The 57671-nt window shown below is 52.1% G+C and carries 49 protein-coding genes, 7 tRNA genes and 2 pseudogenes (2 of these 58 running past the window's edge); 19 read left to right on the forward strand and 39 right to left on the reverse strand.

Going from position 1 to position 57671, the window contains the following annotated elements; genetic code table 11:
- From secA to rpoD, 3 genes are all read left to right on the forward strand, one after another.
- Positions 1 to 2019 carry the 3' portion of a preprotein translocase subunit SecA gene (gene secA, locus Q9J32_RS03810; RefSeq protein WP_301885175.1) on the forward strand. It extends 732 nt beyond the left edge of the window, so only the last 2019 of its 2751 coding nucleotides appear in the window; its start codon lies off the left edge, out of view; it ends in the stop codon at positions 2017 to 2019.
- A 143-nt stretch (positions 2020 to 2162) separates the two neighbouring features.
- Entirely contained in the window at positions 2163 to 3935 is a 1773-nt protein-coding gene (gene dnaG / locus Q9J32_RS03815) for a DNA primase (protein WP_301885173.1), read from the forward strand.
- Positions 3936 to 4120: 185 nt separating this feature from the next.
- Complete coding sequence (rpoD, locus tag Q9J32_RS03820) at positions 4121 to 6049, forward strand: RNA polymerase sigma factor RpoD (RefSeq protein ID WP_301885171.1); 1929 nt, start codon at positions 4121 to 4123, stop codon at positions 6047 to 6049.
- A 40-nt stretch (positions 6050 to 6089) separates the two neighbouring features.
- Here the strand turns inward: rpoD and cas4 are convergent.
- The 22 genes and pseudogenes from cas4 to Q9J32_RS03930 all read right to left on the reverse strand — a co-directional run bounded on the left by cas4 (position 6090) and on the right by Q9J32_RS03930 (position 30554).
- Positions 6090 to 6703, reverse strand: a pseudogene (gene cas4 / locus Q9J32_RS03825) (CRISPR-associated protein Cas4).
- A gap of 2 nt (positions 6704 to 6705) precedes the next feature.
- The gene (gene cas7c, locus Q9J32_RS03830; protein ID WP_301885169.1) at positions 6706 to 7557 is read right to left on the reverse strand and encodes a type I-C CRISPR-associated protein Cas7/Csd2; all 852 of its coding nucleotides are present in this window, start codon (positions 7555 to 7557) and stop codon (positions 6706 to 6708) included.
- A 12-nt stretch (positions 7558 to 7569) separates the two neighbouring features.
- A complete protein-coding gene (gene cas8c / locus Q9J32_RS03835; RefSeq protein ID WP_301885168.1) occupies positions 7570 to 9324 on the reverse strand; it encodes a type I-C CRISPR-associated protein Cas8c/Csd1 in 1755 nt (584 codons plus the stop codon).
- Positions 9321 to 9965, reverse strand: coding sequence for a type I-C CRISPR-associated protein Cas5c (cas5c, locus tag Q9J32_RS03840; protein ID WP_301885166.1), 645 nt, complete (start codon positions 9963 to 9965; stop codon positions 9321 to 9323). The genes cas8c and cas5c overlap by 4 nt, the downstream gene beginning before the upstream one ends.
- Positions 9966 to 10197: 232 nt before the next feature.
- A complete protein-coding gene (cas3, locus tag Q9J32_RS03845) occupies positions 10198 to 12702 on the reverse strand; it encodes a CRISPR-associated helicase Cas3' (protein ID WP_301885164.1) in 2505 nt (834 codons plus the stop codon).
- Between the two features lie 153 nt (positions 12703 to 12855).
- A complete protein-coding gene (pyrG, locus tag Q9J32_RS03850) occupies positions 12856 to 14490 on the reverse strand; it encodes a CTP synthase (protein WP_301885161.1) in 1635 nt (544 codons plus the stop codon).
- Positions 14491 to 14601: 111 nt separating this feature from the next.
- Positions 14602 to 16272, reverse strand: a complete 1671-nt coding sequence (locus Q9J32_RS03855) for an AMP-binding protein (RefSeq protein ID WP_301885159.1) — start codon at positions 16270 to 16272, stop codon at positions 14602 to 14604.
- Positions 16273 to 16323: 51 nt separating this feature from the next.
- On the reverse strand, positions 16324 to 16812 hold the full coding sequence (locus tag Q9J32_RS03860) for an Imm26 family immunity protein (RefSeq protein WP_118997815.1): 489 nt from the start codon (positions 16810 to 16812) through the stop codon (positions 16324 to 16326).
- Positions 16813 to 17219: 407 nt separating this feature from the next.
- A complete protein-coding gene (gene mnmA, locus Q9J32_RS03865; RefSeq protein ID WP_304675362.1) occupies positions 17220 to 18323 on the reverse strand; it encodes a tRNA 2-thiouridine(34) synthase MnmA in 1104 nt (367 codons plus the stop codon).
- A 125-nt stretch (positions 18324 to 18448) separates the two neighbouring features.
- On the reverse strand, positions 18449 to 18922 hold the full coding sequence (locus Q9J32_RS03870; protein ID WP_003714216.1) for a copper chaperone PCu(A)C: 474 nt from the start codon (positions 18920 to 18922) through the stop codon (positions 18449 to 18451).
- Between the two features lie 136 nt (positions 18923 to 19058).
- On the reverse strand, positions 19059 to 19442 hold the full coding sequence (locus tag Q9J32_RS03875) for a diacylglycerol kinase (protein WP_002235063.1): 384 nt from the start codon (positions 19440 to 19442) through the stop codon (positions 19059 to 19061).
- Between the two features lie 311 nt (positions 19443 to 19753).
- Positions 19754 to 20710: a glutathione synthase gene (gene gshB, locus Q9J32_RS03880; RefSeq protein ID WP_304675363.1), complete on the reverse strand. Its 957-nt coding sequence runs from the start codon at positions 20708 to 20710 to the stop codon at positions 19754 to 19756.
- Positions 20711 to 20802: 92 nt separating this feature from the next.
- On the reverse strand, positions 20803 to 22491 hold the full coding sequence (locus tag Q9J32_RS03885; protein ID WP_301885285.1) for a glutamine--tRNA ligase/YqeY domain fusion protein: 1689 nt from the start codon (positions 22489 to 22491) through the stop codon (positions 20803 to 20805).
- Between the two features lie 111 nt (positions 22492 to 22602).
- A complete protein-coding gene (locus Q9J32_RS03890) occupies positions 22603 to 23376 on the reverse strand; it encodes a DeoR/GlpR family DNA-binding transcription regulator (RefSeq protein ID WP_003709480.1) in 774 nt (257 codons plus the stop codon).
- 42 nt (positions 23377 to 23418) lie between these two features.
- Complete coding sequence (locus tag Q9J32_RS03895; RefSeq protein WP_003714222.1) at positions 23419 to 24321, reverse strand: LysO family transporter; 903 nt, start codon at positions 24319 to 24321, stop codon at positions 23419 to 23421.
- 154 nt (positions 24322 to 24475) lie between these two features.
- Positions 24476 to 25192, reverse strand: a complete 717-nt coding sequence (locus Q9J32_RS03900) for a GntR family transcriptional regulator (RefSeq protein ID WP_002256785.1) — start codon at positions 25190 to 25192, stop codon at positions 24476 to 24478.
- Between the two features lie 564 nt (positions 25193 to 25756).
- Positions 25757 to 26179, reverse strand: coding sequence for an OsmC family protein (locus Q9J32_RS03905; protein WP_003709468.1), 423 nt, complete (start codon positions 26177 to 26179; stop codon positions 25757 to 25759).
- Positions 26180 to 26298: 119 nt separating this feature from the next.
- On the reverse strand, positions 26299 to 26970 hold the full coding sequence (locus Q9J32_RS03910) for a DUF3108 domain-containing protein (RefSeq protein WP_301885149.1): 672 nt from the start codon (positions 26968 to 26970) through the stop codon (positions 26299 to 26301).
- Positions 26971 to 26985: 15 nt separating this feature from the next.
- The gene (gene purN / locus Q9J32_RS03915; RefSeq protein ID WP_301885284.1) at positions 26986 to 27612 is read right to left on the reverse strand and encodes a phosphoribosylglycinamide formyltransferase; all 627 of its coding nucleotides are present in this window, start codon (positions 27610 to 27612) and stop codon (positions 26986 to 26988) included.
- Positions 27613 to 27718: 106 nt separating this feature from the next.
- Complete coding sequence (locus tag Q9J32_RS03920) at positions 27719 to 28537, reverse strand: FKBP-type peptidyl-prolyl cis-trans isomerase (RefSeq protein ID WP_301885147.1); 819 nt, start codon at positions 28535 to 28537, stop codon at positions 27719 to 27721.
- 107 nt (positions 28538 to 28644) lie between these two features.
- Positions 28645 to 29085, reverse strand: coding sequence for a DNA polymerase III subunit chi (locus Q9J32_RS03925; protein WP_025457754.1), 441 nt, complete (start codon positions 29083 to 29085; stop codon positions 28645 to 28647).
- A gap of 62 nt (positions 29086 to 29147) precedes the next feature.
- Positions 29148 to 30554, reverse strand: coding sequence for a leucyl aminopeptidase (locus tag Q9J32_RS03930; RefSeq protein ID WP_301885145.1), 1407 nt, complete (start codon positions 30552 to 30554; stop codon positions 29148 to 29150).
- A 168-nt stretch (positions 30555 to 30722) separates the two neighbouring features.
- Here Q9J32_RS03930 and lptF point away from each other — a divergent pair, with 168 nt between their 5' ends.
- From lptF to Q9J32_RS03950, 4 genes are all read left to right on the forward strand, one after another.
- Positions 30723 to 31838 (forward strand): LPS export ABC transporter permease LptF, encoded by a 1116-nt coding sequence (gene lptF, locus Q9J32_RS03935; protein ID WP_301885142.1) that lies wholly within the window; start codon positions 30723 to 30725, stop codon positions 31836 to 31838.
- The gene (lptG, locus tag Q9J32_RS03940) at positions 31835 to 32905 is read left to right on the forward strand and encodes an LPS export ABC transporter permease LptG (protein ID WP_301885141.1); all 1071 of its coding nucleotides are present in this window, start codon (positions 31835 to 31837) and stop codon (positions 32903 to 32905) included. Before lptF ends, lptG begins: the two co-directional genes overlap by 4 nt.
- A gap of 209 nt (positions 32906 to 33114) precedes the next feature.
- Positions 33115 to 35700 (forward strand): bifunctional aconitate hydratase 2/2-methylisocitrate dehydratase, encoded by a 2586-nt coding sequence (gene acnB, locus Q9J32_RS03945; RefSeq protein ID WP_301885140.1) that lies wholly within the window; start codon positions 33115 to 33117, stop codon positions 35698 to 35700.
- Positions 35701 to 35841: 141 nt separating this feature from the next.
- Positions 35842 to 36837, forward strand: coding sequence for an ornithine carbamoyltransferase (locus tag Q9J32_RS03950; protein WP_301885139.1), 996 nt, complete (start codon positions 35842 to 35844; stop codon positions 36835 to 36837).
- 117 nt (positions 36838 to 36954) lie between these two features.
- Here the strand turns inward: Q9J32_RS03950 and ilvC are convergent, their stop codons facing one another.
- The 5 genes from ilvC to Q9J32_RS03975 form a co-directional block, all read right to left on the reverse strand.
- Positions 36955 to 37968 carry a ketol-acid reductoisomerase gene (gene ilvC / locus Q9J32_RS03955; RefSeq protein ID WP_301885138.1) on the reverse strand — a complete coding sequence of 338 codons (1014 nt, stop codon included), beginning with the start codon at positions 37966 to 37968 and terminating at the stop codon, positions 36955 to 36957.
- 80 nt (positions 37969 to 38048) lie between these two features.
- Complete coding sequence (locus Q9J32_RS03960; RefSeq protein ID WP_301885137.1) at positions 38049 to 38342, reverse strand: putative quinol monooxygenase; 294 nt, start codon at positions 38340 to 38342, stop codon at positions 38049 to 38051.
- Positions 38343 to 38408: 66 nt separating this feature from the next.
- Positions 38409 to 38900 (reverse strand): acetolactate synthase small subunit, encoded by a 492-nt coding sequence (gene ilvN, locus Q9J32_RS03965; RefSeq protein WP_118792334.1) that lies wholly within the window; start codon positions 38898 to 38900, stop codon positions 38409 to 38411.
- Between the two features lie 10 nt (positions 38901 to 38910).
- Entirely contained in the window at positions 38911 to 40638 is a 1728-nt protein-coding gene (gene ilvB / locus Q9J32_RS03970; protein ID WP_301885136.1) for a biosynthetic-type acetolactate synthase large subunit, read from the reverse strand.
- A gap of 604 nt (positions 40639 to 41242) precedes the next feature.
- Positions 41243 to 41327 (reverse strand) — tRNA-Leu (locus tag Q9J32_RS03975).
- A gap of 276 nt (positions 41328 to 41603) precedes the next feature.
- Here Q9J32_RS03975 and Q9J32_RS03980 point away from each other — a divergent pair.
- From Q9J32_RS03980 to Q9J32_RS10110, 9 genes and pseudogenes are all read left to right on the forward strand, one after another.
- Positions 41604 to 42257, forward strand: a complete 654-nt coding sequence (locus Q9J32_RS03980) for an SCO family protein (RefSeq protein ID WP_301885135.1) — start codon at positions 41604 to 41606, stop codon at positions 42255 to 42257.
- Between the two features lie 78 nt (positions 42258 to 42335).
- Positions 42336 to 42992, forward strand: coding sequence for an ATP phosphoribosyltransferase (gene hisG, locus Q9J32_RS03985; protein WP_301885283.1), 657 nt, complete (start codon positions 42336 to 42338; stop codon positions 42990 to 42992).
- Between the two features lie 49 nt (positions 42993 to 43041).
- Positions 43042 to 43794 (forward strand): endonuclease, encoded by a 753-nt coding sequence (locus tag Q9J32_RS03990; RefSeq protein WP_301885134.1) that lies wholly within the window; start codon positions 43042 to 43044, stop codon positions 43792 to 43794.
- A 68-nt stretch (positions 43795 to 43862) separates the two neighbouring features.
- Positions 43863 to 45152, forward strand: coding sequence for a histidinol dehydrogenase (gene hisD, locus Q9J32_RS03995; RefSeq protein ID WP_301885133.1), 1290 nt, complete (start codon positions 43863 to 43865; stop codon positions 45150 to 45152).
- Positions 45153 to 45197: 45 nt separating this feature from the next.
- Positions 45198 to 46295 carry a histidinol-phosphate transaminase gene (gene hisC, locus Q9J32_RS04000; protein ID WP_301885132.1) on the forward strand — a complete coding sequence of 366 codons (1098 nt, stop codon included), beginning with the start codon at positions 45198 to 45200 and terminating at the stop codon, positions 46293 to 46295.
- Positions 46292 to 47209, forward strand: coding sequence for an imidazoleglycerol-phosphate dehydratase HisB (hisB, locus tag Q9J32_RS04005; RefSeq protein ID WP_301885131.1), 918 nt, complete (start codon positions 46292 to 46294; stop codon positions 47207 to 47209). The genes hisC and hisB overlap by 4 nt, the downstream gene beginning before the upstream one ends.
- A gap of 71 nt (positions 47210 to 47280) precedes the next feature.
- Positions 47281 to 48150 carry an NAD(P)-dependent oxidoreductase gene (locus tag Q9J32_RS04010; RefSeq protein WP_301885130.1) on the forward strand — a complete coding sequence of 290 codons (870 nt, stop codon included), beginning with the start codon at positions 47281 to 47283 and terminating at the stop codon, positions 48148 to 48150.
- 124 nt (positions 48151 to 48274) lie between these two features.
- Positions 48275 to 48706, forward strand: a complete 432-nt coding sequence (locus tag Q9J32_RS04015) for a MarR family winged helix-turn-helix transcriptional regulator (protein ID WP_301885129.1) — start codon at positions 48275 to 48277, stop codon at positions 48704 to 48706.
- Positions 48707 to 48715: 9 nt separating this feature from the next.
- Positions 48716 to 49677 (forward strand): annotated as a pseudogene (locus Q9J32_RS10110) (ABC transporter six-transmembrane domain-containing protein).
- A gap of 50 nt (positions 49678 to 49727) precedes the next feature.
- Here Q9J32_RS10110 and sohB read toward each other — a convergent pair.
- From sohB to Q9J32_RS04075, 10 genes are all read right to left on the reverse strand, one after another.
- Positions 49728 to 50780: a protease SohB gene (sohB, locus tag Q9J32_RS04030; RefSeq protein WP_301885127.1), complete on the reverse strand. Its 1053-nt coding sequence runs from the start codon at positions 50778 to 50780 to the stop codon at positions 49728 to 49730.
- Positions 50781 to 50883: 103 nt separating this feature from the next.
- Positions 50884 to 50973: transfer RNA gene (locus tag Q9J32_RS04035), tRNA-Leu, on the reverse strand.
- A gap of 102 nt (positions 50974 to 51075) precedes the next feature.
- A tRNA-Cys gene (locus Q9J32_RS04040) sits at positions 51076 to 51149 on the reverse strand.
- 23 nt (positions 51150 to 51172) lie between these two features.
- Positions 51173 to 51248: transfer RNA gene (locus Q9J32_RS04045), tRNA-Gly, on the reverse strand.
- 21 nt (positions 51249 to 51269) lie between these two features.
- Positions 51270 to 51345: transfer RNA gene (locus tag Q9J32_RS04050), tRNA-Gly, on the reverse strand.
- 23 nt (positions 51346 to 51368) lie between these two features.
- A tRNA-Gly gene (locus tag Q9J32_RS04055) sits at positions 51369 to 51444 on the reverse strand.
- Positions 51445 to 51469: 25 nt separating this feature from the next.
- Positions 51470 to 51545, reverse strand: a tRNA-Gly gene (locus Q9J32_RS04060).
- 80 nt (positions 51546 to 51625) lie between these two features.
- On the reverse strand, positions 51626 to 52189 hold the full coding sequence (pgsA, locus tag Q9J32_RS04065) for a CDP-diacylglycerol--glycerol-3-phosphate 3-phosphatidyltransferase (RefSeq protein ID WP_301885126.1): 564 nt from the start codon (positions 52187 to 52189) through the stop codon (positions 51626 to 51628).
- A gap of 106 nt (positions 52190 to 52295) precedes the next feature.
- The gene (locus Q9J32_RS04070; protein ID WP_301885125.1) at positions 52296 to 52766 is read right to left on the reverse strand and encodes a hypothetical protein; all 471 of its coding nucleotides are present in this window, start codon (positions 52764 to 52766) and stop codon (positions 52296 to 52298) included.
- A 128-nt stretch (positions 52767 to 52894) separates the two neighbouring features.
- Complete coding sequence (locus Q9J32_RS04075) at positions 52895 to 53230, reverse strand: carboxymuconolactone decarboxylase family protein (protein WP_118811801.1); 336 nt, start codon at positions 53228 to 53230, stop codon at positions 52895 to 52897.
- Positions 53231 to 53358: 128 nt separating this feature from the next.
- Between Q9J32_RS04075 and mtrA the strand changes: the two genes are divergently transcribed.
- Positions 53359 to 54264 (forward strand): efflux transporter MtrCDE transcriptional activator MtrA, encoded by a 906-nt coding sequence (gene mtrA, locus Q9J32_RS04080; protein WP_301885124.1) that lies wholly within the window; start codon positions 53359 to 53361, stop codon positions 54262 to 54264.
- Between the two features lie 61 nt (positions 54265 to 54325).
- Here the strand turns inward: mtrA and Q9J32_RS04085 are convergent, their stop codons facing one another.
- Positions 54326 to 54814, reverse strand: coding sequence for a prokaryotic membrane lipolipid attachment site family protein (locus Q9J32_RS04085; protein WP_107819453.1), 489 nt, complete (start codon positions 54812 to 54814; stop codon positions 54326 to 54328).
- Between the two features lie 147 nt (positions 54815 to 54961).
- Here Q9J32_RS04085 and Q9J32_RS04090 point away from each other — a divergent pair, with 147 nt between their 5' ends.
- Positions 54962 to 55864 (forward strand): DMT family transporter, encoded by a 903-nt coding sequence (locus Q9J32_RS04090; protein WP_301818385.1) that lies wholly within the window; start codon positions 54962 to 54964, stop codon positions 55862 to 55864.
- Between the two features lie 40 nt (positions 55865 to 55904).
- Here Q9J32_RS04090 and Q9J32_RS04095 read toward each other — a convergent pair whose 3' ends face one another.
- Complete coding sequence (locus Q9J32_RS04095; RefSeq protein ID WP_301885123.1) at positions 55905 to 57035, reverse strand: polyamine ABC transporter substrate-binding protein; 1131 nt, start codon at positions 57033 to 57035, stop codon at positions 55905 to 55907.
- Positions 57036 to 57238: 203 nt separating this feature from the next.
- Between Q9J32_RS04095 and alaS the strand changes: the two genes are divergently transcribed.
- Positions 57239 to 57671, forward strand: partial view of an alanine--tRNA ligase gene (alaS, locus tag Q9J32_RS04100; RefSeq protein WP_301885122.1) — the start only. 2192 nt of this gene lie beyond the right edge of the window; 433 of the gene's 2625 nt are visible here — the first part of the coding sequence; its start codon is at positions 57239 to 57241; its stop codon lies beyond the right edge, outside the window.

The following is a 57671-nucleotide window of genomic DNA, read 5'->3' on the forward strand; positions in this document are numbered from 1 at the left end:
CACCTCGTCCGCCAAGAGACCGAAGAAGGCGAAGGCGACTACTGGGTCGATGAAAAGGCGCATCAGGTCATCCTGAGCGAAGCCGGCCACGAACACGCCGAGCAGATTCTGACCCAAATGGGGCTGCTGGCAGAAAACGACTCTCTCTATTCCGCCGCCAACATCGCCCTGATGCACCACCTTATGGCGGCATTGCGCGCGCACTCGCTGTTCCACAAAGACCAACATTACGTTATCCAAGACGGCGAAATCGTCATCGTGGACGAATTTACAGGCCGTCTGATGTCCGGCCGCCGCTGGTCGGAGGGTCTGCACCAAGCCGTCGAAGCCAAAGAAGGCGTGGAAATCAAACGCGAAAACCAAACCCTCGCCTCCATCACTTTCCAAAACTATTTCCGCCTGTACACCAAGCTCTCCGGCATGACCGGCACAGCCGATACCGAAGCCTTCGAGTTCCAAAGCATCTACAACCTCGAAACCGTCATCATCCCGACCAACCGCCCCGTACAGCGCAAAGACTTCAACGACCAGATTTTCCGTTCCGCCGAAGAAAAATTCGAGGCCGTCGTCAAAGACATCGAGGAATGCCACAAACGCGGGCAGCCCGTCCTCGTCGGCACGACCAGCATCGAAAACTCCGAACTGGTCTCCCACCTTCTGCAAAAAGCCGGACTGCCGCACAACGTCCTCAACGCCAAAGAACACGAACGCGAAGCCCTGATTGTCGCCCAAGCCGGCAAAGTCGGCGCGATTACCGTTGCTACCAATATGGCGGGACGCGGTACGGACATCGTTTTAGGCGGCAACCTGAAGCACCAAACCGATGCCATCCGCGCCGACGAAACCCTGAACGATGATGAAAAAGCCGCACGAATTTCCGCATTGGAAGACGGCTGGCAGGCAGAACACGACAAAGTGATGGAAGCAGGCGGCCTGCACATCATCGGTACGGAGAGGCACGAAAGCCGCCGTATCGACAACCAATTGCGCGGACGTTCCGGCCGTCAGGGCGACCCCGGCTCCAGCCGTTTCTACCTTTCGTTTGAAGATCCGCTGCTGCGCCTCTTCGCACTCGACCGCGCCGCCGCCATCCTCAACCGCCTCGCCCCCGAACGCGGCGTTGCCATCGAGCACAACCTGCTGACGCGCCAAATCGAAGGGGCGCAACGCAAAGTCGAAGGCAGAAACTTCGATATGCGCAAACAAGTTTTGGAATACGACGACGTTGCCAACGAACAGCGCAAAGTCATTTACAGCCAGCGCAACGAAATTCTGACCAGCAAAGACATCAGCGACCTGATGCAGGAAATCCGTTCTGATGTCGTCAGCGACCTCGTGGATACCTATATGCCGCCGGACAGCATGGAAGAACAATGGGACATTCCGACTCTGGAAAACCGCCTGGCTGCCGAATTCAGACTGCACGAAGACATTCAGTCCTGGCTGAAAGCAGACAATACAATTGACGGTCAAGACATCAAAGAGCGCCTGATCGAACGCATCGAAAACGAATATGCCGCCAAAACCGAACTGGTCGGCAAGCAGGCAATGGCCGATTTCGAGCGCAACGTGATGTTGCAGGTCATCGACAACCAATGGCGCGAACACCTCGCCGCTATGGACTACCTGCGCCAAGGCATCCACCTTCGCAGCTATGCCCAGAAAAATCCGAAGCAGGAATACAAACGCGAAGCCTTCACGATGTTCCAAGACCTGTGGAACGGCATCAAATTCCATATTGCCTCCCTGCTTACTTCGGTTCAAATCGAACAAAACCCTGTCGCGGCGGTTGAAGAGCAACCCGTCGGCAACATCCAGTCCATCCATTCCGAATCGCCCGATATGGAAGAACTTTTGGGTCAGTCGCAAACCGATCTGGTTACCGAAGCCTTTAATCCCGATGGGACGGATTTCAGCCCCGAAGCCTTGGAAGCACGGGGGCAAATCGTCCACCGCAACGACCCCTGCCCCTGCGGCAGCGGTTTGAAATACAAACAATGCCACGGCAAATTGGCTTAAGCGTTTGAACGCAAATGCCGTCTGAACATCCGGTTTCCGGCTTCAGACGGCATTTTGCCTGAACCGCCACATCCGACCGCCATTCCGAAAAATCCCGATTTCGTACCGTCCGTACCGAAAACAGGCATCCGCCCCGCCGAACTATGATTCCATCCGACTTCATTGACGAACTTCTAGCCAAAGTCGATATTGTCGATATTATCGACGAGCAGGTTCCGCTGAAAAAAGGCGGGGCAAACTATATGGCGTGTTGCCCGTTCCACAAGGAAAAAACACCGTCGTTTTCGGTCAGTCCGACCAAGCAGTTTTACCACTGTTTCAGTTGCGGGGCGCATGGTTCGGCGATTGGTTTTGTGATGGAGCATCAGGGGCTGTCGTTTCCGGAGGCGGTGCAGTTCCTTGCTGACCGCGTGGGTATGATTGTGCCTAAAGTGCGCGGGCAGAACGATAATCCCGAAGTCCGTGCCGAACGTAAGAAAAAACAGCAGACGCTGGAGGAAACAACGGCGGCGGCGGCGGATTTTTACGCGCAACAGTTGCGCTTCAATCCGACGGCGAAGGCTTATTTGGACAAGCGCGGCTTGAGCGCGGAAGTCATCGCGCATTATGGTTTGGGCTATGCGCCCGACGGCTGGCAGCCTTTGGCGCAAGTATTCCAACCGTATCCGAATACCGCGTTGGTGGATACGGGGATGGTGATTGACAATGAGGGGCGGTATTACGACCGCTTCCGCCATCGGATTATGTTCCCCATCCGCAATCCGCGCGGGCAGGTCATCGGTTTCGGCGGCAGGGTGTTGGACGACTCCAAACCCAAATATCTAAACTCTCCCGATACACCTTTGTTTGACAAAGGGAAAAACCTTTACGGCTTGTATGAAGGGCGTACCGCTATCAAGGAAGCAGGACTGATCTTGGTGGTCGAAGGCTATATGGACGTGGTCGCGCTGGCGCAGTTCGGCGTGGGCTACGGCGTGGCGGCTTTGGGCACGGCAACGACGGCGGAACACGTCAAAATCCTGATGCGTCAGGCGGACAGTATTTATTTCTGTTTCGACGGCGACAGCGCGGGGCGGAAAGCGGCTTGGCGCGCTCTGGAAAACGCGTTGCCGCAGTTGAAGGACGACAAATCGCTGCATTTTTTGTTCCTGCCGGAAGAACACGACCCCGACAGCTACATCCGCGCCTACGGCAAAGCGCAATTTGAAGACGCGCTTCTGAATCAAAGCAAGCCTTTATCGGAATATTTCTGGGAACACCTTTCAGACGGCATTCATCTCAATACGCAGGAAGGCAAGGCGGAATTGGTGAAAACCAGTTCGCCGCTTTTGGCGCAGATTACCGCGCCGGCATTGGCTTATTTGTTAAAACAACGGCTTAGCGAGCTGGTCGGCATCGACCCCGACGACCTCGCCCAACTGTTGGGACAGGAAGCGCCGAAGCGGCACGTCAAACAAAAAAGCTACAAACTGCCCCCGATTTCCGTCAAACAGCCCGTTATGCCGACATTGGTGCAACGGCAAATCCGCAGCCTCTTGATAAATCCGGATTGGGCTGCATATATAGACCTGCCCGATTATCTGGCGTTGGACGGCGATTTCGCCTGCCTTGCCAACCTCGCCGAAACCATTAAAAACCATCCTTCCGTGCCGGCAACCGCACAGGTTTTGGAACATATGCGCGGTTCGCCCTACGAAGAAACAATCAACCGCATCTTCCGGTCGGCACTTCAATCGGAAGAAATGGAAGGCGGCGGCGAAGAAGATTGCGAAAACTTCCAAATCGGCATCAAAAAACTGCTCAATGAGTTAAAATACAGCCAAATCGAAACATTAAAACAAAAAAGCCTGCAATCCGGCTTAAATGAAAGCGAGAAAAAACTTTTGCTGTCGCTGCTGACCGCAAAACAAAATTGACCGGCGGATTCCGCCATCCGTAAACCGTTATGCCGTCTGAAAAGCATTCGCACCGGCTGCAACAACGACACCTGCAGAACACCCATCCCCAAAAGCCTTCAGACGGCATCAGAGTACCCGCTCTGCCACGCCTTCAGGTGCGTCCAAACGCAAACCGTCGGCACCTTACCAACAGAAAGCAGACAATGTCCAAAAACCAAAATCACGAAGAATACCAAGACGATACCCGCCCCCTGACGATTGAGGAACAACGCGCGCGCCTGCGCCAACTCATCATTATGGGCAAAGAACGCGGCTACATCACCTACTCCGAAATCAACGACGCACTGCCTGACGATATGTCCGATGCCGATCAAATCGACAACATCGTCAGTATGATTTCCGGTTTGGGCATCCAAGTTACCGAACACGCCCCCGATGCGGAAGACATATTGTTAAGCGACAATGCCGCCGTTACCGACGATGATGCCGTCGAAGAAGCCGAGGCCGCCCTTTCCAGCGCAGATTCCGAGTTCGGCAGAACCACCGACCCCGTCCGTATGTATATGCGCGAAATGGGGCAGGTCGACCTGCTGACCCGCGAAGACGAAATCATCATCGCCAAAAAAATCGAAAACGCCCTGAAAAATATGGTTCAGGCCATCTCCGCCTGCCCGGGATCCATTGCGGAAATCTTAGAACTCATCGAAAAAATCCGCAAAGACGAAATCCGCGTCGACGAAGTCGTAGAAGCCATTATCGACCCGAATGAAGTATTGCTCAACGAATTGGGCTTGGGGCACTTGGAAACCACAGTGCCCGAGAAACCTTCCAACGACAATTCGGATGAAAACGAAGACGACGAAGAGTCGGAAGAAGATGCAGATGAAATCTCGGCAGCCAATCTCGCCGAATTGAAACAAAAAGTCATCGGCCACTTTGCCCAAATCGAAAAAGACTACAAAAAAATGATCGGCCGTTTGGAAAAACACCACAGCCGGCACAAAGACTATCTCGCCTACCGCGACGCAATTGCCAACAAACTGCTGGAAGTCCGTTTCGCCACCCGCCAAATCGACAACCTCAGCAGCAGCCTGCGCGGAAAAGTAGAAAACATCCGCAAACTCGAACGCGAAATCCGCGATATCTGTCTTGACCGCGTCCATATGGAACGCGACTACTTCATCCAAAACTTCCTGCCCGAAATCACCAATCTGCAATGGATTGAAGAAGAAATCGCCAAAGGCAGGGTCTGGAGCGACGCACTCGACCGCTTCCGCCACGCCATTCTCGAAAAACAAACCGAGTTGGCAGATATGGAAAAAGAAACCCGCATTTCCATCGAAGAGTTGAAAGAAATCAACAAAAATATGGTGTCGAGCGAAAAAGAAACCGCAGCCGCCAAGCAGGAAATGATTCAGGCAAACTTGCGCCTCGTGATTTCCATCGCCAAAAAATACACCAACCGTGGCTTGCAGTTCCTTGATTTGATTCAGGAAGGCAACATCGGCCTGATGAAGGCGGTCGATAAGTTCGAATACCGCCGGGGCTACAAGTTCTCCACCTACGCAACATGGTGGATCCGCCAGGCAATCACCCGCTCGATTGCCGATCAGGCGCGTACCATCCGCATTCCGGTTCATATGATTGAAACCATCAACAAGATGAACCGCATCTCGCGCCAACACCTGCAAGAAACCGGCGAAGAACCCGATTCCGCCAAACTTGCCGAACTGATGCAGATGCCCGAAGACAAAATCCGCAAAATCATGAAAATCGCCAAAGAGCCGATTTCGATGGAAACCCCCATCGGCGACGACGACGATTCGCACTTGGGCGACTTTATCGAGGATTCCAACAATATTGCGCCGGCTGATGCGGCAATGTACACCAGCCTGCACGAAGTAACCAAAGAAATACTCGAAAGCCTGACACCTCGTGAGGCCAAAGTCTTACGTATGCGCTTCGGTATCGATATGAATACCGACCACACGCTGGAAGAAGTCGGCAGACAGTTTGACGTAACCCGCGAACGCATCCGCCAAATTGAGGCAAAAGCACTCCGCAAGTTGCGCCACCCGACCCGCAGCGACCGCTTGAGAAGCTTCTTAGACAGTGAAGACAGCAAGTTGTAAACCAAAAAAACCGCAGGTTTCAAATACCTGCGGTTTTTTCTTACACAATAAACAACGCTTCCACATATCCCACACTCCTATCCCGTTTCCCCAACAACTCCGGCTGACAGAGTCGGGCGGCGGGGTTTGTCCGCTGTTTAAAAGTTCGCGGACGGCGGCTATAGTTGCGAGGGTTTGGGCGCGTAGGCCGTCTGAAAACACGACGGGGACACGGTGGCGGGTTTGCATATACCACAACGCGCCCTCAGAGACAGTTTGACCCGTCATTTCTTCCAAGCACAAGCCTTGGGCGCAAAGCTGGATTTCGTCCATCGGGTCGGGTTTGGGCTTGCCACGTTTGTATTCCACGGGTTTCAGACGGCCTGTTTTCGTATCCACTTCCACCAAATCCAACACGCCGCTGATGCCCGGTTTTTCTGCCGAAACGTGTACCGTCCGCTCAAAGCGCACGCCCTTACGCGTTTCCGGATCGCCCGAATCCACCCGCTCATGCAACGCCTTGCCCTGCGCGGTCAAATAGTTCTCCGCCCACGCCTGCTCGTTATGGATCAACGCACATTGACGCGGGCAGAAGGCATAGTGTTGCAAGGCAGAAAGGGGAATCAGGCGCGTGTCCTGATTTTCCCCTTGGTTTTTGGTTAAAAGTGCGGTCATTTTTAGCCTAATTTACGCAACAGCTTGGTTTCTCCAAGATTTTGATTGTCCACGCTGACAAGGTAGTCGTCAAAATTCCTTGCCACTTCCACGCCGTCTTTTTTAGCTACCTGAATACGTTTGAACAGACTATCAGCAGGCGCATCACCTAAATTATTGCTGTGTTCAAACACATAAAGCCCGCGTGCATTCATTTGTCCGCGAGCGGCGGAATGGTCGTGGTCGAACATATTGACGAGTGCCTGCCAAAACAGTTCTAAATCACTTTCGGAAAAACCGGTTTGCTTGGCGAATTGAGCGGAAATAAAGCCATGGCAGCGGTATAGACCGTAGGGGACGGTAAATTTGCGACCCATGGTACGGTTGTCGCCGGTTTCGCTGGCATCCTTTTCGTTAGTTACCGCCATGCGGGTAATGCTGTGTTCCAAGGTCATGACGGGATCGATAGAGCGAGAAAAAGTCAGTTGCACGGGACCGCGCACTTGTCCTGCATTTTTGCCGGTAGTCATCACTGCGCCAAATGTGCGGATGTCGTAATAACGGCTGCACATGTATTGGCGGGCAGCTTCGGTTTTCTCGCCTTTTTCTTTGCCTTTTACGTTTTCCTGCTCGTGGGCTTCGTCAATCAGGTTGTTCAAAATGCCTTTTTCGCGGATAAAGATGTCGTGATGTTCGCCATTTTGGGTCATTTGGATAAAGTTGCGGACTTTGCGCTTCAAGCAGACATCGGTTACCAAACCTTCGCCGGTTTGCGGGTCAATACGCGGCAGGTTGCCTGCATCGGGGTCGCCGTTGGGATTGCCGTCTTGCACATCAAATAAAAAGACAAAGTCGTAGCGTTTTTCAATAGTCATAGCATTTGCTCCTTATGCGGTTTTCGCTTCGTTAAACAGGTTTTTCAATGCGTCTTTGGTAAACAGGAATTGGGTTTCATGGTAGTAACCGATGGCGAATAGGCCTTGCTGTTCCAAATTCAAATGGTTGGGAAATCTCTGACAATGTTCCAAAATCTGGCGGACTTCCCATTGCAGTTGTACGGCACGTCCTTCAAATTCAAGCTTGTTCAAATGGTGCGGCAGCAGGCGCATCAGTGTGCCGAATACGGCAATCGGCGTACTGCTTGCCGAACCGAAATAGCGGTCGGCAATGGTGGCGTTCAAGCCGGGATTGGCTTCGGCCTGTGTTTTTTCCAGTACGGCAAACAGCCGCCCCAGCACATAGCCGATGTCTTGACGGTTTCTATCTAAGCTCATAGTTAGCTCCTTCATGTTTTTCAGACGACCCGCGCGGATTGCGCGATTGATATAGGCTTTAAGTAAACTTGCTCTGCCATAAGTAATTTTCTGTTCCGCTTTATTACGCCGTAAAGCAGCCTGCAACAGGCTGACGGGTAAAACGCGGTTGTTAAGTGCGGCATCTGTTACTTGGGCGATTAGATCGGACGGCAGGTTTTCCATCTTGCCGTCCAACACCAAATTGCCCAGCAGGCGCGGTAGCGGCATATATTCGGGGTATGGCGAGTTTTCGCCACGCACCATCTGCAAATCGTCATACCATGCCGCAATGCTTTCGGATAAGGTAGCAACAGTGGTTTCGTACCAAAATCGGACGACAATGCGTGCGGAATTAGCAGACAAGCCTAAAAGGTAGAATTTTTCTTTGCCGTCAGGTTTTTGGTATTGGCCGTTGTACAGGCTTTTATAAAGGGTTTTAACGGCATCGATATGCTCATCGGGATTGTCTTTGCCGCCGCTAATCAGCGAAGCAAGACTCTCTTCCAACGGAGTAGGTTTTGCGCTCCAACATACGGCCGTTACATCACCGATACGGAATCGGTTTTCGCTAGCAAGCAGGGTATTTAAGGCTGTGGTGTACTCGAACATGGCTTGTTCGCCCACAGGAAAGATAAAGCCTTGCTCTTTATCGTATGATTCGAAAGCCGACAAATTCACTGATGTAAATGGGGCAGGCTTTGCGTTCACACCTTTCACGGCGTTATGCAGCCGCGCAATCGGCGCAGGCTTGCCCGTTACCAGGCAAATGCCTTTTGGGACGTTATCGGACTGCGCCTGATTGGCTTGACTCACATATGCCCGAACCGCCTTTGACTGGCAAACCAAATCTACCGCTTCATCCACTAGGCGGAAGCTGAGATTACAGCCTTTGACTTTGGCACATTCCACCCAATTTGCAGCCTGCATGACTTTGCTTTTTTCTTCCGCAGAAGCCAGAAAGGCGGCAACGGCGGCAACACCTGCATTATTGGGCAGCACCTGTTTCAATTCGTTTACTTTGGCGGTAAAGCTGGCATGCTGTTTGTCCGCCTGCTCCTGCCCTTTTTCTCCGGCATAGGCAAGCACATAACCGTAGTGATCCCACAAAATGTTACTTACTTCGTAGGATTTTGAACCGCTCCTGCCTAAACCTTTCGGTACTAAAAAAGTGCGGCCAACTTTCTTCTTGCTTTTCAGCTCACGGGTATCTTCCAGCTGAATAAAATTACCCTGTTTGTCTATAACGATAATGAACGGGATTTCTTTATTTTCAAACCCTTCTTGGGCAATACCGCCATCGCTTTCGGCTTTGCGTTGGTAGTATTGGGTGAGTGCGTGCAGAATCATCGTTTCACCTCCTCGCTATTAGCTGGGGGTACGGTAATTACGCCGTTTACCGCTTTGCATTGGTAAAACATGGGTTCGGCGTTATTGGAATCGCGCGGGTCGGATTTGCTGAAATCCATGTCGTACAGCATAAAGCCGAAATCTTGGGTGATGTCTTCGCGCGGCAAACCGTCTTCAGCCTTTTCAAGCAGCCTGAAATAGCAAGGAAACTCGCGGCAACCCAAATAAGGCTGGTGGAAATACTGCCCTTTTTTCGTGCGCCGTTTGAACATTTCGGCAAATTTGACGTAGTTGTCGCCCTCGCCTGCTTCGCTTGTCATGTCAAAATCAGCGTGAATGCGGTAGGCTACGTCCTTCAGTAGCATAGATGCACGCTGCTGGCGGTTGTCTTCAATATAGAACGAGCCGCTACGCTCACTCATCTTAATTCCCACTTCGTTGCGGCGGATATTTGTCCACTGAATCGGTTTGAGAATATCGATCTTCTGTATCCGCCATCGAATGGCGGGTTTCCACAAGATTGCCATTAGGATATTTCGTGCTGCTGATGGTGTAATTACGGGATAACTAACCCGTTCCACCTTAAGCTCAGGTCTGGTAAAGCACGCCAGCTCACCGCTAATTTCTAAAATGAAACTCATATCGACTCCTCATTAATAATTCTATAAAGCCATATTAAGTAAATCATACTATTCATGTCAAGTGTGATTCGCTTATTTTTTCAATAAACTGTAAAATATACCTACGCTAAACCTCTTTCCATACAATTGATTAAATGGATTATTAGCGGTCAGCCGCTTCTGGGCGGCTGTGTGTTGAAACTATAATGCCATGTTAAAAATGGCAAAATGCCCCTAAAAATAGGGGCATTTTTCATAAAACCGAATTTTCAGATAGCCAAGCCGTATCATCAAAATCCGCACCAAGCACGGCTTTGTAATAGCCCTTGTCCAACACCAGCAATCCCGCCCTGGAAAAAACGGCATGTGCAGGCAGCTTTTTGAGTTCGTGTTCATACACGGTAATCGTGTAGCGTTGCAGCTTGCGGTAAACCCATTTGTGTTTGAGTGGATCGCTTTCTAAAAATTTGAACCAACTTTCAAACGGCTCGGGCAGCGGTGGACTGTCAGTTTGCCCGAAGGAGTTGTCAGTCGGCTGAGGAAAGCGTTGTTTGTCCAAAACATCCTGCCATTCTGAAACTTCCACGCCGTTCAAATGTCGTCTGAAAAAATCGTCCAACTCGTTTGCTTTGATAATTTGCGGAATGCCGTCTTCTTCCCAATGAGCCAATGGGATAAACGGCACAACGAGTGCCACGCCTTGGTTATCAATCAGGCGGAAACGTTCGGCTGCGGTGCGGAATTTGATTGCCAACGGATTTTCATTTGATGCTTCTGCCGTCAAAAGCGTTGCTATACCGTGTTTGTCCACATCACCTTTGCCGTTGAATCGGCGGAAATATTCGGCAAATGCCAACGGGGAAAGCGGGTCGTCAAGCAGCCCTGCTTTCAGCATCTCTTCGGTAATGTCCTGCCCCTGTTTCAGGCTGCCGCTGGGCGCGCCTTCTTCGGCACGGAATACGACTACTTCACCCAACTGCGGCAGTTTGCCTTCACGGTTGCACCGCCCCGCCGCCTGGGCAATGCTGTCCAGCCCTGCCATCGCCCGATAAACGCAAGGGAAATCCAAATCTACGCCGGCTTCAATCAACTGCGTGCTGACCAGCCACAAGGGCTTGTGCAGGCTGCCTGCGCGATACAGTGCCAAATATCGGCGAACCAACGCAATCACTTCGCTTCGGTGTGTGGCGCACATATTGGCGGATAAATGTAGTTTGATTCCGTCAGAAGGCAGGGCGGTAAAGAGTTTTTGGGCGTGTTTTCGCGTATTGACTACCACCAAAACACACGGACGCGCGGCGATTTCATCGGCAATTTCCTGCCAGCTTTGCGCTTCGTCGTTTGGCAGCGGCATTTTGATGCAGACGCGGCGCAGTTTTTCCGATAAGGCAATTTTGTCTGCCACAATCTCGCGCACATCCGGCAGGCCTTCCAAAATGGTGCGGCCGAATGCGTCGATATTTTTGCCAAGTTCAGGCTGAGTTGCCGTGCACAGCACAAAGGTAACGCCGTAATCGCGAACCAACACCCGCATCATGTCGGTAATCGGCTTTTGGAAATCGCGCGGAAGCTGCTGGGCTTCATCCAAAATCACCACGCTATCGGCAATATTGTGAATCTTACGGCAACGGCTGGTTTTCGCCGCAAACAGGCTTTCAAACAGTTGCACGTTAGTGGTAACAACCAGCGGCGCGTCCCAATTTTCCGTAGCAAGACGAGTTTTCGCTGTTTCCTTATCTTCTTTCACTTCTAAATTGCTGTGGTGTTCTAAAACCACATCATCGCCTAATGCTTTGCAGAAAACATTGGCGTTCTGCTCGATAATACTGGTGAAAGGAATAGCATAGATAATACGTTTTTTGCCAAATTTCAGTGCGTGTTTCAAAGCGAACCCCAAGCTCGCTAAAGTTTTACCGCCACCGGTCGGCACGGTTAAAGAAAACAAAGTGCAGTTCGTTTCTGCGGCAGAAAAACATTGCTGCAAAATGGCATGGCGTTCTTGGTTTAAAGATGAGTTTTTATCTGCTTTTTCTAAAAGTTGCGCCATATATTGCTCATATCTTCGGTGCAACTCATCCAAACCGAGAAATTTCGGGCGCAATCCGGCAGCCAGCGCGGCATCTGCATCGGCGTAACCGTTCATAAAGGCTTCGGTATCCAAAAAATCGGCATCCACCAAGCAGGAAAAGAGAAAACGCAGCCAAATATGCAGCTCTTCCAGCTTTGCCCCGTCTTTCCAAAATGCAAAAAAATCCCGCTTCAGATCATCATCTGATAACGGGAAAAAATCTTCAGACAAACCACTTTCCACCAAACCCGACAAAGATGCCGCCAACTCGTCATCCGCCTGTTGCAGACGGCGTTTCAGGCTGCCTTTGTCATACCAATCTGCCAGCCCGGCATGATGCCCGGCAATCAAATACGCCAGCAAATGCCCAAAAAACGGATTGAGGTGATCTACTGCATATTTGGCACCGGCAGTGGAATGCGGAATTTTGCGCAACTTGGTAGATTCGACATCTTCCAAATGGGCATTTTCTTTTTCAAAACCGGATGCATTACGGATATATTTCTGAAAAGCTTCCTGAAATTTCCCCAAATCGTGCAAAAGCCCCGCATATTCGGCAAACAACGCCCCGTAACGCCCTGCAAAACGCTTGGCGAGTTGGGCGACTTTTTGCAGGTGGTCTTGCAGGGGATGGGGATGCCAATTTCCTGATGCGTCTTGGCGGACATGGGCTATATAGTCGAAATTCACATCGATTCTCCAAATTTGAAACGTGCAAAGCCTTAACGAACAAGCCATATAAATGGCTCGAAGTGTTGAAAAATCGAAAATCTGTGGAATGAGCTCGTCTGAAAGTCTTTGTCAGGCTTTCAGACGGCATTTTGATCATCAAGTAACGCTTTATCAGGCTTTTTTATTGTTCAACGCGGCTTTGACAAACGCGGTGAACAAGGGATGCCCTTTGCGCGGGTTGGACGTGAATTCGGGATGGAACTGACACGCGAAGAACCAAGGATGGTTCGGCAGTTCGATGGTTTCGACCAGGCGTTCGCGTCCTGCGGATACGCCGCCGATAACCAAACCGGCTTTTTCCAACTGAGGAACATAGTTGTTGTTAACTTCGTAGCGGTGGCGATGGCGTTCGCGGATATGTTCGCTGCCGTAGATTTTTGCGGCAAGGCTGCCCGGTTTGAGGTCAACTTCTTGCGCGCCCAAACGCATGGTGCCGCCCAAATCGGCGGATTCGTCGCGGGTTTCGACGCTTCCGTCGGCGGTTTGCCATTCGTCAATCAGGGCGACGACGGGGGCGGCGCATTTCAAGTCAAACTCAGTGGAATTCGCACCTTTCAAACCTGCCACGTCGCGAGCGTATTCAATCAGCGCAATCTGCATACCGAGGCAGATGCCCAAGTATGGCACGTTGTTTTCGCGGGCATAGCGAACGGCGGCGATTTTGCCTTCCACGCCGCGCGAACCGAAACCGCCAGGGACAAGGATGGCGTCCATGTCTTTAAGCATGGAAACGTCGCCGTTGTTTTTCTCGATGTTTTCGCTGTCGACAAAGGTAATCTGTACGTCGGTTTCGGTGTGGATGCCCGCGTGTTTCAAGGCTTCAATCAATGATTTGTAGGATTCGGTCAAATCGACGTATTTGCCGACCATCGCGATTTTGACGGTGTGTTTCGGATTTTTGACGGCGTGGACAATTTTTTTCCACGCGGTCAAATCCGCCTGTTGCACGTTAAGCTGCAACTGCTCGGTAATGATGTTGTCGATGCCTTGGTCGTGCAGCATTTCGGGGCATTCGTAGATGCTATCCACGTCGTAGCTGCCCACAATCGCGCGCTCTTCCACGTTGCAGAACAAGGCGATTTTGCGGCGTTCGTCCGCAGGCATTGTCCTGTCCATACGGCAAATCAGGATGTCGGGTTGCAAACCGATGCTCAACATTTCTTTAACGGTGTGCTGGGTCGGCTTGGTTTTGATTTCGCCTGCGGCGGCGATGTAGGGGACGTAGCTCAAGTGGGCAAACAAGGTGTTGTTGCGTCCCAACTGGCTTCGCATCTGGCGGATGGCTTCCAAAAACGGCAGCGATTCGATGTCGCCGACCGTGCCGCCGATTTCGACAATCGCCACATCGTAACCTGCCGCGCCTTCATGGATGCGTCGTTTGATTTCGTCGGTAATGTGCGGAATGACTTGAACCGTGCCGCCCAAATAGTCGCCCCGTCGTTCTTTGGCGATGACGTTTTCGTACACCTGCCCCGTGCTGAAGCTGTTGCGGCGGGTCATCGTGGAATCGATGAAGCGTTCGTAGTGTCCCAAGTCGAGGTCGGTTTCCGCGCCGTCGTCGGTTACGAACACTTCGCCGTGTTGGAACGGGCTCATCGTGCCGGGATCGACGTTGATATAAGGATCGAGCTTGAGCATGGTAACGTTCAAGCCGCGCGATTCGAGGATGGCGGCAATAGAAGCGGCGGCGATACCTTTACCCAGTGAGGAGACAACGCCGCCGGTTACGAAAATGAATTTGGTCATGATGGAATACCCATGTTGGAATGCGTGATTTTAACGTGAAGCGCGCGGTTCTGGCAAACAGGCGGATGCCGTCTGAACGGTGGACGGCTGTTTTCAGACGGCATCTTTTCTTTATTTCCCGGTACTTTGGCGCAACTCGCGGCGCAGGATTTTGCCGACGTTGGACTTGGGCAACTCGTCGCGGAATTCGATATTTTTCGGAACTTTATATGCGGTTAATTCGGTGCGGCAAAAGGCGATAAGTTCTTCTTTGGTCAATGACGGGTCTTTTTTGACGACGAATACTTTGAGTGCCTCGCCGGTTTTTTCGTCGGGTACGCCGATACAGGCGACTTCCATGACTTTGCCGTGATGCGCGATGACTTCCTCGATTTCGTTCGGATAAACATTGAATCCGGAAACAACGACGAGGTCTTTCTTACGATCGACCAGCTTCAACCAGCCTTTTTCGTCCATCACGGCAATATCACCGGTTTCCAAGAAACCGCGCGCGTCTATGGCTTTAGCGGTTTCTTCGGGGCGGTTCCAGTAGCCTTGCATCACTTGAGGGCCTTTTACCCACAATTCGCCCGGCTGTCCGACGGGGACTTCTTTGCCGTTTGCGTCGCGCAATTCCACTTCGGTGGACGAGACGGGCAAACCGATGCTGCCGCTGTATGATTCGATGTTTAAGGGGTTGCAGCACACGCCGGGGCTGGCTTCGGTCAGACCGTAGGCTTCGACAATAGGCGTGCCGGTGATTTTTTTCCATTTTTCGGCAACGGCTTTTTGGGTCGCCATACCGCCGCCCAAAGTCAGCCGCAATTCTGAAAAATCGACTTCAGCAAAATCAGGACGGTTAACCATCGCGTTAAACAGTGTGTTTACGCCGATAAATACATTAACCCGCTGTTTTTTCAGTTCGCCGATAAAGCCTTTCATATCGCGCGGGTTGGTAATCAGGATGATTTTTGAGCCGGCATTGGCAAAAATCATCAGATTCACGGTTAAGGCAAAAATATGGTACAGCGGCAAGGCGGCGATAACGGTTTCTTTGCCCTCGCGCAACTGGTTTTTAATCCATTCTTTTGCCTGAAGCATATTGGCGCAGATGTTGCCGTGGCTCAGCACTGCGCCTTTGGCAACACCTGTCGTGCCGCCCGTGTATTGCAACAGCGCGGTATCTTCGCGGTTTAATGCGACAGGTTGGAAAACGTGCTTCGCCCCCTCTTTCAATGCCGTCTGAAAGGAAACGGTTTCCCGAATACGGTATTCGGGAACCATTTTCTTGATTTTTCGGATGATGAAATTGATCAGCGAACCTTTAAGCAGCCCGAACATTTCGCCGACGGAGGCGACGATGACGTGTTTGATCTGCGTGCGCGGCAGCACCAGCTCCAGCGTGTTGGCAAAATTTTCCAAAACGATGATGGCGGTCGCGCCGCTGTCTTTCAACTGATGCTCCAACTCGCGCGGCGTATAAAGCGGATTGGTGTTCACCGCCACCAAACCTGCCTGCAAAATGCCGAAAAGGGCAATCGGGTATTGCAATACGTTCGGCATCATAATGGCAACACGCTCGCCGCGCGGCAGCTTCAGGATGTTTTGCAGATAAGAGGCGAAATCGGTCGCCAGTTTGCCGGTTTCGGCATAAGTGAGCGTTTTGCCCATATTTTGAAAAGCGGGCAGCCTGGCAAATTTTTCCACGCTTTGGCGGAATACATCGCTGATGGAATTGTATTGCGTAATGTCGATTTCGGCATTCACGCCCTGTTCATAACTGTCTAACCAGATTTTTTCCATAGGTATCAGTCTTTCAATAGTTTCATTTTCCAGCGACATAGGCCGTTGCCCCTATAAATACTGAGATGGCAAAGGAAATATGCCTTCACTTTCTGGATAATTTTCCACATTACTAGACAGCCAGAGTTCAAAGATTTTGTAATCGTCAAAGAAACCAAATATATACCCTCGCTTTAGTAAGTCTATATAATCTTTTTGAGAAACTACCAAAGGATTTCCGTTTCTCATTACTCTTGATTGTCTAATAAAAAGTTCTTTATTGTATGATAAGAAAATCGCTAAATCTGGATATATTATATTTTCTTTCTCTAAATCAACTTGCCCTATCAGTTTCCAAATCTTCTTTCTTATGGCTGTTTCTATACAGGATTTATAAGTCTTAAACCCAACAGAAAGAAGCTCATCCATATTGGCTGTCTTTTCCGAGAGATAATCAAAAATACCAAACTCGTATTGCCTCACCCTACATATGTAAGCAAATTTCCCATTTGGGAGCGAGATTTCATAGATTTTTCCGTATTTTTTTACACCCTTATCCATATTGATTATTTTTAATGTGATTTATTTGATAAATTATCATCGAGTAGTCCCGTTTCGATCTCTTCGCTTGTTTGAGTTTCCCAATTCTCAATATGATGCTTCTGTTTTTTCGGTGATGCCCTCTTTTCCTTTTAGATAAAATTTGACGCACTGACATCTCATCAGCCCCACTCGTTCTACCAGTGTAGATTTTTCCTGTAGGATTCCCAGTTGCATCGAGTTCTGGTGCTTGATAAACAATATATTTAACCAACCCCTAGATGTCTAGCTCTCGAGCCCAAACACACCGTCCTTCCTCGTCATACGCCTCTATGGGCGTGCCGAGGTAGTCAGAAATGATGGAGTAGCGTCAAAGTGGAATTGAGCGGAACAATGCCGTCTGAAAACCGTTTCAGACGACATAAGTTTTATCGTGTGATGATGACAGGCTTGTCGGTCGATTGGATAATGCCGCCGCCCAAACAGATATCGCCGTCGTACAGCACGGCAGACTGACCCGGCGTAACCGCCCATTGCGGTTCGTCAAACACCAGCTCGGCGGCTTCATCATCCAAATAGCGCAATTCGCAAGGCGAGTCCGCCATACGGTAACGCGTTTTGCAGGTGTAGTGCCCTTCTTTCGGACGCTCGGGCAGCGTGAAACTCAAATCGTTCATCACAAGGCTGCGGGTATAGAGCAGCGGATGGTCGTGTCCTTGCACGACAATCAGTTCGTTTTTCGTCAAATCTTTAGCCGCAACAAACCACGGCTTGCCCCCGCCGCCGATGCCCAAACCTTTGCGCTGTCCGAGCGTGTAGAACATCAGCCCGACGTGTTCGCCGACGGTTTTCCCTTCGGGCGTAACCATTTTACCGTTGTCGGTCGGCAGGTATTTTTGCAGAAACTCGCGAAACGGGCGTTCGCCGATGAAGCAGATGCCCGTGCTGTCTTTTTTGGCGGCGGTTGGCAGTTTGAACTCGGCGGCAAGGCGGCGGACTTCGGGTTTTTCCAAACCGCCCAACGGGAAAATCGCGCGTTCGAGTTGGAAAGGCTTGAGGCGGTAGAGGAAATAGCTTTGGTCTTTGTTTCGATCCAAACCTTTGAGCAGGTAATGCACGCCGTTGCAGACTTCTTTGCGCGCATAGTGTCCGGTGGCGATGGTATCAGCGCCCTGCCCTACGGCGTAGTCCAAAAAGCATTTGAATTTGATTTCGGCATTGCACAAAACATCCGGATTCGGCGTGCGCCCCGCACTGTATTCCTGAAGAAAATAAGCAAAGACTTTGTCTTTATATTGCGCGGCGAAATTGACGATGTCGATATCGATGCCGACAATATCGGCAACGGCGATGGCATCGAACGAATCCTGTTTGATGCTGCAATATTCATCATTGTCGTCATCCTCCCAGTTTTGCATGAATACACCGCGCACTTGATAACCCTGCTGCTTGAGCAGGGCGGCGGTTACGGAAGAATCGACACCGCCAGAGAGCCCGACGATGATATTGGAGGGGTTTGCTGTCGTATTCATGCGTAGAATATGGTTGGAAACGGCGGTTTTTAAAGGCAGATTTTAACACATTTTAAAGGCGGGCATAAAAATGCCGTCTGAAAGCCCGAGCTTTTTCAGACGGCATTTCAAATATTTTCAGCAGATTAGTGCTGATGCGCTTCGCCGTGGTGATGACCGTGATCCATTGCCGGCATCGGCGCGGTTTTGACTTCCAGTTGGACGGTTTGCGCTTTGGCGTTTTTAAATTTCAGGGTAACGGGAATTTTATCGCCCTCTTTTAATTGTTTTTTCAAACCCATAAACATCACGTGATAGCTGCCGGGTTTGAGTTCGGTAACGGATTTCGCCTCCAAAGGCACGCCGCCTTCGACTTCGCGCATCCGCATCACGCCGTTGTCGTTGATGTGGGTATGCACTTCGACGCGGTCGGCAACGGGGCTGCTTCCGCCGAGCAAAAAGTCTTGTTTGGCTTCGTCGTTGTGGATTTTCATGAACGCGCCGCCCATTTTCATACCTTCGACAGTGGTGCGCGCCCAGCCGTCCTCAACGTGGATTCCGGCGGCGGAAACCGCGCCTGCCAAACCTGCCATCATCACGGCTGCCAATAGTTTTTTCATCTTTCTACTCCTTAAATGTCAAACGAGGATGCGCTCATCTTACAAACAAATACCGTTCGGAAATTTGATATAGATTAAGCGAATAATAAATACTACATACTAATCCTAAAGGGTTACAAATCCTGCTGCAAGCGTTTTACCCGAACAGGGCGGACAGCCAAACCGCCGCTAACATCAGCATCGCGAACAATTGTGCGGCAGAACCTGCGTCTTTGGCGCGTTTAGCCAGCTCGTGTTTTTCAGTCGAAGTATGATCGACGGCGGCTTCGACGGCAGTGTTGAACAGTTCGACAATGACCGACACAAAAGACGCGATAATCAACGGCAGGCGGACGGCGGTTTCGGAAACCCAAAAAAATGCCGCGCACACCAGCAGCGCGTTCAGCCACAAAACCTGACGGAATGCCGCTTCGTAACGGTAGGCGGCGGCGATGCCGTCTATCGAATAGCCGAATGCGTTGATGACGCGCCTGATGCCGCCTTTTCCTTTTTTTTCTGCCGCGTAGGAGGAAGGTTCCATCGGTATCCTTTCAAAATGTTCTCAATATAGTGGATTAACAAAAACCAGTACGGCGTTGCCTCGCCTTAGCTCAAAGAGAACGATTCTCTAAGGTGCTGAAGCACCAAGTGAATCGGTTCCGTACTATTTGTACTGTCTGCGGCTTCGTCGCCTTGTCCTGATTTTTGTTAATCCACTATATATGCCGTCTGAAAACGGGGCGGCGGGGTGTCCGTACGGTATTAAGCGCATCCCTGCTGGCTGAGAGAAAACCCTGCCTGCCCGATCAAACCAAGCGGTTGTGAAGCAAAAGCCTTTCAGACGGCATCGGTTTAACGTACCGACCACTCGGCAACGGCATCGGCAAACATTGCCGCCACATCGAAACCTTTTTGTTTCATAATTTCTTGGAATCCGGTCGGGCTGGTTACGTTGACTTCGGTCAGGTTGCTGCCGATAACGTCCAAACCGGCAAGTAGGATGCCGCGCCGTTTGAGTTCGGGGGCGAGCGTTTCGGCAATTTCGCGGTCGCGTCCGTCCAATTCCTGCGCCACGCCGCGCCCGCCTGCCGCAAGGTTGCCGCGTGTTTCGCCGTTTTGCGGGATACGCGCCAAAGCATAGGGCACGACTTCGCCGCCGATAATCAGGATACGTTTGTCGCCGTGTACGATTTCGGGAATGTAGCATTGCGCCATGATGGTGCGGGAATCAAGCTGCATCAGGGTTTCGAGGATGCTGCCGATGTTGGGGTCTTTTTCGGTCAGGCGGAAAATGCCCATACCGCCCATGCCGTCCAGCGGTTTGATGATGATGTCGCCGTGTTCTTTCAAAAATGCGCGGACATCGGCGGAACGGGTCGTAACCAGCGTAGGCGCGGTAAAGCGGCTGAAGTTCAAAATCGCCAGTTTTTCATTGAAGTCGCGCATCGCCTGTCCGCTGTTGAACACTTTCGCGCCCTGCTGTTCCGCCAGCGTCAGAAGCTGTGTGGCGTAGAGGTATTGCATATCGAACGGCGGATCGGTACGCATAATCACGGCATCAAATGCTTTCAATGCCGTCTGAACTTTGTCGGCGGCGGCAAACCAGTTTTTGTCGTGGTCGTCTTGTGCTCCGAGAAACTCAAAAGCAGACGCATCAGCAACCACCAGACCGTTTTTAACCGACAATCCGCTGCTCAAGGTATGAAACAGCCGCCAGCCGCGTTTTGCCATTTCCCGCATCATCGCGTAGGTGGTGTCTTTGTAGGTTTTGAAACTTGCCATCGGGTCGGCAATAAAGAGGACTTTCATCATATTTTCTTTCCGGTGTGCCGAATGTGCCGCATTTCGCGGGTAAAGGAGAAATGCCGTCCGAACAATATTCAGACGGCAAAGATGAGGTTTTACTTAGGCTGCCAAGAATCTTTCAGCGTTACCGTGCGGTTGAACACCGGCGTGTCTTTGCCGTGGTCTTTGCGGTCGGTGACGAAATAGCCGATGCGTTCAAACTGCCAACGGCTCTCCGCCGGTAAATCTTTTGCGACAGGTTCGGCGTAGGCGGTGATTTCCTTGATGGATTCAGGATTAAGGAAATCGGTAAACGGCAGGTATTCGCCGTCTTCGCCGCGCACGGCATCGGGACGCTCGACGGTAAAGAGGCGGTCGTACAGGCGGACTTTGATTTCTGCTGCGTGTTCGGCGGAAACCCAGTGAATCACGCCTTTGACTTTGCGGCCTTCGGGATTCTTGCCCAAGGTATCGTGGTCGATGCTGCATTTGAGTTCAACCACATTGCCTGCCTCGTCTTTTATTACTTCGTCGCACTTGATGACATAGCCGTGGCGCAAACGCACTTCGCCGCCCGGAGTCAGGCGTTTGAATCCTTTGGGCGGATTTTCGGCAAAGTCGTCGGCTTCGATGTAAATGGTTTGTGAAACAGGTACTTCGCGATCGCCCATTTCCTCGTGGTTCGGATGGAACGCGGCATGGCGGCTTTGGGTTTTACCGGCTTCAAAGTTGGTCAGGGTAACTTTGAGCGGGTTCAACACCGCCATCAGGCGCGGGGCGGAGTTTTCCAGCTCTTCGCGAATCGCGCCTTCCAACACGCTCATATCGACGATGTTTTCAGATTTGGAAATACCGGCGCGTTTGGCAAACAGGCGCAGCCCTTCGGGCGTGTAGCCGCGGCGGCGCATACCGGAAATGGTCGGCATACGCGGATCGTCCCAGCCGGAAACGTGTTTTTCCACAACCAACTGATTCAATTTCCGTTTGGAGGTAATGGTGTACAAAAGCTCCAAACGGGAAAACTCGTATTGGCGCGGACGGGTGGCGTGCGGCGCAGGAATGTTGTCCAACACCCAATCGTAAAGCGGGCGGTGGGCTTCAAATTCGAGCGTACACAAGGAATGCGTGATGCCTTCGATGGCATCGGAAATGCAATGCGTGTAGTCGTACATCGGGTAGATGCACCATTTGTCGCCGATGTTGTGGTGATGGGCGCGGCGGATGCGGTAGATGACGGGGTCGCGCATATTGATGTTGCCGGATGCCATGTCGATTTTCAGGCGCAGGGTTTTACTGCCGTCGGGGAACTCGCCGTTTTTCATGCGTGTGAACAGGTCGAGGTTTTCTTCGATACTGCGGTCGCGGTAAGGGCTGTTTTTGCCCGCTTCGGTCAACGTACCACGGTATTCGCGCATTTCTTCGGGTGTCAAATCATCGACATACGCTTTGCCGTCTTGGATTAAACCGACGGCGTAATCATAGAGCCGGTCGAAATAGTTGGAAGCGAAACGCGGCTCGCCTGCCCAATGGAAACCGAGCCACTCGACATCTTCTTTGATGGCGTTGACGTATTCGTCGTTTTCTTTTTCGGGGTTGGTGTCGTCGAAACGCAGGTTGCACAAGCCGTCGTAAATATACGCCAAACCAAAGTTCAGGCAGATGGATTTGGCGTGTCCGATGTGCAGGTAGCCGTTGGGTTCGGGCGGGAAACGGGTTTGGACGGCTGTATGTTTGCCGCTTTTGAGGTCTTCTTCGATGATGGTGCGGATGAAATGGTTGTCCGCGAATTGGTCTTTATTGAGCATAGTTTTCTTTGAACGGATGGCTTCAGACGGCATTGGAATGATTCCGTATGCCGTCTGAAGCGGTTTGAGAATGTGTTTATTGTACCCGACTTGCGCGCTTTGACATAGCGTTCAGACGGCATCGGCAATCAGGCATTCCACCCCCGCCTCTTTCAGCATCTTCTGCATCGCGGTATCGGGCAGCCGGTCGGTAAATACTTTGTCAAATGCCGTAATGTCGCCGAGCCTGACCAGCGCGTTGCTGCGGAATTTGCTGTGATCCACGCCGAGGAAGCGGACGCGCGCGTTGGCTATCATCGCCTGCATGACGCTGACTTCCTTGTAATCGTAATCCAAAAGCGAACCGTCGCTCTCCACGCCGTGCGTACTCATCACTGCATAATCGACTTTGAACTGGTTGATAAAATCGACGGTTGCCACGCCGGTAATGCCGCCGTCCAAAGGGCGGACGACTCCGGAAGTGATGATGACCGTGTAATCCGTCCGCGCCGAAACGATGGAGGCGACGTGGATATTGTTGGTAATCACCCTCAGGCTGCCGCGCCGCCTCACCAGCTCCGATGCCACGGCTTCCATCGTCGTGCCGATACTGACAAACAGCGATGACTCGTCGGGAATATGTTCCGCAATCAGCCGGGCAATGGCGTTTTTTTCGTTTTGACATTGAATTTGGCGGCTGGCAGGCAGCCCCTCCGGCAAGTTTCCGCCCGAGGACGCGCCGCCGTGATGGCGTTTCAGGCTGCCGGCATCCTCCAACTCGCGGATGTCGCGGCGTATCGTCTGCGGGGTAACGTCCAATGCGGCGGCAAGCTCGTCCACCGACATAAACTGATGCCGGCGGACAAGGCTTAAAATCTCTCCGTGCCTTTGGATTTTCGGTTTCATCGTTTTCTGCCTCCTTGCATCGGGATGCCGATTTTACCGCGTTCAGCCCAAAGCGGAAAACACCACCATCAGAAACGGAGCGGCGATATTGACCACCACGCCGAAGCTGACCGCTACCGGTACGGCTTCCAAGCCGCCCGCACCCTGAATCACGGGCAATGTGAAATCCATACTGGTCGCGCCGCCGACCCCCACCGCCGCATCGGGAAAACGCTTCATCAGCAGCGGAATAAATGCCAGCGCGAACAGTTCTCGTGCCAAATCGTTCAAAAGCGCGATACTGCCCCATACCGCGCCGTACGCCTCGGTCATCACCAAACCCGAGAGGGAATACCAACCGAAGCCGGAAGCCATCGCCAAACCTTTCACCCACGACACACCGTCTGCCGATGCGGCAAACAGCAGCCCGCCTGAAAGAGATGAAAGCATAAACCAGACCGACAACCGAATACCCCTGCGGTTGACCAAAACCTGCCGCAACGATACGCCGCCGCTTTTGAGCTGTACGCCGATGAGGAACACCAGCAGCATCAGGCAGTACATACCCGCGTTTTCAGACGGCAGCCAAATATCGCGCATCAATTTACCGAACACAAAACCGAGTACCACGCATCCGAGCTGCCTCACACTGCCCGACACACCGACTGAAACACCCTTGCCTTTTCCCTTTATCCGCCACGGGGATAAGCTCCCCAAAGCCGCCAAGGCAAGCAGGTTCGCCCCTACCGTACAAACAAACAGCCACAGAGCCGTCAGCGCCATATCGTCCAACTGCGTACCCAAGTTTTCCACGCGGGCAAGCGATACGCCGATCAGCAGCAGCACGGCATACACCAAAACCGACAACATCCTGTCCAACACGCCCAGATAAGGTTTGGGAACACGGATAAAAAATCCGGCGAACATCGGTACCAATACCGAAATCAATGTCATCAGGCTGTCCATCTCCTGCCCTCCTTTATTGCCGCATAATATGTGCGGCTTGAAAATGCCGTCTGAAAATTGCAGATACCCGCATCCATATTTCAGACGGCATCAGGCCGCCGTTAAAAAAACCGCCTGAACATCTGATTCAGACGGTTTTCTCACCATCAGGCATTCAATCTTCCAAAGTCTTTTCCAAACGCTCCATACAGTTGCCCAAATGGCGGCGCAGGATTTTAACCACGCGGTTGCGCCTGCCTGCCAGCAGCAGGTCGAGGATTTCCCGATGTTCGGAATGCGTGTGCGTATTGATGGCGTGCTTTTCCTCACGATGCACGCCCGCCACGGCGACAATCAGGGAAGATCGCGCGCACAGCGTGTTCATAATGTCGAACAGCACATCGTTGCCCACCAGGCGCGCCAGTTCGACGTGGAAGGCATTGGACAGGCGGTTCCAGCCGACGCGGTCGCCCCTGCCGGAAGCCTCTTCTTCGCGCCTTATCATCGCATAAAGCGGCTTGAGGCGCGTTTCCAAGTCCGGCAGGCCGGCGAGGATGTTCAAAATCATCGTCTCCATTTCGATACGCGCGTTGAACACATCCTGCATTTCTTTCAAATCGGGAACGTGGACGAACGCGCCCCTGTTGGGTTGCAAATCGACAATCTTGTCGTGCGCCAAAAGCGACAGCGCGCCGCGGACGGTGTTGCGCGAACACACCATCTGGCGGCAAAGTTCGGACTCGGTCAGCTTTTTGCCGGGCAGCAGCACCTGATCGGTAATGCCGTCCAAAATCAGAGCGTAAACACGGAACAGCTCCGAATCGTGCCGCTCTTCGAGAATCAGGGAAGACGTGGTCGGCGCATGGATAATGTCGTCGTTTTCAAAGTTCATGATGTTTTCCGTATTTTTACGCTTTCAAATTTTTTAAGATGTTTTAAGGCGGCTGTGTTTCAAATCGTGTCGGGGAAATTAAAGCATTGCACAAATTTATTTTATAGTGAATTAACAAAAATCAGGACAAGGCGGCGAAGCCGCAGACAGTACAAATAGTACGGAACCGATTCACTTGGTGCTTCAGCACCTTAGAGAATCGTTCTCTTTGAGCCAAGGCGAGGCAACGCCGTACTGGTTTTTGTTAATCCACTATAATTCAATAAATTAATATATGGCTTAAAATAACGGGATGCCCGCCTTCCGCCCGCCTGCAGAAGCAGTCGGGTATCATTTTAAAACGCAGCATTTAAAATTTGACCGAAAATTGTTGACAATCCGGAATCAAGCCTGCACAATACCCCGACAAGTCCAAGTATTATAAAGGCTGAATAAAGAGGAAACAGCAGGCAGATATATTCGGGAGGTGCAGTCCGAATATATCTGCTTTTTTATGCGCCTCCGACCTGCCTGCCGCGCTTTTCCCCCTTCAGACGGCATCGGATATTTTCCTCATAATGATGCTTATTTCTCCGCTCCGGCAATTTCAAAACTGTGGGTAATCTTTGCCGCCTTGCCCAACATAATCGAAGCCGAACAGTATTTTTCGGCAGACATCTGCACGGCGCGCCCAATGGCCGATTCTTTCAAATCGTGCCCGAATACTTTGAAATGGATGTGGATTTCGGTAAACACGCGCGGCGCATCGTCCGCCCGTTTCGCCGTAACCGTCGCCCGGCAGTCAGTCACTTTCTGACGCTGTTTTTCGGCAATCATCACCACATCGATGCTCGAACAGCCCGCCACGCCCAACAGCAGCATCTCCATCGGGCTGGGGCCGCGTTTGACCGCGCCTTCTGCCGCCGCACCTTCCATAACGACGCTGTGTCCGCCTTCCGTCGTGCCGACAAAACACATCCCGTCTATCCATTTTGATGTAACCTGCATCGTTCCTCCCTCCGGATAATCACATTAAAACCGCCCTGCATATGGCGTTATTGCAAACAATTTCAAGCGGCTTATACAGAAATATGGACAAAACGGCAAAAAACCGCCCGAAAACCGGTTTACGGTTTGGCGGCCTGGCCGTTGATCTGCACCGATTTGAGCTTCAGTGTATAGGTTTTGCCGTCGTCGGTATAGCCGATTTGTGCCGGAATATTGTTCAGGGACGGTGCGAAGAAATACGTTACTGTATCGTCGCCGCGCCGCACCTGATATTTGACAACCTCGGTTTCCGCGCCGCCTATGCTGTATTTTCCCGTACCCGCCTTATTCAAACCGCCGACGGAATAAAGTTTTTTGCCGTTGGTAATTTTCAGCCCCTGAGGGAGTTTCGCGTCGTTTGCCGCCAACTGCCAGGCAAGCGTGAACAAATCCATAGCCCGGGGGCTTTGCTCGGTTTTGCTCTCGCCCGCTTTGCCGTAGGTTACGCTGCCGTTGGCGAATTTGGCTTCCGCATACAGTTTGCCCCTGCGTATGTCTTTATAGTAGGCGGGGTACAGGGTATTGCCGCTGACCGTGCCGCCGGACTCGAAACGGATGTTGTACAGCGGCACTTTAATCGTGGAAACAATTTTGTAAGCATTGCCGCTGCGTTCAAATGTCATCGTGGCGGGAATGCCGTAGCTGCCCGAATAATGCAGCACGGCGGATTGGGGCAGCCCTGCCGCATACGCGCACGGCAGGGCGGCGGACAAAATGGCGGCGGAAAATATATTTTTAAAAGTCTTCATCATTTGCTCCCGTCCGGTTTACGCCGTCAGAAAACGGGCGGCATCGGCGTTTTCCGAATTTCTGACGCGGTTTCCCTCGATAATCAGGCGGCCGGCGGCAAAATCGGCAACGGCTTTCGGATAGAGTCTGTGTTCGACAGCCAAAACCCGGGCGGCAACATCATCTGCCGTATCACCGTCGAGTATCGGCACAACCCCTTGCGACACAATCGGGCCGCAATCCAGTTCGGCAGTAACGAAATGGATGGTGCAGCCGGCAACGCGGCAGCCCGCCTCCAAAGCGCGTTCGTGCGTATGAAGCCCGGTGAACGAAGGCAGGACGGACGGATGGATGTTCATCAGCCTGCCTTCGTAATGGGCGCAGAACTCGGGGGTCAGAATCCGCATAAAACCCGCCAAAACCACCAAATCGGGTTGATATGCATCGATTTTTTCCATCATGGCGGTATCGAAGGCAAGCCGGGACGCAAAGTTTTTATGGTTCAGGCTGCCGGTCGGGATGCCGCGTTCGGCCGCCCATTGCAACCCCGCCGCCGTTTCGCTGTTGCTCAACACGGCGGCAATACGGACGTTGGGAATGGCGGCATTGACGATTGCCTGCATATTGCTGCCGCGTCCGGAAATCAGGATAACGATGTTTTTCATAATGGTGCGCTTTTGAAAGGGATGCCGTCTGAACCGCTGTTTGGTGGTTTCAGACGGCATTTGCCGTAAAAATGCCCGAAAACCTGTTTCGGGCAAGGATTCGGACTTAATTTACTTTTTTGATGTCGACTTGAACCGGCTGCTTGGCGGGCGCGTTTTCCGGCGCACCGACTTTAACCAGTTTCACGTCAAATACCAAAGTGGAATTCGGGCCGATTTTATCGCCCGCACCCTGTTCGCGGTAGGCAAGGTTGGACGGGATGTAGAACGTGGCTTCGCCGCCTTCTTTCAGAAGCTGTACGCCTTCGGTCCAACCCGGAATCACTTGGCTCAAGGGGAAAGTGGCCGGGCCGCCGTTGGCTTTGCTGCTGTCGAATACCGTACCGTCAATCAGGCGGCCTTCGTATTCCACGGTAACAATGTCGTCTTTGGTCGGCTGTTTGCCTTCGCCCTGTTTGGTGATTTTGTATTGCAGTCCGGAAGCGGTGGTTTTCACACCTTCTTTGCCGGCATTTTCCTTCAGGAAGGCTTCGCCTTTTTCTTTATTGGCCTTCGCGTCCGCCTTGTGTTTTTCTACGGCTTTGGCCTGTTGTTCCTGAAGGAATTTCATCATAACTTCCTGAGCCTGCTCTTCGGTCATTTTGATTTCTTTGCCGTCATACACTGCCTGCATGGCTTCGGTAAAGACTTTCAAATCGATTTCCGCGCCCTGTTCCTTCATTTGTTTCAGGGAGCGTCCGATGTCCACGCCCATCGCGTAGCTTGCCTGCTGCATCGTGCTGCCGATTGAAGAGGTGTCGCCCTGCGCGGCAGAAGCGGCGGCAGGTTCGGATGCAGATGCGGGGGCGGCTTCTTTTTTGCCGCAGGCGGAAAGTGCCAAAGCGGCGGAAAGGGTCAGTGCGCTGATTTTGAAAATTGTGTTCATGATGGATCTTCGCTGTCGATAAGGTCGGAAAAACGGGATTATAGCCGAGTTTGAATCAAATAGAATCAAAGCTGTTTAAATTTTGTAAGCATGGCGGCAAGACAGCATTAACCCCTCCCGCCCATGCCGTGGTGTTCGATGTGGAAACCGCTTTTACGGTAGGCGGCAAAACGCCCGCGTGCCTCGGCAAGTTCCTCAAGGCTGCTGCCGACGATTTCCAAGATACGTTCCGGCAATACGGGCGCAGCATTCCAAAAATCATCCGATAAATTAAGAACCGTCATATTTTCCGCAATTTCGGGAATCCTATCGCCAGCCGCCAACAAAACCGGCGTATCCGTCGGCATCGGATACTCTGTTGTCCAGACTTCATGAGGAACAAAGCTTTCCGCTTCATATTGCCAGAGTGCTTTATCCAATTCTTGAACCTGCCCGAACGAGTCTGACCACACCAGCACCCTACCCCCGTCTCGGATAGCGCGCGCAATCAACCGACAGGTAAAAAGGGGGATTTGGTCAACATGGGTATAAAAGGTAACTTTCGGCATATTGTTTGAGCATTTGACAGGATGATGCCGTCTGAAAGGCTTCAGACGGCATTGTGGCAAAATTAAAGATTCCGCAGATAGTTCAGTAACAAGGGAACGGGGCGACCGGTCGCGCCTTTTTCGCTGCCGGATTTCCATGCCGTACCCGCGATGTCGAGGTGCGCCCACGGGTAGTCTTCGGTGAAGTAAGACAGGAAGGTGGCGGCGGTAATCGTGCCTGCGCCGGGCGTGCCGATGTTGGGGATGTCGGCGAAATTGGATTTGAGTTGGTCTTTGTAGGTCTCAAAGAGCGGCAGTTGCCATGCTTTGTCGTCCACGTTGCGAGAGGCAGCAAGCAGACTGTCAACCAAATCCTGATTGTTGCCCATCACGCCGCTGACGTCATGACCCAAGGCGATGATGCACGCGCCGGTCAGGGTGGCAACGTCGATAACGGCTTTAGGTTTGAACTGCTCGGCGTAAGTGAGCGCGTCGCACAAAATCAGACGGCCTTCGGCATCGGTGTTCAACACTTCGATGGTCAAGCCTTTCATGCTTTTCACGACGTCGCCCGGTTTGTTGGCCGCGCCGGAAGGCATGTTTTCGCAGGTGGCGACGACGGCGACGAGGTTGATCGGCAGTTGCAGTTTGACGGCGGCGCAGAAGGTGCTGATGACGGTTGCCGCGCCGCACATGTCAAACTTCATTTCGTCCATGTTCAGGCCGGGTTTGAGGGAAATGCCGCCGGTATCGAAGGTAATGCCTTTGCCGACCAATACCACAGGCGCGGCTTCTTTGTCGGCCGCACCGAAATAGCTCAGTTCGACCAAATAGGGATCTTCGACGCTGCCTTTGGCGACAGACCAGAACGAACCCATGTTTTCTTTGATGTAGTCTTTTTCAATGATTTTGGCGTGTGCGCCCAATTTTTCGGCTTCGGCTTTGGCGGTACGCGCTAAAAATTCGGGCGTGCATTCGTTGGGTGCGGCATTGCCCAAGTCGCGGCAGAGGCTTTGTCCGTAAACTTGCGCTTCGGCGACGCGCAGGGCTTCTTTGACGGCGGCTTCGTGCGCGGTATGGAACACGGCAGTTTCAAATTTGGCGGGCTTGGCTTCTTTTTTATAGCGGTCGAAACGGTAGGCGGCGTTGCCGAACGCAATCGCAAACGCTTCGGCAACGGCTGCCGCTTGCGCTTCTTCAAAGGCATGAACGTCCACATTGACCGTTTCTTGGTTTTGCGCCCATTTGGCGGCTTCGACAGCGGCTTTGTTCAGCGCAGCGCGGTCGGTTTTTTCGAGGCGGGCAACGGCAATGGCTTGCAAACCGTTGTCCGTCGGGATTTTGGTGTCGGCGAAATTTTGACCTTCTTCAAGCGAAGACAAAAGGGCAAGGGCGGTCGGGTGGTTTAATTGCGCCTCTTCGGCGCAGACAAATAATTGCGCACCTGCCTGTTGAGCCTGCAAAGTTTCGGCTTTTGTGCTAAATTTCACGTTTATTCTCCTGATTGAGATGGTTTCGGGTAGTTTCAGACAACCCTTTGCATCAAGAGGCCGTCTGAAAACGGTTGGAAAGATTGTACTCCATTTGAGAGGTCGTCTGAAACCTTGCGCAGACAATCCGCCTGCGCCGAACCGCTTACCGCTCCTAGCCGCGATTCTATGATTTATCAAAGAAACTTCATCAAAGAACTCTCTTTTACCGCCGTCGGCATTTTCGTCGTCCTCTTGGCAGTGTTGGTCTCCACTCAGGCAATCAACCTGCTCGGCCGCGCAGCCGACGGGCGTGTCGCCATCGATGCCGTGCTGACCTTGGTAGGCTTCTGGGTCATCGGCATGACGCCGCTTTTGCTGGTGTTGACCGCATTTATCAGTACGTTGACCGTATTGACCCGCTACTGGCGCGACAGCGAAATGTCGGTTTGGCTCTCCTGCGGATTGGCATTGAAACAATGGATACGCCCGGTCATGCAGTTTGCCGTGCCGTTTGCCATTTTGATTGCCGTCATGCAGCTTTGGGTGATGCCGTGGGCAGAGTTGCGCAGCCGCGAATATGCCGAAATTTTGAAGCAGAAGCAGGAATTGTCTTTGGTGGAAGCCGGCGAGTTCAATAACTTGGGCAAGCGCAACGGCAGGGTTTATTTTGTCGAAACCTTCGATACCGAATCCGGCATCATGAAAAACCTGTTCCTGCGCGAGCAGGATAAAAACGGCAACGACAACATCGTTTTTGCCAAAGAGGGCAATTTTTCGCTGACCGACAACAAACGCACGCTTGAATTGCGCGACGGCTACCGTTACAGCGGTACGCCCGGCAAAGCCGATTACAACCGCGTTTCTTTCCAACACCTCAGCCTGATTATCAGCACTACGCCTAAACTCATCGACCCTGTTTCACATCGCCGTACCATTCCGACCGCCCAACTGATTGGCAGCAGCAATCCCCAACACCAAGCGGAATTGATGTGGCGTATTTCCTTGACCGTCAGCGTTTTGTTGCTGTGTCTGCTTGCCGTGCCGCTTTCCTATTTCAACCCGCGCAGCGGCCATACCTACAATATCCTGATTGCCATTGGTTTGTTTTTGGTTTACCAAAACGGGCTGACCTTCCTGCGCAATGCCGTGGAAGACGGCAAAATCCATTTCTGGCTCGGACTGCTGCCCATGCACATCATCATGTTCGCCATTGCCATCGTACTCCTGCGCGTACGCAGTATGCCTAGCCAACCCTTTTGGCAAGCGGTTGGTAAAAGTCTGACATTGAGAGGCGGAAAATGAACCTGATTTCACGTTACATCATCCGTCAAATGGCGGTTATGGCGGTTTACGCCCTCCTTGCCTTCCTCGCTTTGTACAGCTTTTTTGAAATCATCAACGAAGTCGGCGATCTTGGAAAAGGCAGCTATCACGGCACAACCATGGCGCAATACGTCCTCATGCAGATGCCTGCGCGCGCCTATGAACTGATGCCGCTCGCCGTTTTGATCGGCGGCCTGATTTCCCTCAGCCAACTGGCTTCCGGCAGTGAACTGACCGTTATCAAAGCCAGCGGCATGAGCACCAAAAAGCTGCTGTTGATTCTGTCGCAGTTCGGTTTGATTTTCGCCATTGCCACCGTCGCGCTTGGCGAATGGGTTGCACCCACGCTGAGCCAAAAAGCCGAAAACATCAAAGCCGCCGCCATCAACGGCAAAATCAGCACCGGTAATACCGGCCTTTGGCTCAAAGAAAAAAACAGCATCATCAACGTGCGCGAAATGCTGCCCGACCACACCCTACTGGGCATTAAAATCTGGGCGCGCAACGACAAAAACGAGCTGACGCAGGCGGCAGAAGCCGAATCCGCCGTTTTAAATCCCGACGGAAGCTGGCAGCTGAAAAACATCCGCCGCAGCACACTTAGCGAAGACAAAGTCGAAGTTTCCACTGCCGCCGAAGAAAACTGGCCGATTTCCGTCAAACGCAACCTGATGGACGTATTGCTCGTCAAGCCCGACCAAATGTCTGTCGGAGAATTGACCACCTACATCGACCATCTGGAAAAAAACAACCAAAATACCCAAGTCTATGCCATCGCATGGTGGCGCAAGCTGGTGTATCCCGTTGCCGCATGGGTGATGGCACTCGTCGCCTTCGCCTTCACCCCGCAAACCACGCGCCACGGCAATATGGGCTTGAAACTCTTCGGCGGCATCTGCCTCGGATTGCTGTTCCACTTTGCCGGCAGGCTCTTCGGGTTTACCGCCCAGCTCTACGGCATCCCACCCTTCCTCGCCGGCGCACTGCCTACCATAGCCTTCGCCCTGCTCGCCGTTTGGCTGATACGCAAACAGGAAAAACGTTGAACAAATGCCGTCTGAACCTCTCTTCAGACGGCATTTGTTTTCATTGACACATTCCCGCAGACAGATAGCCGTTCCCTATTGCATTACCTGTCATAACAGTTCCATTTTTGTTAAAACTAGTCTATGATAGCAGTGCAAATATTGTTTACAATATTTAACGCAAATCATTTGCAACCGGACAAAAGAAAAACAGAAAAAGGAACAAAGAGATGTTAGAAGCCTATCGTAAAGCCGCCGCCGAGCGCGCCGCCCTCGGCATTCCCGCCCTCCCTTTGAACGCGCAGCAAACCGCCGATCTGGTCGAGCTGCTGAAAAATCCGCCCGCAGGCGAAGGCGAATCCTTGGTCGAACTGCTTGCCCACCGCGTACCGCCCGGCGTGGACGATGCCGCCAAAGTCAAAGCCTCATTCCTAGCTGCCGTTGCCGAAGGCAGCGCATCCAGCCCCTTGATTTCCCCCGAATATGCGACCGAACTGTTGGGCACGATGCTCGGCGGTTACAATATTCACGCCTTAATCGAACTCTTGGACGACGACAAACTCGCACCCATTGCCGCCAAAGGCTTGAAACATACGCTTCTGATGTTCGATTCCTTCCACGATGTTCAGGAAAAAGCCGAAAAAGGCAACAAATACGCGCAGGAGGTTTTGCAATCTTGGGCGGATGCCGAATGGTTCACTTCTCGCGCCAAAGTTCCCGAAAAAATCACCGTTACCGTCTTTAAAGTTGACGGCGAAACCAATACGGACGACCTCTCTCCCGCGCCCGACGCGTGGAGCCGTCCCGATATTCCGCTGCACGCGCTGGCGATGCTGAAAAACCCGCGCGACGGCATCAACCCCGACAAACCGGGCGAAATCGGTCCGATTAAACTGCTAGAAGAACTCAAAGCCAAAGGTCATCCGGTTGCCTATGTCGGCGACGTGGTCGGTACCGGCTCTTCACGCAAATCCGCGACCAACTCCGTCATTTGGCATACCGGCGAAGACATTCCGTTCGTGCCGAACAAACGCTTCGGCGGCGTGTGCTTGGGCGGCAAAATCGCGCCGATTTTCTTCAATACTCAAGAAGACTCCGGTGCGCTGCCGATTGAAGTCGATGTTTCCGCGCTGAAAATGGGCGATGTCGTCGATATCCTGCCTTATGAAGGCAAAATCGTGAAAAACGACGAAACCGTTGCCGAATTCAGCCTGAAATCCCAAGTATTGCTGGACGAAGTGCAAGCCGGCGGCCGTATCAACCTGATTATCGGTCGAGGTCTGACCGCCAAAGCGCGCGAAGCGTTGAAACTGCCTGCTTCCACCGAATTCCGCCTGCCGCAAGCGCCTGCCGAAAGCAAAGCCGGTTTCACGTTGGCGCAAAAAATGGTCGGTCGCGCCTGCGGTCTGCCCGAAGGACAAGGCGTACGTCCGGGTACTTATTGCGAACCGCGCATGACGACGGTCGGCTCGCAAGACACGACCGGTCCGATGACCCGCGACGAGTTGAAAGACTTGGCTTGCTTGGGCTTTTCCGCCGATATGGTAATGCAGTCTTTCTGCCACACCGCCGCCTATCCGAAACCTGTCGATGTGAAAACCCATAAAGAACTGCCCGCCTTCATTTCTACCCGTGGCGGCGTGGCTCTGCGTCCGGGCGACGGCGTGATCCACTCATGGCTCAACCGCCTGCTGCTGCCCGATACCGTCGGCACCGGCGGCGACAGCCACACCCGTTTCCCTATCGGTATTTCCTTCCCAGCCGGTTCCGGCTTGGTCGCTTTTGCCGCAGCCACCGGAGTGATGCCGCTCGATATGCCCGAGTCCGTATTGGTACGCTTCAGCGGCAAATTGCAACCGGGCGTAACCCTGCGCGATTTGGTGAACGCCATTCCGCTGTACGCGATTAAACAAGGTCTGCTGACTGTTGCCAAAGCCGGTAAGAAAAACATCTTCTCCGGCCGCATCCTCGAAATCGAAGGCCTGCCTGATTTGAAAGTGGAACAAGCCTTTGAATTGACTGACGCATCCGCCGAACGCTCCGCCGCCGGCTGTACCGTGAAGCTCAATAAAGAGCCGATTATCGAGTACATGAAATCCAACGTCGTGTTGATGAAAAACATGATTGCCGACGGCTATCAAGACCCGCGCACTTTGGAACGCCGTATCAAAGCCATGGAAGCATGGTTGGCAAATCCTGAATTGCTCGAAGCAGATAAAGATGCCGAATACGCCGCCGTGATTGAAATCAACATGGACGACATTAAAGAGCCGATTATTGCTTGTCCGAACGACCCCGACGACGTATGCTTCATGTCTGAACGTTCCGGCACCAAAATTGACGAAGTGTTCATCGGTTCGTGCATGACCAACATCGGCCACTTCCGCGCTGCTTCCAAACTCTTGGAAGGCAAGAGCGACATCCCCGTCCGCTTGTGGGTAGCACCGCCGACCAAAATGGACGCGAAAGAGTTGTCCGACGAAGGCCACTACGGTGTGCTCGGCCGTGCAGGCGCGCGTATGGAAATGCCGGGTTGCTCATTGTGTATGGGTAACCAAGCCCAAGTACACGAAGGCGCAACCGTCATGTCCACTTCGACCCGCAACTTCCCGAACCGTTTGGGTAAAAACACCTTCGTTTACCTCGGCTCGGCTGAGTTGGCGGCAATCTGCTCCAAACTGGGTAAAATCCCAACCGTTGAAGAATACCAAGCCAATATCGGCATCATCAACGAACAGGGCGATAAAATCTACCGCTATATGAACTTCAACGAAATCGACAGCTACAACGAAGTAGCCGAGACCGTGAATGTTTGATTCCCGTCATCCGTATGAAGTAAGGGATTGACCGCAATGCCGTCTGAACAACCTTCAGACGGCATTGCAACATTCCGCTAACCCTTCTTTCCGCAAACGCTGCAAATACGGCGTTCACTCCCCCACATAAAGGAAACGACAGTGAACCTGAAAAACCGCCATTTTCTGAAACTTTTAGACTTCACGCCGGAAGAAATCACCGCCTACCTCGACCTTGCCGCCGAATTGAAAGCCGCCAAAAAGGCAGGGTGCGAAGTGCAGCGGATGAAAGGGAAAAACATCGCCCTGATTTTTGAAAAAACCTCTACTCGGACACGCTGCGCGTTTGAAGTTGCCGCACGCGATCAAGGCGCGGGCGCAACCTATCTGGAACCGTCCGCCAGCCAAATCGGGCACAAAGAAAGCATCAAAGACACGGCGCGCGTCTTGGGCAGGATGTACGATGCCATCGAATATCGCGGCTTCGGTCAGGAAATTGTTGAAGAATTGGCAAAATATGCGGGCGTACCCGTGTTCAACGGGCTGACCAACGAGTTCCATCCCACACAAATGCTTGCCGACGCACTGACTATGCGCGAACATAGCAGCAAACCTTTGAACCAAACCGCGTTTGCCTACGTCGGCGACGCGCGTTACAACATGGGCAATTCCCTGCTGATTTTGGGTGCGAAACTCGGCATGGACGTGCGTATCGGCGCACCGCAAAGCCTGTGGCCGTCTGAAGGCATTATTGCCGCCGCACACGCCGCCGCCAAAGAAACCGGCGCAAAAATTACCCTGACCGAAAACGCGCATGAAGCCGTCAAAGGTGTCGGTTTCATTCATACCGACGTATGGGTCAGTATGGGCGAGCCGAAAGAAGTATGGCAGGAACGCATCGATTTGCTGAAAGATTACCGCGTTACCCCCGAACTGATGGCGGCATCGGGCAATCCACAGGTCAAATTCATGCACTGCCTGCCCGCCTTCCACAACCGAGAAACCAAAGTCGGCGAATGGATTTACGAAACCTTCGGGCTGAACGGTGTGGAAGTTACAGAAGAAGTATTCGAAAGCCCCGCCGGCATCGTGTTCGATCAGGCGGAAAACCGTATGCACACGATTAAAGCGGTAATGGTCGCGGCTCTGGGCGACTGACAGAACTGTACCTGTTAAATTCATCCGCAACACAGATGCCGTCTGAACACGATGTTCAGACGGCATCCATATAAAAAACTGCCTACACGATGTGTAGGCAGTTCCGTTTGAAAACAATCAGTTTTTGTCTTGGTCAACTAATTTGTTGGCAGTAATCCAAGGCATCATGGCACGCAGTTGTGCGCCGACTTTTTCAACTTGGTGTTCGGCATTCAGACGGCGGCGGGCAGTCATAGACGCGTAGTTGACGTTACCCTCTTGGATAAACATTTTCGCGTATTCGCCGGTTTGAATGCGTTTCAGGGCATTGCGCATGGCTTCTTTGCTGGAAGCATTGACCACTTCAGGACCGGTAACGTATTCGCCGTACTCCGCATTGTTGGAAATGGAGTAGTTCATGTTGGCAATACCGCCTTCGAAAATCAAATCAACGATGAGCTTCATTTCGTGCAGACATTCGAAGTAAGCCATTTCAGGCGCGTAACCGGCTTCGGTCAGGGTTTCAAAACCTGCTTTAATCAACTCGACCACGCCGCCGCACAATACGGCTTGTTCGCCGAACAGATCGGTTTCGGTTTCTTCGCGGAAAGTGGTTTCAATCACACCACCTTTGGTGCCGCCGTTGGCAGCCGCATAAGACAGGGCGATGTCTTTGGCTTTGCCGGAATTGTCTTGGTAAACGGCAATCAGAGAAGGTACGCCGCCGCCGCGTTTGTATTCACTGCGTACGGTATGGCCCGGACCTTTGGGGGCAACCATAATCACGTCCAAGTCGGCACGCGGAACGATTTGGTTGTAGTGCACGTTGAAGCCGTGTGCAAATGCCAGCGTTGCGCCTTCTTTCAGATTGGCTGCAACTTCTGCATGATAGACGGCAGGCATGGTTTCGTCAGGCAGCAGCAGCATAACGACATCGGCTTCTTTGGTCGCTTCAGCAACGGTTTTGACGACCTGACCGGCTGCTTCGGCTTTTTTCCAAGAAGAGCCTTGGCGCAGACCGATCACCACGTTTACACCCGAATCTTTCAGGTTGGCGGCATGGGCATGACCTTGCGAACCGTAACCGATGATGGCAACGGTTTTGCCTTTGATCAGGGACAGATCGGCATCTTTATCGTAATAGACTTGCATTTGATTTCCTTTAAGGTAAATGGTTGTCGAAGCCTTAATAATGTTGAGCGGCTTCGGACGGGTTAAACAGAGTGTACCGCTTAAGCGACAACTTCATTCATCAATACGATTTCCAACGCTTCGGTTTTGCCGTCAACGGACTGGACGAAGGCTTGGAAATGCGCGCTGGCGTTATGTTCGTCAATAGCTGCTTGGGATTTCCAATTTTCCACGAAAACAAAACGGTTCGGTTTGCCGATTTCCTGATGGAGATCGTAGCTGATGTTGCCCTCTTCCGCACGGCTGGCTTTGACCAGTTCTTTAAACTGTGCTGCCAGTGTTTCCGTGTATTCCGGTTTGACGGTAACCAGTGCGACAATTTTAATGTTCGACATAAATCTCTCCTGCCGTTCGTTTTTCAGACGGCATTCAAATACCATGCCGTCTGAAAGGTTACGGCGTTAAATTTTCAAAATACGCTCACCGCGACCGATGCCGGCCGCGCCTGTACGTACGGTTTCCAAAATTTGGGCGCGTCCGACCGTTTCCAAAAAGGAATCCAGCTTGTCGGTCGAGCCGGTAATTTCAATCGTATAGCTGCGGTCGGTTACGTCGATGATGCTGCCCCGGTAGATTTCGGTCAAGCGTAAAAATTCGTCGCGGTCTTTGCCGACGGCGCGGACTTTTACCAGCATCAATTCGCGTTCGACAAAACGGCTTTCGTTCAAATCGACCACTTTAATCACCTCAATCAATTTATTGAGTTGCTTGGTGATTTGTTCGATAACATGCTCGTCGCCATGGGTAACGATGGTCATGCGTGAAAGCGTTTTGTCTTCGGTCGGGGCTACCGCCAAGGAATCGATATTGTAATCGCGTGCAGAGAACAAACCGACCACACGGCTCATCGCACCTGATTCGTTTTCGATCAGAACAGATAAGATATGTCGCATTTGCCTCTCCTTACGCCTTTCCGTCCGCACGCATATGCGGCGGAAGTACCATTTCGTCCAAACCTTTGCCGTTGCCGACCATGGGCATCACATTCTGTTTCTGGTCGGTCAGGAAGTCGATAAATACCAGCCTGTCTTTTTGGTTCAATGCTTCCAACAACGCACCTTCCACATCAGACTTCTTGTCCACGCGGATACCGATATGGCCGTATGCCTCGGCAAGTTTGACGAAATCGGGCAAAGAATCGAAATAGGTTTCCGACTCTCGTCCGCCGTAATATATTTCCTGCCACTGGCGTACCATACCGAGATAACCGTTGTTCAGCGTAATGATATTAACCGGAATCCGATATTGGAAACAGGTGGACAACTCTTGGATGTTCATCTGGATCGAGCCGTCGCCGGTAATACAGAATACGTCTTGATCCGGGGCAGCAAGTTTCGCACCAATCGCATAAGGCAGACCTACGCCCATCGTACCCAAACCGCCGGAATTGAGCCATTGGCGCGGACGTTCGAAGGGATAATATTGAGCCGCAAACATTTGATGCTGCCCTACATCCGATGTGATGATTGCCGAATTGCCGGTAATATCGGCAAGCTTCTGAATCACATATTGGGGCTTGATAATTTCGCTGCCGTTGTCAAACCACAAGCAATCGCGGGAACGCCATTCCTCTATGGTTTTCCACCATTTGCCCAAAGCATCTTCAGACGGCATGGACTCTTGTTTTTGCCACAGCGCAACCATCTCGGACAAAACGTTTTTCACGTCGCCGACAATCGGAATGTCCACCTTCACGCGTTTGGCGATGCTGGAAGGGTCGACATCGATATGGATAACCTTCTTCGCCTTCTCGAAAAATTTGGACGGTACGGAAACCACACGGTCGTCAAAACGCGCACCTACGGCAAGAACGACATCCGCATTCTGCATGGCAAGGTTTGCCTCGTAAGTACCGTGCATACCGAGCATACCGAGGAATTGGCGGTCGCTGGAAGGATAAGCACCCAAGCCCATCAGCGTACCCGTGCACGGAACACCCGTCATTCGGACAAATCGGGTCAGCTCTTCAGAAGCATTACCCAACACCACGCCGCCGCCAAAATAGACGACCGGACGTTTGGCAGATGCCAACATCTGCACGGCCTTTTTAATCTGACCGATATGCCCTTGAACAACCGGTTGATACGAACGGATAAAAATGTCTTCCTGAGGATAGCTGAATTTCGCCATCGCCTGCGTAACATCTTTCGGGACATCGACCACCACGGGCCCCGGCCGGCCGCTTGCGGCAATTTGGAACGCCTTTTTAATGGTTTCCGCCAACTCATTGATGTCCGTAACCAGGAAATTGTGTTTGACGCACGGACGGGTAATGCCCACCGTATCAACTTCTTGGAACGCATCCGTACCAATCAGGGAATTGCCTACCTGTCCGCTGATGACCACCATCGGAATCGAATCCGTATAGGCAGTAGCAATACCGGTCAGCGCATTGGTAACACCCGGGCCGGATGTAACCAATGCCACGCCCACCTTACCGCTGACGCGCGCATACGCATCTGCCGCGTGTACTGCCGCCTGCTCATGTCGGGTAAGAATGTGTTTGAATTTATTGAGTTGGAACAGGGCATCGTAGATTTCGATAACCGCACCGCCGGGATAACCGAAAACGTACTCGACGCCTTCGGCTTTGAGACTCTGCACTATGATTTGTGCGCCTGATAACTGCATAACGACCTCTTTTATACGGTTTCAAACCAATAGGGACAAACCGCTTTGCCACAGCACCTGTAATGCAATTCCACCAAGCAGCGATTTAGGGTACGCGCATTGGAAGAACACGGCAACAGACGGATTATCCAATCAATTGGAAAGGAACACAGAGTTTGTGAAAAAGAGTAGAAACGATAACGCAAACCGACAGTTCAATCAAGAAAAATCTTTCATCTTTTAATATTTTTTGAAGGCGGAGAAATTATTGATTGATTTTAAAAGAATAAAATCAGGAGTGCCTTTTTTTGAAAGATGGGAATTGTTGACAGTTTGCATGAGGGAAGATGTGAAAAAACCCTTCTTCGGTATCAAGAATTTTAAAATTTACAGGGTTTCATCCCAATTAAAGACTCGGGATATTGATTGAACTTGATTTTATTTTTGATATATCAAAAATATTCCCAACCATACTTCCTGAAAATAGCTCATTGCACCGGACTGTATTGGGCGGCATTGACAGAACCAAGAGGGCTAACAACGACTTAAGATATTGATTATATTTAGTCTTATCTATTTTAGTAAACAGCAATAGACAAAAAAAATAACCGCTATAAAGCGGTTGTGGTGCCCAGGGTCGGACTCGAACCGACACACCTTGCGGCGGGGGATTTTGAGTCCCCTGCGTCTACCAATTTCGCCACCTGGGCTGGTGAAGAAGTTGCCATTATAATGGCTTTTGAGATTCTGTAAACCTTTTTTTGAAATTATTTTATCTGTTTTTATTTTGTTTTTTGATTTTAAATAAAATTTTTATTATTTTAATCTTGCTGTGCTTTCCGCTTCAAAGCATTCTGTATGATTCGGCAATTCCTGCTGTACGGACAATGTAAAAAATACTACATTAAATCTGCCAAACGCGTTAAGATGGAAATATTCAAATTCCGTACAAATCAGGTTTTTCTATTTATTCTTGGGAGATTGTCATGTTTTCTGTACCGCGTTCCTTTTTGCTGGGCGTTTTCGCACTTGCCTCGCTTGCCGCCTGCAAACCTCAAGACAACAGTGCGGCGCGAGCCGCTTCTTCAAGTGCATCCGCGCCGGCTGCGGAAAATGCGGCAAAACCGCAAACACGCGGTACGGATATGCGTAAGGAAGACATCGGCGGCGATTTCACGCTGACCGACGGCGAAGGCAAGCCTTTCAGCCTGAGCGATTTGAAAGGCAAGGTCGTGATTCTGTCTTTCGGCTATACGCACTGTCCCGATGTCTGCCCCACCGAGCTGCTGACTTATAGCGACACGTTGAAGCAGTTGGGCGATCGGGCTAAAGATGTGAAAGTGGTGTTCGTCAGCATCGACCCCGAGCGCGATACGCCCGAAATCATCGGCAAATATGCCAAGCAGTTCAATCCCGACTTTATCGGTCTGACGGCAACGGGCGGCCAAAGCCTGCCGGTCATCAAGCAGCAATACCGCGTGGTTTCTGCCAAAGTCAATCAAAAAGAAGACGGCGAAAACTATTTGGTCGACCACTCTTCCGGTGCGTATCTCATCGACAAAAACGGTGAGGTTGCCATTTTCTCGCCTTACGGAAGCGAGCCGGAAACGATTGCCGCCGATGTGAGAACCCTGCTCTGATAAAACCGTATGCCGTCTGAACCGCCGATGCCTGTTCAGACGGCATTATTGTTTCAACCGACAAAGGACATCCAAACCATGCAGGATAATGCTTTGACCATCGCCTTATCCAAAGGGCGCATTTTTGAGGAGACGCTGCCACTGCTTGCCGCTGCCGGCATTGTTCCGACTGAAGAGCCCGAAAAATCGCGCAAGCTGATTATCGGGACGAACCATGAAAACATCCGCCTTGTCATTGTCCGCGCAACCGATGTTCCGACTTATGTCCGCTACGGTGCGGCGGACTTCGGCATTGTGGGCAAAGACGTGCTGATCGAACACAGCGGCACGGGGCTTTACCGGCCTTTGGATTTGGAGATTGCCAAGTGCCGCATGATGGTTGCTGTGCGTAAAGGGTTTGATTACGAAGCCGCTTCGCAACCCGGATGCCGTCTGAAGATTGCCACGAAGTATCCTGAAATCGCGGCATCTCATTTTGCCGGCAAGGGTGTCCATGTGGACATTATCAAACTGTACGGCTCGATGGAACTTGCGCCGCTGGTCGGCTTGAGCGATGCGATTGTGGACTTGGTTTCGACGGGCAACACCTTGAAGGCAAACGGCTTGGAGGCAGTCGAACACATCGTCGACATTTCCAGCTACCTGGTGGTCAACAAGGCTGCTTTGAAAACGAAATACGCGCTGCTGGAGCCGATTATCCGTGCTTTTGAAAGCGCGGTCGGCGCACAGGCGTAAACGTTTCAGACGGCATTTCAGTTTTCGGAACATTATTTTGGAGAACAGAATGGATACGGCAAGCAAAGGCTTTTCCGAAGCTGCGCTGTCTGCATTGGGCAGCGGTGAAAACCGTTTTTATGTGTATTGTCTGACCGACTTGAAAAAGGGGAAGGTGCTGCACATCGGTACGGGTTGCGGCAACCGCATTTTCGAGTTCGACCATTTCGACGCGCCGACGGCGAAAGCGGTATCCAAGTGCCGGAAAACCGGACGCTTTATCCTGAACAGCCATCTGACCGAAAACGAAGCGCGTGCGGCAGAACAGGCAGTGGTGGCGTTTGTCCGCAGCGTCGGCGGCAAAAAACTGAAAAACCACGCCGATGGTTCGGCTTGGGGCATCAGCGCGGAAGAGTGGGAACGCCGTTTCGGCTTTGAAGCCGTGCAGACGGACGTGCTGAACCCCGACGGTTTGGTTTTAGCGGTCAAACTGCCCGACGCAGTCTTACGCAACGAATCCGCCGAAATACTCGCCGAACGCGCACGCGGTACTTGGACGACAGCCAAAGACTTGATTAAAAAAGTGAAATATCTGGTCGGTATCGATACGGCTGCAAGCAATGCCGTCGTCTGCGCCTATGAAGTGGCAGGTTTTGAAACGGTGGAAACGGTAAAAAACGGCAAAACGCTGACGACGTACCGTTTTGCCTTCCTGCCCGAAACCGATGCGGCGGAAACTTTGGGATTGCGGCAAAAATCGCTGCCCGATTTGAAATTTGCCAACGGTTCGGACAAAACCTATATCCGCCCCAAAACCGTATAAATCAAACCGAAATGCTTTCCGAACTGCTTTCAGACGGCATTCGGAACAAATCACAAGGAGAACAAATCATGAAAAAACTCAACACCCAATCGCCCGATTTCCAAGCCGGACTCAAAGCCCTGCTGGCTTTTGAAACCGCGCAAAACCCCGAAACCGAACGCATCGTTGCCGACATTTGCGCCGATGTGCAAAAGCGCGGCGATGCGGCTTTGATTGAATACACCAACAAATTCGACCGGGCAAACGCTCAAAGCATCAATGATTTAATACTCACGCAAGCCGATTTGAAAGCCGCGTTCGAGCGCATTCCGAACGACGTTCAGACGGCATTGCGGATTGCCGCCCGCCGTGTCGAAAGCTACCACCAACGCCAAAAAATGGAATCGTGGAGCTACACCGACGAAGACGGCACGCTGTTGGGGCAACAGATTACCCCGCTTGACCGCGTCGGTATTTACGTCCCCGGCGGCAAGGCGGCATATCCGAGTTCCGTCATCATGAACGCGATGCCCGCCCACGTCGCAGGCGTGAAAGAAATCATTATGGCCGTACCGACACCGAAAGGCGAACGCAACGACATCGTGCTTGCCGCCGCATACGTCGCCGGCGTAACCAAAGTCTTCACCGTCGGCGGCGCGCAGGCGGTTGCGGCTTTGGCTTATGGTACGGAATCGGTGCCTCAAGTCGATAAGATTACCGGCCCGGGCAACGCCTTCGTCGCCGCCGCCAAACGCCGCGTGTTCGGCGTGGTCGGCATCGACATGGTGGCGGGACCGTCTGAAATCCTGGTCATCGCCGACGGCACGACACCCGCCGACTGGGTGGCGATGGATTTGTTCAGCCAGGCCGAACACGACGAAATTGCCCAAGCCATCCTCATCGGCACGTCTCAAGCGTATCTCGACGAAGTAGAAGCCGCTATGGACAGGCTCATCGAAACCATGCCGCGCCGCGACATCATCGAAGCCTCGCTCGGCAACAGGGGCGCGATGATACTCGCCAAAGACTTGGACGAAGCCTGCGAAATCGCCAACTACATTTCCCCCGAACACTTGGAATTGTCAGTCGAAAACCCGCAGGAATGGGCGAAAAAAATCCGCCACGCCGGCGCGATTTTCATGGGACGCTACACTAGCGAAAGCCTCGGCGACTACTGCGCCGGCCCAAACCATGTGCTGCCCACCAGCCGCACCGCCCGCTTTTCCTCGCCTTTAGGGACATATGATTTCCAAAAACGCTCCAGCCTGATTCAGGTTTCGGAACAGGGTGCGCAAAAATTAGGCGAAACCGCCAGCGTGCTGGCACACGGCGAAAGCCTGACCGCCCACGCCCGCGCGGCAGAGTTCCGTATGAAATAATGCCGAAACGGCGTACAGGCATATTCCAACCATTAAGGAAACACGATGAAATCCGTCCGACACCTCATCCGCGACGACATACGGGCTATGTCGGCATATCAGATTGCCGACGTCCCGCCCGGTTTTGCCAAACTCGATGCGATGGAAAGCCCCGCCCATCCTTTTGAGGGGCACGAAGCCCTGATGCGGGAATGGCTGGCGCAACTGGCATCCACCCCCATCCACCTCTATCCCGACCCCGCAAAGAGCGGTTTGCAGGAAGCATTGCGTTCGGCGTTCGACATTCCCGAGTCCGCCGACATCGTGCTGGGCAACGGCTCGGACGAGCTGATACAGTTCATCACCATGCTGACCGCCAAACCGGGCGCGGCAATGTTGGCAGCCGAACCCAGTTTCGTCATGTACCGCCACAACGCCGCCCTTTACGGTATGGATTATGTCGGCGTTCCATTAAACGGAGATTTCACCCTCAACCTGCCCGCCGTCCTCGAAGCCGTCAGGAAGCACCGCCCTGCCCTAACCTTTATCGCCTACCCGAACAACCCGACCGGCGTATGCTTCGCGCGCGGCGAAATCGAAGCCGTCATCGAGGCTTCAGACGGCATTGTCGTGGTCGACGAAGCCTACGGCGCATTCAACGGCGACAGCTTTCTGCCACAGGCGGGCAGGATTCCCAACCTGATAGTCTTACGCACCCTCAGCAAAATCGGTTTTGCCGGACTGCGTATCGGCTATGCGGTAGGCTGTCCCGAAGTCATCGGCGAACCGCAAAAAATCCTGCCGCCCTACAATATGAACCAACTGAGCCTGACCACCGCCAAACTCGCCCTGCAACACTACGGCATCATCTCTGCCAACATCGACAGACTGAAAAACGAACGCGAACGGATGTTCGCCGAATTGGGCAAAATATGCCGTCTGAACGCCTTTCCAAGTCAGGCAAACTTCATTACCATACGCGTACCCGATGCCGATTTGTTGTTTGACACATTCAAACAAAACCGCATCCTCGTCAAAAAACTGCACGGCTCTCACCCGCTTTTGGAACACTGCCTGCGTATTACCGTAGGCAGCCCCGCACAAAACGATGCCGTTCTCAACGTCATCCGCCAACTTTACTGCCAACCAACGGATTTCCTATGAATTTGACTAAAACACAACGCCAACTGCACAACTTCCTGACCCTCGCCCAAGAAGCAGGTTCACTGTCCAAGCTCGCCAAACTCTGCGGCTACCGCACCCCCGTCTCACTTTACAAACTCAAACAACGCCTTGAAAAGCAGGCAGAAGACCCCGACGCGCGCGGCATCCGTCCCAGCCTGATGGCAAAACTCGAAAAACACACCGGCAAACCCAAAGGCTGGCTCGACAGAAAACACCGCGAACGCACTGTCCCCGAAACCGCCGCAGAAAACACCGGAACTGCCGAAACCCAAATTGCCGAAACCGCATCCGCTGCCGGCTGCCGCAGCGTTACCGTCAACCGCCATACCTGCGAAACCCAAATTACCGTCTCCATCAACCTCGACGGCAGCGGCAAAAGCAGGCTGGATACCGGCGTTCCCTTCCTCGAACACATGATCGACCAAATCGCCCGCCACGGCATGATCGACATCGACATCAGCTGCAAAGGCGACCTGCACATCGACGACCACCACACCGTCGAAGACATCGGCATCACACTCGGACAGGCAATCCGGCAGGCACTCGGCGACAAAAAAGGCATCCGCCGCTACGGACACGCCTACGTCCCGCTCGACGAAGCCCTCAGCCGCGTCGTCATCGACCTTTCCGGCCGTCCCGGACTCGTGTACAACATCGAATTTACCCGCGCCCTGATTGGAAAATTCGATGTCGATTTGTTTGAAGAATTTTTCCACGGCATCGTCAACCACAGTATGATGACCCTGCACATCGACAACCTCAGCGGCAAAAACGCCCACCATCAGGCGGAAACCGTATTCAAAGCCTTCGGGCGCGCCCTGCGTATGGCAGTCGAACACGACCCGCGCATGGCAGGGCAGACCCCGTCCACCAAAGGCACGCTGACCGCATAACACAAACAGGCCGTCTGAAGCGCAGAAAGCCTTCAGACGGCATTACAGCACCCCAACAAAGGAGAAACACTATGTCCGCAGAAACATACACAAAAATCGGCTGGATAGGCTTAGGGCAAATGGGTCTGCCTATGGTAACGCGGCTCTTGGACGGCGGCATCGAAGTCGGCGTATACAACCGCTCGCCCGGCAAAGCCGCCACCTTAGTTGAAAAAGGCGCAAAAGTTTACGGCAGCACCGCCGAACTCGTCCGCGACTATCCCGTCATTTTCCTGATGGTTTCCGACTATGCCGCCGTGTGCAACATCCTGAACGGAGTCCGCGACGGATTGTCCGGCAAAATCATCGTCAATATGAGCACCATCTCCCCGACCGAAAACCTCGCCGTCAAAGCACTTGTCGAAGCCGCAGGCGGACAGTTTGCCGAAGCACCCGTTTCCGGATCGGTCGGCCCCGCCACCAACGGCACGCTGCTGATTCTGTTCGGCGGCAGCGAAGCCGTTTTAAACCCGCTGCAAAAAATATTTTCCCTCGTCGGCAAAAAAACCTTCCACTTCGGCGAAGTGGGCAAAGGCTCGGGCGCGAAACTCGTCTTGAACTCGCTCTTGGGCATTTTCGGCGAAGCGTACAGCGAAGCGATGCTGATGGCGCGGCAGTTCGGCATCGATACCGACACCATCGTCGAAGCCATCGGCGGCTCGGCAATGGACTCGCCCATGTTCCAAACCAAAAAATCCCTGTGGGCAAACCGCGAATTCCCACCCGCCTTCGCCCTCAAACACGCCTCCAAAGACCTCAACCTCGCCGTCAAAGAGCTTGAACAGGCAGGCAACACCCTGCCCGCCGTCGAAACCGTTGCTGCCAGCTACCGCAAAGCAGTCGAAGCCGGCTACGGCGAACAGGACGTTTCCGGCGTTTACCTGAAATTGGCAGAACACTGATTGCCTTTTCCAAACACAATGCCGTCTGAACATATTTCAGACGGCATTTTTATCGCCCCGCGCTTGAAATCAGTCCCGATTATGACTATAATCCGCACAAATTTAGTCAATATCAAGACCAATTATGAACCGACTCGACCAACTTGGAACCCGTATCAACCTGATTTGCAATGTCTTCGACAAATGGATCGGGCAGCAGGATTTGAATTACAACCTCTTTGCCGTACTTTATACCCTGGCAACCGAAGGCAGCCGCACGCAAAAGCATATCGGCGAAGAGTGGAGTCTGCCCAAACAGACCGTTTCAGGCGTATGCAAAACCCTTGCCGGACAAGGGTTAATCGAATGGCAGGAAGGCGAACAGGACCGGCGCGAACGGTTGCTGTCGCTGACCGAAAAAGGCAAAGCCCATGCCGCACCTTTAACAGAAAGCGCGCAGGAATTCAGCGACAAAGTATTTGCCACATTCGGCGACAAGCGCACAACCCGGCTGTTTGCCGATTTGGATGCACTGGCGGAAGTGATGGAAAGAACAATCTCGGAAAATAAAAAATAGAGAGCAAATATGTGGAAAATGTTGAAACACATAGCCCAAACCCACCGCAAGCGTCTGCTCGGCACATTTTCTCTGGTCGGACTGGAAAACCTTTTGATGCTGGTGTATCCGGTGTTTGGCGGTTGGGCAATTAATGCCGTAATTGCGGGGAAGGTGTGGCAGGCGTTGCTGTACGCTTTGATTGTGCTTTTAATGTGGCTGGTCGGTGCGGCGCGACGGATTGCCGATACGCGCACGTTTACGCGGATTTATAGTGGATTAAATTTAAACCAGTACAGCGTTGCCTCGCCTTGCCGTACTATTTGTACTGTCTGCGGCTTCGTCGCCTTGTCCTGATTTAAATTTATACCGAAATCGCCGTGCCGGTTGTGTTGGAACAGCAGCAGCGGCAAGTCACGCATTCAGCGGTAACTGCGCGGGTTGCCCTGTCGCGTGAGTTTGTCAGCTTTTTTGAAGAACACTTGCCGATTGCCGCGACATCCGTCGTATCCATATTCGGCGCGTGCATCATGCTGCTGGTGCTGGAATTTTGGGTCGGCGTGTCGGCGGTGGGCATACTTGCGTTGTTTTTATGGCTTTTGCCACGTTTTGCCGCCATTAGCGAAAACCTGTATTTCCGCCTGAACAACAGCTTGGAACGCGACAACCACTTTATCCGAAAAGGCGACGAGCGGCAGCTGTACCGCCATTACGGACTGGTTGCGCGCCTGCGTGTGCTGATTTCCAACCGCGAAGCCTTCGGCTATCTCTGCGTCGGCGCGGCGATGGGTATTTTGTTCGGCTTTGCTTTTGTAATGATGACGCTCAAAGGCTACGGCAGCGCGGGGCATATTTATTCGGTCAGCACTTATCTGTGGATGTTTGCCATGAGTTTGGACGACGTACCGCGATTGGTCGAACAATATTCCAATTTGAAAGACATCGGACAACGGATAGAGTGGTCGGAACGGAACATCAAAGCCGGAACTTGAAAAATGCCGTCTGAACACGCTTCAGACGGCATTTCCATCCTTTCGGCAAACTACATCACATCCGCCCGCCGGTTGACAAGTTTGGCAAACAACTTTTCAACAGAAGCTTCCGCCTGCAAACCAATGCGCTGGATCAGGCTTTGCTTCTCCTGATATTTCACTTCGATAACCTGTTTGTTTTCAAACGCTTTCAACAACAAATCATCACTGGTCGAAATACTGTCAACCAGATTCAGCTCCAACGCCTGCCGACCGAACCAATGCTCGCCCGTCGCTATTTTTTCAATATCCAACCCGGGGCGGTTTTCACTGACAAACTGCTTGAACAACTGATGCGTTTCCTCCAGTTCCTGCCGGAATTTCTGTTTGCCCTTTTCCGTATTTTCACCCATAAAGGTAACCGTGCGCTTAAATTCGCCTGCCGTCATCACATCCACATCGATATCATGTTTTTTCAACAGGCGGTGGATATTCGGCACTTCCGCCACCACACCCACCGAACCGACAATCGCAAACGGAGCGGAAACAATTTTATCCGCCACACACGCCATCATATAGCCGCCGCTTGCCGCGACCTTATCGACAGCAACAGTCAACGGAATATTGCGTTCGCGCAAACGCCTAAGCTGCGAAGCTGCCAAACCGTAACCGTGAACGACACCGCCCGGACTTTCCAATCTGAGCAGAACCTCATCTTCAGGCTTGGCAATCGAAAGCACCGCCGTAATCTCATGACGCAAGGATTCTACGGCGTGTGCATACAAATCGCCGTCAAAATCCAACACAAAAAGGCGGGATTTTTGCGTTTCGGCAGATTTCTCTCCGCCCTCCTTCAAACGCTTTTTCTCTGCTTTGGCTTCCGCCTTTTCCTTTTTCTTTTCTTCTTTTTCCTGATGTTTTGCCTCTTCCCCGCTTAAAAAGAATGCTTCAAACGATTGCCGCTGTTTTTTATAATTTTCCGAAAAATCCGTCAGTACGACACTGCCGCTTTCCGACTGTTTCTTACTCTGTACGATAGCCAACACAATCAGCGCAATTGCGCCAAACACGGTAAGCAGTTCGAGCAGGAAAATACCGTAATTCAGTAAAATTTCTTTCCACATTGATTGGATTTCCTCTTGTTCAGGCATGAACATGTCAATATTGTCCATCCCCGTCCGACAGATAAAAAAATAACCGCTTGGAGCGGTATTGTTATTTTCAGCTTGGTGCCCGGAGCCGGAATCGAACCGGCACGGGATGTTTAGTCCCGACGGATTTTAAGTCCGTTGTGTCTACCTATTTCACCACCCGGGCATTTGTGAAAGGTGGAGGCGGGGGCGCGGATTTTAACCGGCCTGTATGAAGATTGCACTCCTCATAGCATAAACACTCTGCCACCCCGCCATGGTACGATAATGGAGGCGAGAGTCGGAATCGAACCGGCGTAGACGGATTTGCAATCCGCTGCATAACCACTTTGCTATCTCGCCTAAAACTGGCTTATCTAAAAACTTGGAGCGGGAAACGAGTCTCGAACTCGCGACCTCAACCTTGGCAAGGTTGCGCTCTACCAACTGAGCTATTCCCGCGCGTTCAAACATATCGGTTTTTGGAGCGGGAAACGAGTCTCGAACTCGCGACCTCAACCTTGGCAAGGTTGCGCTCTACCAACTGAGCTATTCCCGCGTTGATATGTTTGAAATAAAACTTGGAGCGGGAAACGAGTCTCGAACTCGCGACCTCAACCTTGGCAAGGTTGCGCTCTACCAACTGAGCTATTCCCGCAATGATTACGGAAGAATGAAATTTTTGGAGCGGGAAACGAGTCTCGAACTCGCGACCTCAACCTTGGCAAGGTTGCGCTCTACCAACTGAGCTATTCCCGCCCGATTTCATTCTCCAACATCGAAGAAGACGCAATTATTATGGATTATGTTTTTACCGTCAAGCTATTTTTATGTTTTTTTCAGGCAATTTCTTTCCACGCCATTTTCAGATAATACAGCATCGACCAAACCGTCAGCAAAGATGCGATAAACATCAATATGTTGCCGGTAACAACAAGATTAAATCCGTAAAAATCGGGAAAATTCAGCAGCAAAAAGAAAATCGCCAGCATTTGCGCGGCGGTTTTGAACTTGCCGATGGTGGCGACGGCAACGCTGCTCCTTTTTCCCATTTGCGCCATCCATTCGCGCAATGCGGAAATGGTAATTTCCCTGCCGATGATGATCATGGCAAACAAAACATAGGTCCGATCGAGTTTGACCAGTAAAAGCAGCGATACGGCGACCATCAGCTTGTCGGCGACGGGGTCGAGGAATGCGCCGAAATCCGAGGTCTGTTTCCACAACCTTGCCAAAAATCCGTCAAACCAGTCGGTCAAGGCGGCAACGGCAAAAATGACGGCGGCGGCAACATTGACTGCTTCTTCCGAAAACCATGAGAACGGCAGGTAGAAAAGGACAATCAGTACGGGAATGAGCAAGACCCTCAACCATGTGAGGAAGATGGGGATGTTCCAAGGCATCAGTTTTCTCTGTGCGGACTGTAAAATTATGATTATAACGGTTATCCTCATAACCCAAAACGTAAAATTTCCGCATAGTCATTCCCCCTGCCCCGCCAATCTGTTTTCATATTCTTTTCAAACGCAGGAAAATGGCGGGCAATAAAAGCAAAATACCCAGTTTCAGACTGAAAACGGCAGGTTGTGCCAACACTTCGACAAGGCGGTCTTCCGTGCGGGAAAAATCTTTATTGCTATAGACACTGCCACTGTTGCGGTATTCCAACAGAACGCCGTTTAAAAAACCTTTGCCGACGGTTTCGCTGAAAACAATCTTAACCTGCCGCGCCCTGATGGCTCTGCCGATATTGCCGCCTGTGCACAAATCGTCGAACCCGTAGCAGGAAAACCGGTAATGTTGCCCGTCTGCATTCAGTTTGATTGCCCGTCCGCTGCGGTTGGGTGCGGTAACGGTCAATTCTGCATATTCGAATGTTTTTTCTTGTTCGTGAAATGCCGTCAGGTAAGGTGCAATAAAAACGGCGGACAACAGCAGACAGCTTATGGCGGCAAACAATGCCAAGCGGTGATATTTCATACTTGTTCCCTGTTTCTCAAATGCCGTCTGAAAAAACGGCTGCATATGTTGTCTGCAAAATATCGGGAAGCATATCAGACAAAATGCCGTCTGAAATATTTTCAGACGGCATTTCAATCCGAAACGGATTATTTTTGCGTTTCAACCGCTTCCAGTGCGCGCAGGGCGTAAGTGTAGGCAGCACCGGCATTCAGGGCGATGGCGGTTGCCAATGCGCCGGCGATTTCGCTTTCGGTCGCACCGGCTTTGGCTGCGGCGGCGGCATGAACGCTGATGCAGCTTTCGCAACGGGTGGTAATGGCAACGGCGATGGCAATCAGCTCGCGCGTTTTGGCATCGAGTGCTTCGGCAGCGGCGGCCTGTTCCAGTGCGCCGTAGGCTTGCAGCATTTTCGGATGGGATTTGCCCAGCTCGCCGAATGATTTTTTAACCAACGCGGTATGTTCTTTCCAATCTTTAAACATTTTCTTTTCCTTTGTCTTGTGTTTGGCCCCGATACGCAGTTGCGTATCTGTTTTCGATGTGCGTATTATCGCAATTATTCAGTTGTGTTTCTCGTTTAATCATCTCATTTTATGGTTCAAAAAGATTTATGGACATTCTGGACAAACTGGTAGAACTTGCCCAATTAACGGGCAGTGTCGATGTGCAGTGCCTTTTGGGCGGACAATGGTCGGTACGGCATGAAACCTTGCAACGCGAAGGACTGGTGCATATTGTTACGGCGGGCAGCGGCTACATCTGCATAGACGGCGAAACTTCCCCGCGTCCGGTCGGCACGGGCGATATTGTATTTTTCCCGCGCGGCTTGGGTCATGTGTTGAGCCACGACGGAAAATACGGAGAAAGTTTACAACCGGATATACGACAAAACGGTGCATTCACGGTCAAACAGTGCGGCAACGGACAGGATATGAGCCTGTTTTGCGCCCGTTTCCGCTACGACACCCACGCCGATCTGATGAACGGCCTGCCGGAAACCGTTTTTCTGAACATTGCCCATCCGAGTTTGCAGTATGTGGTTTCAATGCTGCAACTGGAAAGCGAAAAACCTTTGACGGGGACGGTTTCCGTAGTCAACGCATTGTCATCCGTCCTGCTGGTGCTTATCCTGCGCGCCTATCTCGAACAGGATAAGGATGTCGAACTCTCGGGCGTGTTGAAAGGTTGGCAGGACAAACGTTTGGGACATTTGATCCAAAAGGTGATAGACAAACCGGAAGACGAATGGAATATTGACAAAATGGTTGCCGCCGCCAATATGTCGCGCGCGCAGCTGATGCGCCGCTTCAAAGAACAGGTCGGACTCAGCCCGCATGCCTTCGTCAACTACATCCGCCTGCAGAAAGGCGCGCTGCTGCTGAAAAAAACGCCGGATTCGGTTTTGTCGGTCGCGCTGTCGGTGGGTTTCCAGTCGGAAACGCATTTCGGCAAGGCGTTCAAACGGCAATACCTTGTTTCGCCAGGGCAATACCGCAAAGAAGGCGGGCAAAAATAAATCGGGGACTCAAACGCAAATGCCGTCTGAAAAGGCTTTCAGACGGCATTTGCGTACCGCGTCATTTCAAGGGCTGCATCTCCATCACTTCCATCAAAAAGTTGGTAAATGCGGGGTTATCGGGTTTGGCATCCATATTTTTCCAACGCTGCTGCCAGCCGCGCAGGGCATTTTGGATATACAGTTTGGACTGTTCGGTATTGATTTCGCCGCGCTGGCTGTCCACCGCCGAACGCAGGTAGATTTCATACATACTGTCATCGACGGCATTGCGCCCGACCAGACGTTTTCTAAAGTTGTTCAGATATTGCGCCGCCTGAACCTTGGTCATTTTGCCGATGTTCACCTGATAACCTAGGCGCGTCGCCTCGTCGCGGATTTTGGAAACGTCCGTCCAATGCGAAGGGGCGAGACGGAAACCTTTTGCAGACGCTTCCGCCGGAACGGTATTAATCGGCCTGACGGGGATTTCGGTCAGGGTGGGCACATAAACAGTTCCGCAGCCGGACAGGGCGGCCGCGATGGGGATGAGGGCAAGATATTTTTTCATACCCGCCATTATAATCAGGTTTGCCCTGAAAAAACAAATTGTTCCGAAAAAACGGGGGTTCGGCATCATTGGCGCGCGCCCGAATCCGCCGCCGCAAACCCTGCCGCAAGGTTTACAATTTGACCTTTTTATCGCGACAAATATTATATGGATACCGCAAAAAAAGACGTTTTGGGTTCCGGCTGGATGCTGGTGGCGGCGGCCTGCTTCACCATTATGAATGTATTGATTAAAGGGGCATCGGCAAAATTTGCCCTCGGCAGCGGCGAATTGGTCTTTTGGCGTATGCTGTTTTCAACCGTTGCGCTCGGTGCTGCCGCCGTATTGCGTCGGGACACCTTCCGCACGCCCCATTGGAAAAACCACTTAAACCGCAGTATGGTCGGGGCGGGGGCGATGCTGCTGCTGTTCTACGCGGTAACGCATCTGCCTTTGGCAACCGGCGTTACCCTGAGTTACACCTCGTCGATTTTTTTGGCGGTATTCTCCTTCCTGATTTTGAAAGAACGGATTTCCGTTTACACGCAGGCGGTGCTGCTCCTTGGTTTTGCCGGCGTGGTATTGCTGCTTAATCCATCGTTCCGCAGCGGTCAGGAACTGGCGGCACTCGCCGGTCTTGCAGGCGGCGCGATGTCCGGCTGGGCGTATTTGAAAGTGCGCGAACTGTCTTTGGCGGGCGAACCCGGCTGGCGCGTCGTGTTTTACCTTTCCGCAACCGGCGTGGCGATGTCTTCGGTTTGGGCGACGCTTACCGGCTGGCATATGCTGTCTTGGCAGTCGGCGGTTTATCTGTCGGGCATCGGCGTGTCCGCGCTGATTGCCCAACTGTCGATGACGCGCGCCTACAAAGTCGGCGACAAATTCACGGTTGCCTCGCTTTCCTATATGACCGTCGTTTTTTCCGCGCTTTCGGCGGCGTTCTTTTTGGGCGAACAGCTTTTCTGGCAGGAAATACTCGGTATGTGCATCATCATCCTCAGCGGCATTTTGAGCAGCATCCGCCCCATTGCCTTCAAACAACGGCTGCAATCCCTGTTCCGCCAAAGATAAAAAATGCCGTCCGAACATCCTTCAGACGGCATATCGGGCTTTATTTCCCCGCCTTCACATCCTGCCACTGGCGCACCATAAACTTCAATGCCGCCGGCCGGATGGGAATCATAATAAAGCTGTTTTTCAAATCTTCCCCGCTCGGGAAAATCGTATTGTCATTTTTAAATTCGTCCTCCATCAAATCGCGCGCCGGCTTGCTCGAAGGCGCGTAGGTAACGAAATTGCCGTTTTTCGCCGACACTTCCGGATCGAGGAAGTCGTTGATGTATTTGTGCGCGTTGGCGACGTTTTTCGCATCTTTCGGAATCACGAAAGAATCCACCCAAATCCCCACGCCCTCTTTCGGCATCATCACGCGGATTTTTTCCTTGCCGCCTGCTTCTTCGGCACGGCGTTTGGCAATATTCAAATCGCCGCCGAAACCGATTGTTACGCAAGTATCGCCGCGCGCCAAATCATCGATAAAGCCGGACGAAGTGAAGCGTTTGATATTGGGGCGGTTTTTCTTGAGCAGGGCGGTTGCCTCCCTGATGTCTTCCGTATTGCTGCTGTTCGGGTTTTTACCCAAATAGTTCAATACCATAGGATAGATTTCCGCCGCGCTGTCCAAATAGCTGATGCCGCATTGTTTGAGTTTGGACGTGTATTCGGGGTTAAACACCAAATCCCACTGGTTGTCCGGCAGCTTGTCCGTACCCAAAGCCTTTTTCACGCGTTCGGTATTGATGGCGAAGGTATTTGTCCCCCAATAAAACGGTACGGCGTATTCGTGGCCGGGATCGACCCCGTCCATCAGCCTCATCATTTCGGGGTTGAGATGTTTATAATTGGGAATCAGCGACTTATCAATTTTCTGATACGCACCTGCCTTAATCTGCCTACCCACAAACGCATTGGACGGCGCGACAATGTCGTAACCGGATTTTCCGGTCAGCACCTTGCTTTCCAGCGTTTCATCGCTGTCGTACACATCATAAGTAACCTTGATGCCGTTTTTCTTTTCAAAATCGGCAACGGTTTCCGGATCGACGTATTCCGACCAGTTGTAAATTTTCAATACGTTTTGGTTTTCCACCGGTGCCGGTTTTTCGGCAGGCGGTTTGTCCGAACCGCCGCACGCTGCAAGCAGCAAAGCAGTCAGGACGGCGAGTGGCAGATGTTTGGCCATTATCATTCCTTGCATATCGGGTTGGAGAAAGCGGCCATTATAGCCGATATTGGCAACAGGGCTTCAGACGGCATTCAAAATCCCGCAATGCCGTCTGAAAGCCGCCGCTTCCATAGCTAGAAACAGGGATTTGCGGTAAGATACCGCCGTTCGTTTTCCCTGCTTTTACCATGACAAGACATTTGAGAGACATTGAAAAAATTATGAAAACTTCCGAACTGCGCCAAAAATTCCTAAAATTTTTTGAAACCAAAGGTCACACCGTCGTCCGCTCTTCCAGCCTCGTGCCACACGACGACCCGACCCTGCTGTTTACCAACGCGGGCATGAACCAGTTTAAAGACGTATTTTTAGGTTTCGACAAACGCCCGTACAGCCGTGCCACTACCGCGCAAAAATGCGTACGCGCAGGCGGTAAACACAACGACTTGGAAAACGTAGGCTACACCGCCCGCCACCACACCTTCTTTGAAATGATGGGCAACTTCTCCTTCGGCGACTACTTCAAGCGCGACGCGATCCACTTCGCTTGGGAATTCCTGACTTCCCCTGAATGGTTGAACATCCCCAAAGACAAACTCTTGGCGACCGTGTATGCCGAAGACGACGAAGCCTACAACATCTGGCTGAACGAAA

Source organism: Neisseria uirgultaei (assembly GCF_962719845.1).
GTDB lineage: Bacteria > Pseudomonadota > Gammaproteobacteria > Burkholderiales > Neisseriaceae > Neisseria > Neisseria bergeri.

Excerpts from the sequence above, each read along its gene's own strand:
- dnaG (WP_301885173.1), top strand. The coding sequence starts at position 2,163 with ATGATTCCATCCGACTTCATTGACGAACTTCTAGCCAAAGTCGATATT.
- rpoD (WP_301885171.1), top strand. The coding sequence starts at position 4,121 with ATGTCCAAAAACCAAAATCACGAAGAATACCAAGACGATACCCGCCCC.
- cas7c (WP_301885169.1), bottom strand. The coding sequence starts at position 7,557 with ATGACTATTGAAAAACGCTACGACTTTGTCTTTTTATTTGATGTGCAA.
- cas8c (WP_301885168.1), bottom strand. The coding sequence starts at position 9,324 with ATGATTCTGCACGCACTCACCCAATACTACCAACGCAAAGCCGAAAGC.
- cas5c (WP_301885166.1), bottom strand. The coding sequence starts at position 9,965 with ATGAGTTTCATTTTAGAAATTAGCGGTGAGCTGGCGTGCTTTACCAGA.
- pyrG (WP_301885161.1), bottom strand. The coding sequence starts at position 14,490 with ATGACCAAATTCATTTTCGTAACCGGCGGCGTTGTCTCCTCACTGGGT.
- Q9J32_RS03855 (WP_301885159.1), bottom strand. The coding sequence starts at position 16,272 with ATGGAAAAAATCTGGTTAGACAGTTATGAACAGGGCGTGAATGCCGAA.
- Q9J32_RS03860 (WP_118997815.1), bottom strand. The coding sequence starts at position 16,812 with ATGGATAAGGGTGTAAAAAAATACGGAAAAATCTATGAAATCTCGCTC.
- mnmA (WP_304675362.1), bottom strand. The coding sequence starts at position 18,323 with ATGAATACGACAGCAAACCCCTCCAATATCATCGTCGGGCTCTCTGGC.
- Q9J32_RS03870 (WP_003714216.1), bottom strand. The coding sequence starts at position 18,922 with ATGAAAAAACTATTGGCAGCCGTGATGATGGCAGGTTTGGCAGGCGCG.
- Q9J32_RS03875 (WP_002235063.1), bottom strand. The coding sequence starts at position 19,442 with ATGGAACCTTCCTCCTACGCGGCAGAAAAAAAAGGAAAAGGCGGCATC.
- gshB (WP_304675363.1), bottom strand. The coding sequence starts at position 20,710 with ATGAAAGTCCTCTTTATTGCCGACCCGATGGCAAGTTTCAAAACCTAC.
- Q9J32_RS03885 (WP_301885285.1), bottom strand. The coding sequence starts at position 22,491 with ATGCTCAATAAAGACCAATTCGCGGACAACCATTTCATCCGCACCATC.
- Q9J32_RS03890 (WP_003709480.1), bottom strand. The coding sequence starts at position 23,376 with ATGAAACCGAAAATCCAAAGGCACGGAGAGATTTTAAGCCTTGTCCGC.
- Q9J32_RS03895 (WP_003714222.1), bottom strand. The coding sequence starts at position 24,321 with ATGGACAGCCTGATGACATTGATTTCGGTATTGGTACCGATGTTCGCC.
- Q9J32_RS03900 (WP_002256785.1), bottom strand. The coding sequence starts at position 25,192 with ATGAACTTTGAAAACGACGACATTATCCATGCGCCGACCACGTCTTCC.
- Q9J32_RS03905 (WP_003709468.1), bottom strand. The coding sequence starts at position 26,179 with ATGCAGGTTACATCAAAATGGATAGACGGGATGTGTTTTGTCGGCACG.
- Q9J32_RS03910 (WP_301885149.1), bottom strand. The coding sequence starts at position 26,970 with ATGATGAAGACTTTTAAAAATATATTTTCCGCCGCCATTTTGTCCGCC.
- purN (WP_301885284.1), bottom strand. The coding sequence starts at position 27,612 with ATGAAAAACATCGTTATCCTGATTTCCGGACGCGGCAGCAATATGCAG.
- Q9J32_RS03920 (WP_301885147.1), bottom strand. The coding sequence starts at position 28,537 with ATGAACACAATTTTCAAAATCAGCGCACTGACCCTTTCCGCCGCTTTG.
- Q9J32_RS03925 (WP_025457754.1), bottom strand. The coding sequence starts at position 29,085 with ATGCCGAAAGTTACCTTTTATACCCATGTTGACCAAATCCCCCTTTTT.
- lptF (WP_301885142.1), top strand. The coding sequence starts at position 30,723 with ATGATTTATCAAAGAAACTTCATCAAAGAACTCTCTTTTACCGCCGTC.
- lptG (WP_301885141.1), top strand. The coding sequence starts at position 31,835 with ATGAACCTGATTTCACGTTACATCATCCGTCAAATGGCGGTTATGGCG.
- acnB (WP_301885140.1), top strand. The coding sequence starts at position 33,115 with ATGTTAGAAGCCTATCGTAAAGCCGCCGCCGAGCGCGCCGCCCTCGGC.
- ilvC (WP_301885138.1), bottom strand. The coding sequence starts at position 37,968 with ATGCAAGTCTATTACGATAAAGATGCCGATCTGTCCCTGATCAAAGGC.
- Q9J32_RS03960 (WP_301885137.1), bottom strand. The coding sequence starts at position 38,342 with ATGTCGAACATTAAAATTGTCGCACTGGTTACCGTCAAACCGGAATAC.
- ilvN (WP_118792334.1), bottom strand. The coding sequence starts at position 38,900 with ATGCGACATATCTTATCTGTTCTGATCGAAAACGAATCAGGTGCGATG.
- ilvB (WP_301885136.1), bottom strand. The coding sequence starts at position 40,638 with ATGCAGTTATCAGGCGCACAAATCATAGTGCAGAGTCTCAAAGCCGAA.
- Q9J32_RS03980 (WP_301885135.1), top strand. The coding sequence starts at position 41,604 with ATGTTTTCTGTACCGCGTTCCTTTTTGCTGGGCGTTTTCGCACTTGCC.
- hisG (WP_301885283.1), top strand. The coding sequence starts at position 42,336 with ATGCAGGATAATGCTTTGACCATCGCCTTATCCAAAGGGCGCATTTTT.
- Q9J32_RS03990 (WP_301885134.1), top strand. The coding sequence starts at position 43,042 with ATGGATACGGCAAGCAAAGGCTTTTCCGAAGCTGCGCTGTCTGCATTG.
- hisD (WP_301885133.1), top strand. The coding sequence starts at position 43,863 with ATGAAAAAACTCAACACCCAATCGCCCGATTTCCAAGCCGGACTCAAA.
- hisC (WP_301885132.1), top strand. The coding sequence starts at position 45,198 with ATGAAATCCGTCCGACACCTCATCCGCGACGACATACGGGCTATGTCG.
- hisB (WP_301885131.1), top strand. The coding sequence starts at position 46,292 with ATGAATTTGACTAAAACACAACGCCAACTGCACAACTTCCTGACCCTC.
- Q9J32_RS04010 (WP_301885130.1), top strand. The coding sequence starts at position 47,281 with ATGTCCGCAGAAACATACACAAAAATCGGCTGGATAGGCTTAGGGCAA.
- Q9J32_RS04015 (WP_301885129.1), top strand. The coding sequence starts at position 48,275 with ATGAACCGACTCGACCAACTTGGAACCCGTATCAACCTGATTTGCAAT.
- sohB (WP_301885127.1), bottom strand. The coding sequence starts at position 50,780 with ATGTGGAAAGAAATTTTACTGAATTACGGTATTTTCCTGCTCGAACTG.
- pgsA (WP_301885126.1), bottom strand. The coding sequence starts at position 52,189 with ATGCCTTGGAACATCCCCATCTTCCTCACATGGTTGAGGGTCTTGCTC.
- Q9J32_RS04070 (WP_301885125.1), bottom strand. The coding sequence starts at position 52,766 with ATGAAATATCACCGCTTGGCATTGTTTGCCGCCATAAGCTGTCTGCTG.
- Q9J32_RS04075 (WP_118811801.1), bottom strand. The coding sequence starts at position 53,230 with ATGTTTAAAGATTGGAAAGAACATACCGCGTTGGTTAAAAAATCATTC.
- mtrA (WP_301885124.1), top strand. The coding sequence starts at position 53,359 with ATGGACATTCTGGACAAACTGGTAGAACTTGCCCAATTAACGGGCAGT.
- Q9J32_RS04085 (WP_107819453.1), bottom strand. The coding sequence starts at position 54,814 with ATGAAAAAATATCTTGCCCTCATCCCCATCGCGGCCGCCCTGTCCGGC.
- Q9J32_RS04090 (WP_301818385.1), top strand. The coding sequence starts at position 54,962 with ATGGATACCGCAAAAAAAGACGTTTTGGGTTCCGGCTGGATGCTGGTG.
- Q9J32_RS04095 (WP_301885123.1), bottom strand. The coding sequence starts at position 57,035 with ATGGCCAAACATCTGCCACTCGCCGTCCTGACTGCTTTGCTGCTTGCA.